The 56,995-nt window shown below is 60.5% G+C and carries 52 protein-coding genes and 1 tRNA gene (2 of these 53 running past the window's edge); 24 read left to right on the forward strand and 29 right to left on the reverse strand.

The genetic code is table 11. The features are described from left to right. The 5 genes from OU694_RS05355 to eno all read right to left on the reverse strand — a co-directional run. Positions 1 to 246 carry the beginning of a pyruvate dehydrogenase complex dihydrolipoamide acetyltransferase gene (locus OU694_RS05355; RefSeq protein ID WP_308909950.1) on the reverse strand. 1,062 nt of this gene lie to the left of the window's left edge, so 246 of the gene's 1,308 nt are visible here — the first part of the coding sequence; its start codon is at positions 244 to 246; its stop codon lies off the left edge, out of view. Between the two features lie 19 nt (positions 247 to 265). Continuing rightward, positions 266 to 1,639, reverse strand: coding sequence for a pyruvate dehydrogenase complex E1 component subunit beta (locus tag OU694_RS05360; protein ID WP_308909951.1), 1,374 nt, complete (start codon positions 1,637 to 1,639; stop codon positions 266 to 268). 13 nt (positions 1,640 to 1,652) lie between these two features. Continuing rightward, positions 1,653 to 2,681: a pyruvate dehydrogenase (acetyl-transferring) E1 component subunit alpha gene (gene pdhA / locus OU694_RS05365; RefSeq protein ID WP_308909952.1), complete on the reverse strand. Its 1,029-nt coding sequence runs from the start codon at positions 2,679 to 2,681 to the stop codon at positions 1,653 to 1,655. A gap of 190 nt (positions 2,682 to 2,871) precedes the next feature. After that, entirely contained in the window at positions 2,872 to 3,183 is a 312-nt protein-coding gene (locus tag OU694_RS05370; protein ID WP_308909953.1) for an FtsB family cell division protein, read from the reverse strand. Between the two features lie 72 nt (positions 3,184 to 3,255). Continuing rightward, positions 3,256 to 4,530, reverse strand: a complete 1,275-nt coding sequence (gene eno / locus OU694_RS05375; RefSeq protein ID WP_308909954.1) for a phosphopyruvate hydratase — start codon at positions 4,528 to 4,530, stop codon at positions 3,256 to 3,258. 165 nt (positions 4,531 to 4,695) lie between these two features. Here eno and OU694_RS05380 point away from each other — a divergent pair, with 165 nt between their 5' ends. Genes OU694_RS05380 through OU694_RS05390 form a run of 3 tightly spaced genes read left to right on the forward strand, consistent with a single transcriptional unit; the run spans position 4,696 to position 9,553 of the window. Continuing rightward, positions 4,696 to 6,381 carry an isovaleryl-CoA dehydrogenase gene (locus OU694_RS05380; protein ID WP_308909955.1) on the forward strand — a complete coding sequence of 562 codons (1,686 nt, stop codon included), beginning with the start codon at positions 4,696 to 4,698 and terminating at the stop codon, positions 6,379 to 6,381. Positions 6,382 to 6,391: 10 nt separating this feature from the next. Then, positions 6,392 to 7,918, forward strand: coding sequence for a M20/M25/M40 family metallo-hydrolase (locus OU694_RS05385; protein ID WP_308909956.1), 1,527 nt, complete (start codon positions 6,392 to 6,394; stop codon positions 7,916 to 7,918). Positions 7,919 to 7,939: 21 nt separating this feature from the next. Beyond that, complete coding sequence (locus OU694_RS05390; protein ID WP_308909957.1) at positions 7,940 to 9,553, forward strand: amidohydrolase family protein; 1,614 nt, start codon at positions 7,940 to 7,942, stop codon at positions 9,551 to 9,553. 5 nt (positions 9,554 to 9,558) lie between these two features. Here OU694_RS05390 and OU694_RS05395 read toward each other — a convergent pair whose 3' ends face one another. From OU694_RS05395 to tpiA, 5 genes are all read right to left on the reverse strand, one after another. Next, the gene (locus OU694_RS05395) at positions 9,559 to 10,167 is read right to left on the reverse strand and encodes a DNA-3-methyladenine glycosylase I (protein WP_308909958.1); all 609 of its coding nucleotides are present in this window, start codon (positions 10,165 to 10,167) and stop codon (positions 9,559 to 9,561) included. A gap of 40 nt (positions 10,168 to 10,207) precedes the next feature. Further along, positions 10,208 to 10,546 carry a zinc ribbon domain-containing protein YjdM gene (locus tag OU694_RS05400; protein ID WP_308909959.1) on the reverse strand — a complete coding sequence of 113 codons (339 nt, stop codon included), beginning with the start codon at positions 10,544 to 10,546 and terminating at the stop codon, positions 10,208 to 10,210. Further along, on the reverse strand, positions 10,546 to 12,177 hold the full coding sequence (pyrG, locus tag OU694_RS05405) for a CTP synthase (protein WP_308909960.1): 1,632 nt from the start codon (positions 12,175 to 12,177) through the stop codon (positions 10,546 to 10,548). The genes OU694_RS05400 and pyrG overlap by 1 nt, the downstream gene beginning before the upstream one ends. Positions 12,178 to 12,329: 152 nt before the next feature. Further along, positions 12,330 to 12,665: a preprotein translocase subunit SecG gene (gene secG / locus OU694_RS05410; RefSeq protein WP_308909961.1), complete on the reverse strand. Its 336-nt coding sequence runs from the start codon at positions 12,663 to 12,665 to the stop codon at positions 12,330 to 12,332. A gap of 121 nt (positions 12,666 to 12,786) precedes the next feature. Beyond that, a complete protein-coding gene (gene tpiA, locus OU694_RS05415; RefSeq protein ID WP_308909962.1) occupies positions 12,787 to 13,542 on the reverse strand; it encodes a triose-phosphate isomerase in 756 nt (251 codons plus the stop codon). Positions 13,543 to 13,780: 238 nt separating this feature from the next. Here tpiA and OU694_RS05420 point away from each other — a divergent pair, with 238 nt between their 5' ends. After that, on the forward strand, positions 13,781 to 15,709 hold the full coding sequence (locus tag OU694_RS05420; protein ID WP_308909963.1) for a SurA N-terminal domain-containing protein: 1,929 nt from the start codon (positions 13,781 to 13,783) through the stop codon (positions 15,707 to 15,709). A gap of 1 nt (position 15,710) precedes the next feature. After that, on the forward strand, positions 15,711 to 17,186 hold the full coding sequence (gene trpE / locus OU694_RS05425) for an anthranilate synthase component I (RefSeq protein ID WP_308909964.1): 1,476 nt from the start codon (positions 15,711 to 15,713) through the stop codon (positions 17,184 to 17,186). A 2-nt stretch (positions 17,187 to 17,188) separates the two neighbouring features. Here the strand turns inward: trpE and OU694_RS05430 are convergent, their stop codons facing one another. Further along, the gene (locus OU694_RS05430) at positions 17,189 to 18,307 is read right to left on the reverse strand and encodes a divergent polysaccharide deacetylase family protein (RefSeq protein WP_308909965.1); all 1,119 of its coding nucleotides are present in this window, start codon (positions 18,305 to 18,307) and stop codon (positions 17,189 to 17,191) included. A 194-nt stretch (positions 18,308 to 18,501) separates the two neighbouring features. Between OU694_RS05430 and OU694_RS05435 the strand changes: the two genes are divergently transcribed. The 5 genes from OU694_RS05435 to lexA all read left to right on the forward strand — a co-directional run bounded on the left by OU694_RS05435 (position 18,502) and on the right by lexA (position 22,172). Continuing rightward, positions 18,502 to 19,086, forward strand: coding sequence for an anthranilate synthase component II (locus OU694_RS05435; RefSeq protein WP_308909966.1), 585 nt, complete (start codon positions 18,502 to 18,504; stop codon positions 19,084 to 19,086). Further along, on the forward strand, positions 19,083 to 20,114 hold the full coding sequence (trpD, locus tag OU694_RS05440; RefSeq protein WP_308909967.1) for an anthranilate phosphoribosyltransferase: 1,032 nt from the start codon (positions 19,083 to 19,085) through the stop codon (positions 20,112 to 20,114). The genes OU694_RS05435 and trpD overlap by 4 nt, the downstream gene beginning before the upstream one ends. Then, positions 20,111 to 20,920 carry an indole-3-glycerol phosphate synthase TrpC gene (trpC, locus tag OU694_RS05445; protein WP_308909968.1) on the forward strand — a complete coding sequence of 270 codons (810 nt, stop codon included), beginning with the start codon at positions 20,111 to 20,113 and terminating at the stop codon, positions 20,918 to 20,920. Before trpD ends, trpC begins: the two co-directional genes overlap by 4 nt. Continuing rightward, entirely contained in the window at positions 20,917 to 21,396 is a 480-nt protein-coding gene (gene moaC / locus OU694_RS05450) for a cyclic pyranopterin monophosphate synthase MoaC (protein WP_308909969.1), read from the forward strand. The genes trpC and moaC overlap by 4 nt, the downstream gene beginning before the upstream one ends. Positions 21,397 to 21,485: 89 nt before the next feature. Further along, a complete protein-coding gene (lexA, locus tag OU694_RS05455) occupies positions 21,486 to 22,172 on the forward strand; it encodes a transcriptional repressor LexA (protein ID WP_308909970.1) in 687 nt (228 codons plus the stop codon). A 15-nt stretch (positions 22,173 to 22,187) separates the two neighbouring features. On the opposite strand, the gene OU694_RS05460 is transcribed toward lexA, so the two are convergent. Then, on the reverse strand, positions 22,188 to 24,287 hold the full coding sequence (locus OU694_RS05460) for a ComEC/Rec2 family competence protein (protein ID WP_308909971.1): 2,100 nt from the start codon (positions 24,285 to 24,287) through the stop codon (positions 22,188 to 22,190). 184 nt (positions 24,288 to 24,471) lie between these two features. On the opposite strand from OU694_RS05460, the gene gltX reads away from it, so the two are divergent. Together gltX and OU694_RS05470 are read left to right on the forward strand one after the other, a co-directional pair. After that, positions 24,472 to 25,887: a glutamate--tRNA ligase gene (gene gltX, locus OU694_RS05465; protein ID WP_373460210.1), complete on the forward strand. Its 1,416-nt coding sequence runs from the start codon at positions 24,472 to 24,474 to the stop codon at positions 25,885 to 25,887. 52 nt (positions 25,888 to 25,939) lie between these two features. Beyond that, entirely contained in the window at positions 25,940 to 27,226 is a 1,287-nt protein-coding gene (locus tag OU694_RS05470) for a citrate synthase (RefSeq protein ID WP_308909973.1), read from the forward strand. A gap of 76 nt (positions 27,227 to 27,302) precedes the next feature. Here OU694_RS05470 and fabZ read toward each other — a convergent pair whose 3' ends face one another. From fabZ to OU694_RS05490, 4 genes are all read right to left on the reverse strand, one after another. Beyond that, positions 27,303 to 27,746 (reverse strand): 3-hydroxyacyl-ACP dehydratase FabZ, encoded by a 444-nt coding sequence (gene fabZ, locus OU694_RS05475; protein WP_308909974.1) that lies wholly within the window; start codon positions 27,744 to 27,746, stop codon positions 27,303 to 27,305. A gap of 129 nt (positions 27,747 to 27,875) precedes the next feature. Then, positions 27,876 to 30,344 (reverse strand): TonB-dependent receptor, encoded by a 2,469-nt coding sequence (locus tag OU694_RS05480; protein ID WP_308909975.1) that lies wholly within the window; start codon positions 30,342 to 30,344, stop codon positions 27,876 to 27,878. A 114-nt stretch (positions 30,345 to 30,458) separates the two neighbouring features. Continuing rightward, complete coding sequence (locus OU694_RS05485; RefSeq protein WP_308909976.1) at positions 30,459 to 32,483, reverse strand: tetratricopeptide repeat-containing sulfotransferase family protein; 2,025 nt, start codon at positions 32,481 to 32,483, stop codon at positions 30,459 to 30,461. 94 nt (positions 32,484 to 32,577) lie between these two features. Continuing rightward, entirely contained in the window at positions 32,578 to 32,847 is a 270-nt protein-coding gene (locus tag OU694_RS05490) for a hypothetical protein (RefSeq protein ID WP_308909977.1), read from the reverse strand. A 209-nt stretch (positions 32,848 to 33,056) separates the two neighbouring features. Between OU694_RS05490 and parE the strand changes: the two genes are divergently transcribed. Next, a complete protein-coding gene (gene parE / locus OU694_RS05495; protein WP_308909978.1) occupies positions 33,057 to 35,036 on the forward strand; it encodes a DNA topoisomerase IV subunit B in 1,980 nt (659 codons plus the stop codon). A 27-nt stretch (positions 35,037 to 35,063) separates the two neighbouring features. Here parE and OU694_RS05500 read toward each other — a convergent pair whose 3' ends face one another. Together OU694_RS05500 and OU694_RS05505 are read right to left on the reverse strand one after the other, a co-directional pair. Then, a complete protein-coding gene (locus tag OU694_RS05500) occupies positions 35,064 to 35,756 on the reverse strand; it encodes a DUF8220 family protein (protein WP_308909979.1) in 693 nt (230 codons plus the stop codon). Between the two features lie 25 nt (positions 35,757 to 35,781). Then, complete coding sequence (locus OU694_RS05505) at positions 35,782 to 36,477, reverse strand: alpha/beta fold hydrolase (protein ID WP_308909980.1); 696 nt, start codon at positions 36,475 to 36,477, stop codon at positions 35,782 to 35,784. A gap of 89 nt (positions 36,478 to 36,566) precedes the next feature. On the opposite strand from OU694_RS05505, the gene OU694_RS05510 reads away from it, so the two are divergent. From OU694_RS05510 to OU694_RS05550, 9 genes are all read left to right on the forward strand, one after another. After that, positions 36,567 to 38,048: a DEAD/DEAH box helicase gene (locus OU694_RS05510; protein ID WP_308909981.1), complete on the forward strand. Its 1,482-nt coding sequence runs from the start codon at positions 36,567 to 36,569 to the stop codon at positions 38,046 to 38,048. Between the two features lie 67 nt (positions 38,049 to 38,115). After that, on the forward strand, positions 38,116 to 38,904 hold the full coding sequence (locus tag OU694_RS05515) for an enoyl-CoA hydratase-related protein (protein ID WP_308909982.1): 789 nt from the start codon (positions 38,116 to 38,118) through the stop codon (positions 38,902 to 38,904). A gap of 99 nt (positions 38,905 to 39,003) precedes the next feature. Next, positions 39,004 to 39,792: an MlaE family ABC transporter permease gene (locus OU694_RS05520; RefSeq protein WP_308909983.1), complete on the forward strand. Its 789-nt coding sequence runs from the start codon at positions 39,004 to 39,006 to the stop codon at positions 39,790 to 39,792. Continuing rightward, positions 39,789 to 40,565, forward strand: coding sequence for an ABC transporter ATP-binding protein (locus OU694_RS05525; protein ID WP_308909984.1), 777 nt, complete (start codon positions 39,789 to 39,791; stop codon positions 40,563 to 40,565). Before OU694_RS05520 ends, OU694_RS05525 begins: the two co-directional genes overlap by 4 nt. 1 nt (position 40,566) lies before the next feature. Further along, positions 40,567 to 41,940, forward strand: a complete 1,374-nt coding sequence (radA, locus tag OU694_RS05530) for a DNA repair protein RadA (protein ID WP_308909985.1) — start codon at positions 40,567 to 40,569, stop codon at positions 41,938 to 41,940. A gap of 23 nt (positions 41,941 to 41,963) precedes the next feature. Beyond that, positions 41,964 to 42,638, forward strand: coding sequence for a CvpA family protein (locus OU694_RS05535; RefSeq protein WP_308909986.1), 675 nt, complete (start codon positions 41,964 to 41,966; stop codon positions 42,636 to 42,638). A gap of 114 nt (positions 42,639 to 42,752) precedes the next feature. Continuing rightward, positions 42,753 to 44,267 (forward strand): amidophosphoribosyltransferase, encoded by a 1,515-nt coding sequence (purF, locus tag OU694_RS05540; RefSeq protein ID WP_308909987.1) that lies wholly within the window; start codon positions 42,753 to 42,755, stop codon positions 44,265 to 44,267. Positions 44,268 to 44,272: 5 nt separating this feature from the next. Continuing rightward, the gene (locus OU694_RS05545) at positions 44,273 to 45,010 is read left to right on the forward strand and encodes an SDR family NAD(P)-dependent oxidoreductase (RefSeq protein ID WP_308909988.1); all 738 of its coding nucleotides are present in this window, start codon (positions 44,273 to 44,275) and stop codon (positions 45,008 to 45,010) included. Positions 45,011 to 45,095: 85 nt separating this feature from the next. Further along, the gene (locus tag OU694_RS05550) at positions 45,096 to 46,064 is read left to right on the forward strand and encodes an endonuclease/exonuclease/phosphatase family protein (RefSeq protein WP_308909989.1); all 969 of its coding nucleotides are present in this window, start codon (positions 45,096 to 45,098) and stop codon (positions 46,062 to 46,064) included. Here OU694_RS05550 and meaB read toward each other — a convergent pair. From meaB to OU694_RS05570, 4 genes are read right to left on the reverse strand one after another with little or no spacing between them, the layout of a single operon-like run. Beyond that, positions 46,061 to 47,050, reverse strand: coding sequence for a methylmalonyl Co-A mutase-associated GTPase MeaB (gene meaB, locus OU694_RS05555; RefSeq protein WP_308909990.1), 990 nt, complete (start codon positions 47,048 to 47,050; stop codon positions 46,061 to 46,063). The two genes, OU694_RS05550 and meaB, sit on opposite strands and share 4 nt — an antisense overlap. Continuing rightward, positions 47,047 to 49,197 (reverse strand): methylmalonyl-CoA mutase, encoded by a 2,151-nt coding sequence (gene scpA, locus OU694_RS05560; protein WP_308909991.1) that lies wholly within the window; start codon positions 49,195 to 49,197, stop codon positions 47,047 to 47,049. The genes meaB and scpA overlap by 4 nt, the downstream gene beginning before the upstream one ends. Then, the gene (locus OU694_RS05565) at positions 49,194 to 51,032 is read right to left on the reverse strand and encodes a methylmalonyl-CoA mutase family protein (protein ID WP_308909992.1); all 1,839 of its coding nucleotides are present in this window, start codon (positions 51,030 to 51,032) and stop codon (positions 49,194 to 49,196) included. Before OU694_RS05565 ends, scpA begins: the two co-directional genes overlap by 4 nt. 48 nt (positions 51,033 to 51,080) lie before the next feature. Further along, a complete protein-coding gene (locus OU694_RS05570; protein ID WP_308909993.1) occupies positions 51,081 to 51,893 on the reverse strand; it encodes a sulfite exporter TauE/SafE family protein in 813 nt (270 codons plus the stop codon). Positions 51,894 to 52,131: 238 nt separating this feature from the next. On the opposite strand from OU694_RS05570, the gene OU694_RS05575 reads away from it, so the two are divergent. Beyond that, on the forward strand, positions 52,132 to 52,701 hold the full coding sequence (locus tag OU694_RS05575; RefSeq protein WP_308909994.1) for a hypothetical protein: 570 nt from the start codon (positions 52,132 to 52,134) through the stop codon (positions 52,699 to 52,701). A gap of 62 nt (positions 52,702 to 52,763) precedes the next feature. Here OU694_RS05575 and OU694_RS05580 read toward each other — a convergent pair. From OU694_RS05580 to OU694_RS05605, 6 genes are all read right to left on the reverse strand, one after another. Continuing rightward, positions 52,764 to 52,840: transfer RNA gene (locus OU694_RS05580), tRNA-Pro, on the reverse strand. Positions 52,841 to 52,961: 121 nt separating this feature from the next. After that, positions 52,962 to 53,546, reverse strand: coding sequence for a MerR family transcriptional regulator (locus tag OU694_RS05585; RefSeq protein ID WP_308909995.1), 585 nt, complete (start codon positions 53,544 to 53,546; stop codon positions 52,962 to 52,964). Further along, entirely contained in the window at positions 53,543 to 53,833 is a 291-nt protein-coding gene (locus tag OU694_RS05590) for an integration host factor subunit alpha (RefSeq protein ID WP_289502495.1), read from the reverse strand. The genes OU694_RS05585 and OU694_RS05590 overlap by 4 nt, the downstream gene beginning before the upstream one ends. 154 nt (positions 53,834 to 53,987) lie before the next feature. Then, entirely contained in the window at positions 53,988 to 55,031 is a 1,044-nt protein-coding gene (plsX, locus tag OU694_RS05595) for a phosphate acyltransferase PlsX (RefSeq protein WP_308909996.1), read from the reverse strand. A gap of 143 nt (positions 55,032 to 55,174) precedes the next feature. After that, positions 55,175 to 55,723 (reverse strand): hypothetical protein, encoded by a 549-nt coding sequence (locus OU694_RS05600; RefSeq protein WP_308909997.1) that lies wholly within the window; start codon positions 55,721 to 55,723, stop codon positions 55,175 to 55,177. A gap of 3 nt (positions 55,724 to 55,726) precedes the next feature. Beyond that, a complete protein-coding gene (locus OU694_RS05605; RefSeq protein WP_308909998.1) occupies positions 55,727 to 56,272 on the reverse strand; it encodes a ubiquinol-cytochrome C chaperone family protein in 546 nt (181 codons plus the stop codon). A gap of 151 nt (positions 56,273 to 56,423) precedes the next feature. On the opposite strand from OU694_RS05605, the gene OU694_RS05610 reads away from it, so the two are divergent. Beyond that, positions 56,424 to 56,909: an outer membrane protein assembly factor BamE gene (locus OU694_RS05610; RefSeq protein WP_308909999.1), complete on the forward strand. Its 486-nt coding sequence runs from the start codon at positions 56,424 to 56,426 to the stop codon at positions 56,907 to 56,909. A gap of 74 nt (positions 56,910 to 56,983) precedes the next feature. On the opposite strand, the gene OU694_RS05615 is transcribed toward OU694_RS05610, so the two are convergent. Then, positions 56,984 to 56,995, reverse strand: partial view of a sodium-translocating pyrophosphatase gene (locus OU694_RS05615; protein WP_308910000.1) — the end only. The gene runs 2,079 nt beyond the window's last position; the window shows 12 of its 2,091 coding nt (coding positions 2,080–2,091); its start codon lies off the right edge, out of view; it ends in the stop codon at positions 56,984 to 56,986.

Consider the following 56,995-nt stretch of genomic DNA (forward strand, 5'->3'; position numbering starts at 1 on the left):
CTCGCCCTCTTCCGCCAGCACGGCGATGATCTGACCGACTGGTACATCTTCCGCACCTTCAGCGACGAGGATCTTGGCGACCACGCCGTCATCGATGCTTTCAACTTCCATCGTCGCCTTGTCGGTTTCAATCTCGGCGATCACATCGCCCGAGGAAACCGTATCGCCTTCCTTGACGAGCCATTTGGCGAGCGTGCCTTTCTCCATGGTCGGAGACAGGGCGGGCATGAAGATTTCGATAGCCATGTTTGTAACTCCGTCCGGATCAGTCTTTGTAGCAGACGGCTTTCGCCGCTTTCACGATGTCGCCGGCATTCAGAAGCGCCAGCTTCTCGAGATTGTTGGCGTAAGGCAGCGGCACATCGACGTTGGTGGCGCGCGTTACCGGTGCGTCCAGCCAGTCGAAGGCTTTTTCCATCAGCTGCGCCGACACTTCGGACGATACCGAACAGGTCGGCCATCCTTCTTCGGCCACCACGCAGCGGTTGGTTTTCTTCACGCTTTCGATCACCGTATCGATATCGAGCGGACGAATGGTGCGCAGGTCAATGACCTCGGCCGAGATGCCCTCTTCAGCGAGCTTGTCGGCAGCTTTAAGCGATTCACCGACGGCTATCGAGTAGGAAACGATGGTCACATCGGTGCCTTCACGGCAGACGCGCGCCTTGCCGATCGGCAGGACATAATCGTCAAGGTCCGGCACGTCGAAGCTTTCGCCGTAAAGAAGCTCGTTTTCAAGGAATACAACCGGGTTCGGGTTGCGGATCGCGGCTTTCAGCAGGCCTTTGGCGTCAGCGGCATCATAAGGTGCGATGACGATCAGGCCGGGCACGTGGGCATACCAGGACGCATAGTTCTGGCTATGCTGGGCGCCGACACGTGCTGCTGCACCGTTGGGGCCGCGGAAGACGATGGGGCTGGATACCAGACCGCCCGACATATAACGCGTCTTGGCGGACGAGTTGATGATATGGTCGATGGCCTGCATCGCGAAGTTGAAGGTCATGAATTCGATGACCGGCTTCAGGCCGGCGAAGGCTGCACCCGAGCCGAGGCCCGCAAAGCCATGCTCGGTGATCGGGGTATCGATCACGCGGTCCGGCCCGAATTCTTGCAGGAGGCCCTGGGTCACCTTGTAGGCGCCCTGATATTCGGCCACTTCCTCGCCCATCACGAAGACATTGGCGTCCTTGCGCATTTCCTCGGCCATGGCATCGCGGAGCGCTTCACGCACCGTCGTTGATACCATCTTGGTGCCGGCCGGAATGGCGGGATCGGCCACGGCAACGCTGGTGACCGGCGCCTTCGGCGTGTCCTCGAACACTTCTTCCTTCTTCGGCGCGGGGGCCGCGGCCGGTGCAGGCGCAGCAGCCGGCTTGACGTCCGACGCGTCTTCGCCTTCCTCGGCGATCACGACAATCGGGGTGCCGACAGCCACATCTTCGCTGCCTTCGGCAACAAGGATTTTGGCAACTGTGCCTTCGTCAACGGCTTCGACTTCCATCGTCGCCTTGTCGGTTTCGATCTCGGCGATCACATCGCCCGATTTGATCGTATCGCCTTCCTTGACCAGCCATTTGGCAAGGGTGCCTTTTTCCATGGTCGGCGACAGTGCCGGCATCGTGATTTCAATAGCCATGATGTCTGATTCCTCAGGCGAGTACGTCGGTGTAAAGCTCGGCCGCGTCGGGCTCGGGGCTCTCGGTGGCGAAGGCGGCGGCATCGGCCACCAGCGCTTTCACCTCTTTGTCCATTTCCTTCAGGGCTGCCTCGTCGGTGTGGCCGCCATCAAGGAGAAGCTCGCGCAGCTGTTCGATCGGGTCACGCTCGGCGCGCATCTTCTGCACTTCGTCCTTGGTGCGATATTTCGCGGGGTCGGACATGGAGTGACCACGGTAACGGTAGGTTTTCATCTCAAGGATCATCGGGCCTTTGCCGGCGCGGCAATGCGCCACGGCTTCGTCCATCGCGGCGCGAACCGCGAGCACATTCATGCCGTCAACCTGTTTGCCGGGGATCTTGAAGCTTTCGCCGCGGCGATAAAGCTCGATCTCCGAGCTTGCGCGGGCGACCGAGGTGCCCATGGCATACTGGTTGTTCTCGATCAGATAGATGACCGGTAGGTTCCAGAGACGCGCCATGTTGAAGCTCTCGTATACCTGGCCCTGGTTCGCAGCACCGTCACCGAAATATGCCACAGCCACATTGTCGGTCTTCTTGTATTTGGCCGCGAATGCGAGGCCGGTGCCCAGCGAGACCTGCGCGCCCACGATCCCGTGGCCGCCATAGAAGCCCTTGGCGGGGTCGAACATGTGCATCGAGCCGCCCTTGCCGCGCGAGCAACCGCCGGAACGACCGGTCAGTTCAGCCATCACGCCCTTGGGGTCGCAGCCTGCGGCCATCATGTGGCCGTGCTCGCGGTAGCCGGTGATGACGGCATCGCCATCCTTGAGCGCTGACTGAACGCCCACACAAACGGCTTCCTGCCCGATATAGAGGTGGCAGAAGCCACCAATCAGGCCCATGCCATACATCTGGCCGGCTTTTTCCTCAAAGCGGCGGACGAGCAGCATGTCACGATAGAATTTCAGGAGTTCCTCGGGAGAGGCTTCGTAAACGGCGGGCTTGGAAGCGCGACGGCCCCGCCCTGCGGACTTGTTGGAAGATGTGGACGCGTTCATTTGAGCCTCTGAATCTGTGAGACGTTGGAGAGGTTCGGCAATGTATCGTATTGGCGCCCCGCGCAGATGGCACAAGGCACCCCATTCCCTCGTCACCATCTTTAACCCTAAAGACGGCAATTGGCAATACAGACTAACTTACTGTTTTATAACGAAAATAATCTATTAACTGAATTTATGTTAATAGTAATCAGCGGGTCAGGATGACCAGTTCGTCGGGATTGGCGAAGCCGAGGCGGTCTCGCACTTCCTCCTCAAGGAGGTCGGGATCGAGCGACTGGTTGTTGAAGGCTTCGATGCGGTCTTCCATATGGACCCGCCGGGCACGGACGTCAGCGGCCATCGCCTGCAGTTCGACAGCGCGAACATCAAGTGCACGAAGGGCCGAAAGGCTTGCGTCGCCCTGAAAGGCATGGAAGCCGAAATAGGCAATGAGAAACAGCCAGACCATGGTGATCCATGACTGTCCCAGAAGCTTCGGCAATGACGCAACTTTTCTCATGAAACGAGCATCGCACAAGAGATTCGGCGCCGCAAGGGGTGACCCGCGCGGCGCCGACAGATTGTGATCGGATCAGCGGCGCAGGATCGAACGGCCAGCGTAAATCGCCTGACCGCCGAGTTGTTCCTCGATGCGGATCAGCTGATTGTATTTGGCAAGCCGGTCAGAACGGGCCAGCGACCCGGTCTTGATCTGGCCGCAGTTCTTGGCGACCGCGAGGTCGGCAATCGTTGAATCTTCGGTCTCGCCCGAGCGGTGCGACATCACCGAGGTATAGCGCGCGCGGTGTGCCATCTCGACGGCCTGGAAGGTTTCGGTCAGCGTGCCGATCTGGTTGACCTTCACGAGGATCGAGTTGGCAACGCCCTGCTCGATGCCATCGGCGAGACGTGCAGGGTTGGTCACAAACAGGTCATCGCCGACGAGCTGGCATTTGGAGCCAATCTTGTCGGTCAGCAGTTTCCAGCCTGCCCAGTCGTCCTCGGCCATGCCGTCCTCGATCGAGATGATCGGATAATTGGCAACGAGGTTCGCCCAGTAATCGACCATGCCAGCGCTATCGAGCGTCTTGCCCTCGCCCTTGAGGACATATTTACCGTCCTTGAAAAACTCGGTCGAGGCAGCGTCAAGGGCGAGATAGATGTCCTCGCCCGGCTTGTAACCGGCGCTTTCGATGGCCTTCAGGATGAAGTCGAGTGCATCGTTTGTGCCATTCAGGTTCGGCGCAAAGCCGCCTTCATCGCCAACGGCGGTGTTGTGGCCGGCGGCTTTCAGCTTCGATTTCAGTTCATGGAAAATCTCGGCGCCGATGCGGATGGCGTCTGTGCAGCTGTCGGCATTCACCGGCATGATCATGAATTCCTGCACGTCGATCGGGTTATCGGCATGCTCGCCGCCATTGATGATATTCATCATCGGCACGGGCAGGATATGGGCCGACGGGCCGCCGAGATAACGGTAAAGCGGCAGGCCGCAGCTTTCGGCCGAGGCCTTGGCAACGGCGAGCGACACACCAAGGATGGCGTTGGCGCCAAGGCGGCTCTTGTTCTCGGTGCCGTCCACTTCGCGCATGATCTCGTCAATCGCGATCTGGTCTTCGCTATCGAGGCCGACGAGCGCGTCGAAAATCTCGCCGTTCACCGATTCAACGGCCTTGAGGACGCCCTTGCCGCGATAGCGGCCTTCGCCGTCGCGCAGTTCAACGGCTTCGTGGGCACCGGTCGATGCGCCCGAGGGCACAGCGGCGCGGCCGAACGAGCCGTCTTCCAGCAGGACATCAACTTCAACGGTGGGGTTGCCGCGGCTGTCGAGAATTTCGCGGCCGAGGATATCGATAATGGCGCTCATGGGAGTGTCCTCAAGTGAGAATTGGGGAAAGGTCCGCGCAAGTCATAGCCACAAAGCCTTGTGCTTCGCAACAGGGAAGGCGCAACCGTTGCAGCATTTGACAGGGACAGGTCCCTCCCCTAGCCTCGCTTCCGGGAATTCGGGGATGATCAGGGGGATGCCGTCATGGCTCTGGGAAGCGCATTTGAAACGCACGAGGTCTTCAACCAGGCCCCACTATATGACGGCGTCAATCTATACACCAGCGACGCCGCCCTGATGGCTGCGGTGAAGGCGGAAGATGCTGATTGGGCAGATGACCGGCTGACAGCGTTTGGAGCAGAACTCGGTCGGGCTGAGCTCTTTGATGAAGGCGAGCGTGCCAATCGCTTCCTGCCCGAACTGAAAGTGCACGATTCCCGTGGTTACCGGCAGGATATGGTGGAATTTCACCCGAGCTATCATCGCTTCATGAGCATTTCGAAGCGTGAGCATATCCATTGCGGTGCTTTCGATGGTCTTGCGACTGACGCACGCCCCAAGGCGCCGGGCGTGGGTGTAGCACGGGCAGCCCGGCATTATATGATGAGCCAGGTGGAAGCCGGCCACATCTGCCCGATCACCATGACGCATGCCGCCATCCCGGCCATCGCGCAGGAGCCTTCGCTGGCTGCGACATGGCTACCGAAGATATTGTCGCCGTCCTATGACCCTGCGCTGAAGCCAATGGCCGAGAAATCGGGTGCGACCATCGGCATGGGCATGACCGAAAAGCAGGGCGGCACCGATGTGCGCGCTAATACAAGCGTTGCAAGGCCCTCAGGCGCACGCGGGCCGGGTGAGCCCTATCTCGTCACCGGGCACAAATGGTTCATGTCTGCCCCCATGTGCGATGCCTTTCTGGTGCTGGCGCAGGCCGAAGGCGGCCTCTCTGTGTTCCTGATGCCGCGCTTCCGGGCGGATGGCAGTCTGAATGGCCTGCGCTTCCAGCGGTTGAAAAACAAGCTCGGCAACAAATCGAATGCGTCGTCGGAGGTCGAATTTCATGATGCAGAAGCTTATCTGATCGGCGAGGAAGGCCGTGGCATCCGCAATATCATGACGATGGCGCATTATACGCGGCTCGATTGCGCGCTCGGCTCGGCCGGGCTGATGCGGCAGGCATTCTCGCGCGCCATTCACCATGCGGTGCACCGGCAAGTGTTCCAGAAACGGTTGGTTGACCAGCCGATGATGACCGGCGTGCTTGCCGACCTCGCGCTTGAGGTCGATGCTGCAACCCATCTGGCCCTGCGGTTAGCCGGCGCCTTCGAGCGGCATGACAATGATGCCGAGCAGGCCTTTGCCCGCCTGATGACGCCCGTTGCCAAATACTGGATCACCAAACGCGGCCCATCCCTTGGTTATGAAGCCATGGAATGCCTTGGGGGCAACGGCTATTTGGAAGACGGGATCAATGCCCGCATCTACCGCGAACTGCCGGTCAATTCCATCTGGGAAGGTACTGGCAGCGTGATGTGCCTTGATGTGTTCCGCGTGATGACGCGAGAACCCGATGCAGTGGCCGCAACCCTTGTCGTGCTTGAGGCCGCTGCAGGACGGGACCGCCATTATGATGCCCTTCTCGACAGCCTGAAGGACCGGATCGCCAGCCATTCGCTCGGCGAACGGGATGGCCGCTGGCTCACCGAAAGCCTTGCCCTTCTCGCTGCCGCCGCCATCCTGATGGACCGCGCACCGGCGCCAGTTGCCGAAGGCTATCTCGCCAATCGCCTCGCGCCGCGCGCCACACCCGCCTCCTTCGGCGTTCTGGCAGCGGGGACCGACGCCCGTGCCATCCTTGAAGCCTCTGTTCCCACCTTCCTGAGTTAAGGAATCACTGATGAAGAAACTTGTTCCCTTTGCTGCCGCTGCCCTCGCCTTTGCACCGTTCGCGCACGCCGACGATGCCTCCGATGCGGCTCGCGCTTACCGGCAGGCCAATGAAGCCCGGATCATCGGCGATTTCATGTCGCTGCTGTCGATGCCGAACGTCGCCACCAACAAGGCCGACATGGAAGTGAACGCGGAATGGATCACCGCCTATCTTGCCAGCCGCGGCTTCGCGAGCGAGACGGTCTCGGCCGGTGGCGCGCCCTATATCATCGCCGAGCGCAAGGTGCCGGGGGCGACCAAGACCCTGCTTATTTACGCGCATTTCGATGGCCAGCCGGTGCAGGAGGAAGAGTGGGCGAGCCCGCCTTTCACCCCAACGCTGCGGGACGGGATGGTGGTGAACGGTGCGAAGACGCTGGATATGCAAGAGGCGCTCGCTGGCGCCATTGATCCCGAATGGCGGCTTTATGCCCGCTCCGCCGGCGATGACAAGGCCCCGATCATTGCGGTCGCGGCAGCCCTCGATGCGCTCGACAAGGCCGGTATCCCGCCAAGCGCCAATATCAAGCTGCTGCTGGACGGCGAAGAAGAGCAAGGCAACCCGACGCTTGAAGCCGTTCTTGCCGCCCATAAGGACAAGCTTGCCGCCGATATCCTTCTTTTCTGCGATGGCCCGATGCATCAGAGCCGGCAACGCCAGCTGGTGTTTGGCGTGCGTGGCACCACCGAAGTGCAGATCACGACCTACGGCGCTGAGCGGCCGCTGCATAGCGGGCACTATGGCAGCTGGGCGCCAAGTCCAATTTCCGACCTTTCCCGTCTTGTGGCCAGCATGAGCAAGGAAGATGGCACGCTGACCGTGAAAGGCCTCGACAAGGGGCTTCGCCCGGTCACCAAAGCCGAGAAAGCTGCCATCGCCGCAATGCCAAATATTGACGAGAAGCTTAAAGCCGATCTGGCGCTTGGCCGCACGCTTGGCAACGGCCAGCGTGTTGAGGAAAGCGTCATGAAACCCGCGCTGATCGTAACCGGCTTCAACGCGGGCGGCACCGGCGACAGGGCAAGCAACACTGTGGTGCCGCGAGCTACCGCGGCCATCAACCTGCGGCTGGCGCCCGGCCAGACGCCCGAAAGCGTGCGCGAGGCGATTGACAATCACATTCGGGCCCAAGGCTTTTTCCTGACGGAGGAAGAACCGACCGCTGATGTGCGCCGCGCCCATGCCAAGGTTGCCAAAGTGCAATGGGGTTCGGGCTATCCGGCCTTCCGCACCGATCTTGATAGCCCTGCCACCCGCAAGCTGATCGGGCTTCTGGATGGCATAGACGGTGAAGCGACGCTGCTGACGCCCACGATGGGGGGCAGCTTGCCGATCCATATGTTCTCGACCGCCATGCCAACTACACCGATTGTCATCCTGCCGGTCGCCAATCATGACAATAACCAGCACGGCGAAAACGAGAATATGCGGATCCAGAATCTGTGGGACGCGATCGAGATTTATGCGACCGTCATCGCGGGTTACGGAAAATAACAGATCATGGGGGTCAACAAGATGAAATCGTTAAAGACATTGCTGCTGTCGGCGGCGCTCGCAGTGGCTGTCATCGCGCCATTCGCCAATGCCGCCGAGCCCGGCGAGGAAGTGATCGCCCGTGTCCTGGCAACCGGCGCCAAGCCGCCTGTCATGGCACCCGCGCGAGGTGCCGAAGCCCAGGGGCCCTACCAGCAGCTGCTGATCACCAATGTGAATATCATCGATGGTACCGGCGCCCCCACACAGGGGCCCTATTCCATCCTGATTGAAGGCAACAGGATCGTCAGCATTGGCGAGGCATCGGGCGGCGCAGCGGCGAAGTCAGCAGCTCGGGTGATCGACGGCGAAGGCGGCTATATCTTGCCCGGCTTCATCGATACGCACGACCATATCGGCACCCCGAACCATATCTATGGCGGAGAACTGACTGACCCCGGCTATGTGTTCAAGCTGATGCTGGCGCACGGCATCACCACGATCCGCGACGTAGGCTCCATGATGGGCCTGAAATGGACACTAGAGCACAAGAAGCTCAGCGAAGAAGGCAAGATCACCGCGCCGCGGGTTGTTTCCTATGCCGTGTTCCCGGCCAAAACCGCGACGGCTGAAGAAGCCGTCAAATGGGTGAAGGCGGTCCACAAGACCGGCGCCGACGGCGTGAAATTCCTCGGCGCCGATCCCAAGGTATTTGCCGCCGCTATCAAGGAAATCAATGCGCTTGGCATGGGCTCGGCCTACCACCATTCGCAAACGTCAGTGACGCGGCACAATGCCCTCGATTCCGCGCGCCTTGGCGTGCAGAGCATCGAACACTGGTACGGCCTTCCCGAAGCCATGTTCGAGGATCGCACCGTCCAGCACTATCCGAACGACTATAATTACAATAACGAGCAAGACCGTTTCGGACAGGCCGGGCGCCTGTGGCAGCAAACGGCAAAGCCGGGGTCAGAACGTTGGAACAGCACGATCCGGGAACTCGTTGATCTGGATGTAACGCTCGATCCCACCTTTTCGATCTATGAAGCCTCGCGCGACCTGATGCGGGCCCGCACGCAGGAGTGGCTGCCGGATTATGGCATGCCCTATATCCTGAAGGCGTTCGAGGCGAACCCGGAGGCGCACGGATCCTTCTTCTTCAACTGGACAACAGCGGACGAGATTGCCTGGCGCAAGAATTATGAGCTGTGGATGCAGTTCGTGCGAGACTTCAAGAATGCTGGCGGCCGTGTGACCGTTGGGCCGGACACCGGCTTCATCTACAGCATCTATGGTTTCGGCTATGTGCGCGAGCTTGAGATGCTGCAGGAAGCAGGATTCCATCCGCTTGAGGTAATACGTGCTGCCACGCTGAGCGGCGCCGAACTGCTCCGCAAGGAAGATGACTATGGCACCGTTGCTGTCGGCAAACGGGCCGATCTTGTGCTCGTGAAGGAAAACCCGCTGGCGAACTTCAAGCAGCTCTATGGTACCGGCTTCCCGCATTATGATTTCGAAACGAAGCAGAATGTGCGCACGAATGGCATCCGCTACACGATCCGGGACGGCATCGTGTTCGATGTGCCGAAATTGCTCGAACAGGTACGCGCAGCCGTGAAGGCAAAGAATGCCGAATATGCCGCGAAAGCAGAGTGATCGGTTCAGACCGGCTTTCTGAAAGACTGCCGCGCCGAGGCCACCTCGGCGCGGATCGCGCATCCCTCGGCGTGATCGTTCACGAGCCCCATCGCCTGCATGAAGGCGAAAACGGTCGTAGGCCCGACGAATTGCCAGCCCCGCTTCTTCAGCTCTTTCGACAAGGTCTTTGAAACATCGGTGACGGACGCCGTTTGCGGCGCGCCAAGCGTTGCGGGGTCTTGCTCGAACCGCCAGATGAAGGCTGCAATCGAGCCCTCTTTGGCAACCATCTCGAGCGCACGTTTCGCGTTATTGATCGTCGCTTCGATCTTGCCCCGATGGCGCACGATGCCGGCATCGGCAAGCAGCCGCTCAATGTCGGTTTCATCGAATGTTGCGACCTTGTTGAAATCAAAGCCTGCGAACGCCGCGCGGAAGTTCTTGCGCTTGGCAAGGATCGTCCGCCAGCTGAGGCCGGACTGGAAGCTTTCAAGGCAGAGCTTTTCAAAAAGCCGGATATCGTCCGCGACCGGAAAGCCCCACTCGCGGTCGTGATAGTCGAAAAATTCGGGGGCAGCGGCGCACCAGCCACAGCGCGGACGGCCATCAGGGCCTTGAACTGTTTTGGTCATGGCGGTGCCCTCTCCTCAAAGAAGGCCCTGCCCCGAGCCCTCAGATCTTTTTCACGAATTCCGACTTAAGGCCCATCTGGCCGATGCCGTCAATCTTGCAGTCGATATCATGATCGCCGTCGACAAGGCGGATATTCTTCACCTTGGTGCCGACCTTGACGACGAGCGACGAGCCCTTGACCTTCAGGTCCTTGATCACGGTTACCGTGTCGCCGTCAGCGAGCACATTGCCGTTGGCGTCGCGCACTTCCTTGGCAGCGTCGGATGCACCTTCACTGCCTGGCGTCCACTCGTGGCCGCATTCCGGGCAAATGAGCAGACTGCCGTCCTCATAGGCATAGGGCGACTGGCATTTCGGGCAGGCAGGGATACCGCTCATCACACGAGCCTGCTCTGTTCGACGGCAGCCTTGATGAAGCTTGCGAACAGCGGATGCGGGTCAAAGGGCTTGGATTTCAGTTCCGGGTGGAACTGCACACCGATGAACCAGGGATGATCGGCGATTTCCATGATTTCCGGCAGTTCGCCGTCCGGCGACATGCCCGAAAACAGGACGCCCGCTTCCTCAAGCTGCTTCACATAGCCGATGTTCACCTCGTAGCGGTGACGGTGACGCTCCGAAATATCGGTGGTGCCGTAAATGCCGGCGACCTTGGAGTTATGCTTCAGCTTGGCGGGATAAGCGCCAAGACGCATTGTGCCGCCAAGGTCGGTTTCGGCGGTACGCTTCTCAACGCTGCCGTCATCCTTCACCCATTCGGTGATGAGGCCGACGACCGGCTCTTTCGGTTCGCCAAACTCACTCGACCCTGCCTCGGCAATCCCCGCCATGTTGCGGGCGGCTTCGATGGTTGCCATCTGCATGCCGAGGCAGATACCGAAATAGGGAATCTTGTTCTCGCGCGCGAAACGGGCGGCCGCGATCTTGCCTTCGGTGCCGCGTTTGCCGAAGCCCCCGGGCACGAGGATCGCATCCACGTCTTCAAGCCGGCTGACAGCGTCGGGCTGTTCGAAAATCTCGGATTCGATCCACTCGATGTTTACCTTCACGCGGTTGGCAATACCGCCATGAACGATCGCCTCGGAGAGCGATTTGTAGGCGTCCAGGAGCCCGGTATATTTGCCGACAACGGCGATGGTGACCTCGCCTTCCGGGTTTTTCACGCGGTCGACGATATCTTCCCAGCGCGACAGGTTCGGCTTTTCGGAATGTGCGAGGCCAAAGGCCTTCAGCACTTCCACATCCAGCCCTTCGCGGTGATAGCTGATCGGCACTTCATAGATGTTGGACACGTCAAGCGCGGGGATCACGGCGCTCGCGGGAACATTGCAGAAGAGCGACATCTTGCGGCGGTCGCTATCGGGGATCGGATGCTCGGCGCGGCACACAAGGATATCCGGCTGGATACCGATGGAGCGCAGCTCTTTCACGCTGTGCTGGGTCGGCTTGGTTTTCAGCTCGCCGGCTGCGGCGAGATACGGCACGAGCGTGAGGTGTACGAAGATCGAGCGGCCTTTGCCAAGCTCGATCGAAAGCTGGCGAATCGCTTCCATGAAGGGCATGGCTTCGATATCACCGGCCGTGCCGCCGATTTCGCATAGCATGAAATCGATGCCGTCGGTTTCAGCAAGCGCGAATTCCTTGATCGCCTCGGTCACGTGCGGGATCACCTGCACGGTGGCGCCAAGATAGTCGCCCCGGCGCTCTTTCTGAATGATGTTTGAATAGATGCGGCCCGAGGTGATGTTGTCGCTCTGGCGGCTCGATACGCCCGTAAAGCGCTCATAATGGCCGAGGTCGAGATCGGTTTCGGCGCCGTCGTCGGTCACATACACTTCACCGTGCTGATAGGGGCTCATCGTGCCCGGGTCGACGTTCAGATAGGGATCAAACTTGCGAAGGCGAACCGAATAGCCACGAGCCTGCAGCAGGGCCCCGAGCGATGCCGACAGGAGGCCTTTCCCCAGCGAACTGACAACCCCGCCCGTGATGAAAATATAGCGCGTCATGATCCCTCACTCACATCAATACAAAGCCCGGCCCCAACGCGTCCCTTCGCTTTCACACGAAAGACTGCGGACGGGGCCGCAGCTTGAACCTACTATAAATACGCTCTCACAAAAGGAAACGGGGGCCGCTGCCCCCGTTCGACCGAAGTCGCTTAGTTGCCGCCATCCTCGGGGATGGTGGGCATTTCAGGAAGCTGGCTGCCGCCCTCTTCCTGGGTCACCGGGGCTGCCTGTTCGGCGGCTTCGATGACGCTGTTGTCCGTTTTCTTGTGGGTGGCGTACCAGCCCAGAAGCAGCGAGTTGGCGATGAACACGATGGCAAGCCAGCGTGTCGTCTTGGTCAGGAGGTCGCCGGCGCCGCGCGCCGTCATCAGGCCGCCCGCCCCGCCGCCGATGCCCAGCGCACCGCCTTCGGAGCGTTGCAGCAGGATCACGCCAACAAGCGCAATCGCGACAATCAGGTGGATACTGAGAAGTACGGCTTCCATCGGCCAACCTTTCAACTCTTCGCATGAGTACACGGGGCATGAACTTCATACCCCGATCAAAGCGCGCTTTCTAGACAAAAGGCGTCCGTTTGCCAAGCCCTAAGTACGCCTTTTTGTTCGCTCAGCGCCAGGCCCCGATAATCGCGTCGAAATCTGCGGCCTTGAGGCTGGCGCCGCCAACGAGCGCGCCATTCACATTGGGGACCGACATCAGTTCTTTCGCATTGTTGGGCTTGACCGAGCCGCCATAAAGAATACGGACCATCGAGCCCGCCTCTGCACCGAACCGCGCCACAAGCTTTTCGCGGATGACGCCGTGAATGGCTTGCACGTCGGCGGCACTCGGCGTGCGACCGGTGCCGATGGCCCAGACAGGCTCGTAGGCAATGACAAGGTGGTCGGTGTCGACATCGGCAGGAACCGATCCGGCAAGCTGCTTGCTGACAACGTCCACCTCGCGGCCCGCGACGCGTTCGGCTTCGGTTTCACCAACACAGATGATGACCGAAAGGCCGGCAGCCTGCACCGCTGCTGCTTTCGCCGCCACGTCTGCGTCTGTCTCGCCGTGATCGGCGCGGCGCTCGGAATGACCGACGATCACGAAGCTCGCGCCGGCGTCCGCTAGCATCGGCGCCGAAATGTCACCGGTATGCGCACCCGATGCCTTGGCATGGCAATCCTGCGCACCGACGGCGACGCCGGATCCCGCAGCGGCTTCTGCAAGGCTTGCTACCAGTGTGAAGGGTGGGCAAATGAGTACATCACAGCCAGCGGGGGCAGCCTTGAGGCGTGCTGCCAGATCGGCAATCTCGGCTCCGCTTGCCTTCAGGCCGTTCATTTTCCAGTTGCCGGCAGCCAGTGGTTTTGGTGCGCGCATCGGGCATCTCCTCGGGATCATTGGGGTATTGAATTATTGGTATTGATGATTTTCCCTCTGCTCGTAGCAAATAGCGCCGTCCGAAGCCAGCCAGAAACGACCGTCGCCACCTCCTTGAAATAGGCGAAATCGCATGTTGCGGGCCCGCACACTGCCCCTTATGATGCGCGCCCAACCGCATGTCCGGCAAGGCCGCATGCGCTTCAGACGAACGATAAGAACACGGGAGCAACGGCGTATGCTGTTCAATATGCGCAAAGGGTCCATGACCAAGGTTATCGCGACACCGCTGATGGCGATCCTGATCGTGGCCTTTGCCATCTGGGGGATCGGCCCTGGCATCCTCACCGGCGACAATTCCAAGGTCGCAACAGTCGGCGAGCAGGAAATCACCACCCAGAAGTTTGCCAACACGGTCCAGAGCCGCGCCCAGCAACTGCAAGTGCAGTTCGGTGGACAGATGGGCACGGCCGAACTCATCAAGGCGCTCAATCTGGATTACCAGATCCTGCAGCAGATGGTGACGGAAGCGGCTGTGATGGAACATGCCCGCAACCTTGGCCTGCGCCCGACCGACAAACAGATTGCTGACGAACTGACCTCGATCGAGGCGTTCCGCACGCCTGATGGCCGTTTCAGCCAGGCGATGATGGATACCGCCCTGCAGCGCGCCGGCATGACGCAGAAAGACCTGCTGACCGACCTGCGCGGCCTTGTGACCCGCCAGCAGCTTGTGGATGCCATGACTTCGGCCTCGCCCGTACCGCTTGAAATGGCGCGTGAGCTTTATGTGTGGCGCGCCGAGCGCCGCGCGGCCTCGATGATCACCTTCAAGGCGAGCGACATTGCGGACGTGCCAGCGCCGACCGACGAGGCGATGCAAAGCTATTACGAAGCGAACAAGAACAGCTTCATGACTCCCGAGCGCCGCACCTATCGCTATATCCTCCTGACGCCTGCGCGTTTCGAAAAGGATGTGGAACTGACGGATGCCGATATCGAACTCGCCTATGAAGACCGGGCGAGCGACTATATCCAGCCCGAACTGCGCGGCATTCAGGAAGTGACCCTGCCGACGAAAGAAGCTGCTGACGCGCTGATCGCGGCCGTTCAGGGCGGCGAGGACTTTGTGAAGGCAGCGGCTGCTGCCTCCAAATTCACCGAGGAAGAAATCGATCTTGGCGACCTGACGAAGGAAGACATCGCGCGGGATTACGGCGATGCCGCCGCGGACGCCGTGTTTGCCCTTGCTGACGGGGCCGTCTCCGAGGCCATCGAGGGAGGCGCCGGCTGGAACGTCTTCCGTGTTGCCAGCATAACCACGGGCAAAACGAAGACGTTGGAAAGCGTCCGCGACGAGCTTGTTGCCACGCTCAAGCGCGAACATGCCATCGACAAGATGTTCGATTTCGTGCCCGAGATTGAAGATGCCATCGCGGCCGATGGCTCCATTGCCTCTGTCGCACAGAAGCTGAACCTGGACGCCGCGACCGTGACCCTCGTTGATCGTGATGGCCTCAATGCGAACGGCAGCCCGGCGATTTCGAGCGCCGAGGAAGCCCGTATCCATCAGGCCGCTTTTGCGGCTGAAATGGGTCAGGAGCCGGAAGTCACCGACCTTGATCCGCAGGACAATACCAAGGGCCTGTTCGTGATGGCCCTTGATGAAGTCAAGGAACCCGAGCTGAAGCCGTTCGAGGAAGTGGCAAGCAGCGTGCGCGAGCGCCTGATCGTCGATGCGAAGCAGGAAGCCGCCGGTGCGCTTGCCGAAGCAGCTGTCGAGCGGCTGAAAGCCGGTGAATCGCCCGAAGCCATTGCGGCTGACCTTGGCGGCACCTCGCTTGATGCCCGCAACGTTACCCGCACGGCTGCCGAACAATCGAGCCTGTCGGATTCGATCCGCGCCCTGATCTTCGATCTCAAGAAGGATGAAGTCGCCACTGACCGTTCGGCCGACAATGACGGCTATGTGGTTGTGCGCGTGAACGAAATCGTCGCCGGGGATCCCGACAAGTCGACAACGGAAGTTGCGAACCTGCAGGACGGGATCGCGCGTGGCCTGATGGACGAACTTCTGGCTCAGTATCAGCATTGGCTCCTTGAGCAGTACAAGCCCGAGATCAACAATGCTGTGGTCACTCAGCTCTTCCGCAAGGACGCCGAGTGACATGAGCTTGGCCGACGGTCGGAATTCCATCCCTACGGTCGTCTACCGTTCTTTCGTGGCGGACCTCGACACGCCGGTTTCAGCCTATCTGAAACTGGCGGCGGGGGAACGCTACAGCTGCCTTCTTGAATCCGTTGAAGGTGGCGAAACGCGCGGGCGGTATTCGGTCATCGGCCTTCGGCCCGATCTCCTGTGGCGTGTGCGGGACGGTAAGGCCGAACTATGCACTGATGTCACGGCCGAACCGCAGGTTTATGCCCCTCTGCCCGATGCGCCGCTCCAGTCGCTCCGCCAGTTGCTCGCTGACAACCAGATTGACCTGCCTGCCGGTTTGCCACCGATGGCTGCCGGGATTGTCGGCTATATGGGCTATGACATGGTTCGCCAGATGGAGCCGCTGGGCCCCGGCAAGCCTGACAAGCTCGGTCTGCCGACGTCGCTTTTCATCCGACCTACGGTGATGGCGATATTCGACAGCGTGACGAACCTTATCACCATCGTGGTGCCGGTGCGCGACGCGAATGGCTTCAAGGCGGCGGACGCCCTTATAGACACTATGATGGATCGGCTGAACGCGCCTCTGCCGCTGCTTGCCTCGGCGAGTGTTGATGCAGGCGCGCTCGAAGCCGCTGTACCCGTGTCGAACACCAGCCCGGAACGCTACGAGGAAATGGTCAGGACGGCGCAGGATTATATTCTCGCCGGCGATATCTTCCAGGTCGTGCTTAGCCAGCGTTTCAGCCTGCCCTTCACCCTGCCGCCCTTCGCGCTTTACCGTGCCCTGCGCCGGACGAACCCTTCGCCTTTCATGTATCATCTGGCTTTTGACGATGTGTCCATCGTCGGGTCGAGCCCTGAAATCCTTGTGCGGTTGCGCGAAGGCGAAGTCACGATCCGCCCGATTGCCGGCACCCGCCGCCGGGGTGCGAATGCAGAGGAAGACGCTACCCTCATGGCCGACCTTCTGGCGGACCCGAAGGAACTTTCCGAGCATCTGATGCTTCTCGATCTCGGCCGCAACGACGTCGGCAGGGTTGCCAAGGCCGGCAGCGTCAAGGTGACGGCCCGGAATACGATCGAGCTCTACAGCCACGTCATGCATATCGTCTCGAACGTGGTTGGAGACCTTGACCCCGCCCACGATGCCATCGATGCGCTCTCTGCCGGTTTCCCGGCGGGTACGGTATCGGGTGCCCCCAAGGTGCGGGCGATGGAAATCATTGACGAATTGGAGACCGATGCGCGCGGGCCCTATGCCGGGGCCGTCGGCTATTACAGCGCTGGCGGCGATATGGATACTTGCATTGTCTTGCGCACCGCGATCCTCAAGGACGGCGTGATGCATGTGCAATCAGGCGCAGGTGTGGTGGCTGATTCCGTGCCGGCCAGCGAACAGCGCGAATGCGAGCAAAAAGCCGGTGCCCTGATCGCCGCTGCACGCGAAGCCATCCGTTTCGCCACGTCCAACCGCGGCTGACGCTATCTCGAAACGTTTGACGCTCGTGCCGCCTCTGCGCGGGCTGTTGTTTCTTCCTGCACAAGTTGGCTGAGCGGGACGAGCACAAGTCCGCGTGCGTCCAGCCCCTTGCGCCACTCGCGAAGGGTGCTGATGGTTTCGGGATACGGATGTCCGATGGCGATTGCCGATCCGTGGCTTCGTGCCCTTGCTTCGGCTTCTGCGAGCTGCCTGAGGATGGCGGCGCGGTCCCGCACGTTATCAAGGAAAACATCGCGGCGAGCATAAGGAACGCCGGCAAGCGCCGCCTCGCGCGCCCCCTGGCTTTTTGATGTGGTCAGGCTGTCGAGGAACAGCAGGCCCCGCGACTTCAGGGCCACCATCACCGCAGCCATGGCTTCCGGACGTGCGGTCAAGCCGCTGCCCATGTGATTGTTGATCCCGACAAAACCATCAAACCGGCTGAGGTTCCAGTCAAGGCGACGCTTGAATTCGTCCTTGGTCAGGCCGGAAAGGAGCGCATTGGGGCCGGGGTCATAGCCCGCAGCTGCAGGCTCCATCGGCAAATGCACCAGAAGCTCGTGCCCTGCCAGATGCGCCTTGCGGGTTTGCGCCGCCAGATTCTGGGCGTAGGGCAGGAAGGCAAGCGTGATAGGCCCCGGAATGGAGAGGAGGTCGTCCGTCGCATATTCCTGCAGGCCGAGGTCATCGATAACGATCGCAAGCTTTGGCGCATTCGTCACCACGCTTGCCATCGCATTGCGCCGCCAGGCCGGCACGCCCTTGACGGTTTGCGGCGGCTGCGCGGGAACTATCATGCCCGGCGCAGCAATATCATCGTCGCCAAGCGCCGCTGTTGAGGGGGGCGCAGGCTCGTTCGCCTCGAAAATTTCTTCCGGCGTCTGTCCAGCTGACTCTTCCACCGCCACAGCGATGGGTGGTGGCAGCGTGTCTTTCCGTTCGCTGATCACGCTGTATAGGCCGTAAACGATGGCAAGGATGACAAAGCCATAAAGCCCGCCGGCCATCCTGAGGCCGGAGCTGATCTTGCGGGGTTTCGGCTTGGGATGGCGACGTTTTCGGGCACGCCAGTCGGCTTTGCCCTCCTCTGCCGAGGCGTCATCGGCAAAGCTCAACTCCATCTGCGGGGCACTCTCAGGCTGTCGCTTCAAGATATTGTCGCTGCGGCGCGAACCCGTCACCGGCTGTAACTCCCTACCATTTGAACGGCCTTTTCTGTGACAAGCCCGCCTGAAGGATTGACAATCGCGGCGAATACCGCATTGTCCGATGCACGTTTGCCATCATCCCTCGGGACACTATCCCAGTTAAAGCCATGTATATCCTGATCGATAATTACGACAGCTTCACCTACAATTTGTACCACTATTTCGTCGAAAAAGGGGCAGAGGTCGCCGTTTACCGGAACGACCAAATTTCCGTGGCCGACGTTATGGCACAAAAACCGGAAGGCATCATTCTGTCGCCCGGCCCCTGCACGCCGAATGAAGCAGGGATTTGCCTCGATATGATCAAGGCGGTGACCGAAACACCGCTGCCGCTGTTTGGCGTGTGCCTTGGCCATCAGGCGATCGGTCAGGCCTTTGGCGGCACAGTCTGCCGCGCGCCCAAGGTGATGCACGGCAAGGTGAGCGAGATCACGCACAACGGCACCGGCCTCTTTGCCGGCCTGCCCTCACCTTATGCTGCCACACGGTATCATTCGCTGATCGTGGCGCGCGAAGACCTGCCGGAATGCCTTGAGGTGACATCCGAAACAGAAGACGGGCTCATCATGGGGCTCGCGCACAAAACACTGCCGATCCACGGCGTGCAGTTCCACCCGGAAAGCATCGCTTCCGAGCATGGTCATGCGCTCATCGCCAATTTCATGAAGATCGCATCGGAGTTCGGCAAGTGACCGATTTTCGGCAGCATCTCGCCCGGCTTGCCGATGGCAAGGCGCTGACGACCGCTGACGCGCGAGATGCGTTCGATACGATCATGTCGGGCGGGGCCGATCTGGCGCAGATGGCGGCTTTCGTGATGGCCATGCGCGTGCGCGGCGAAACGGCCGATGAAATCGTCGGCGGCGCAGAGGTCCTTCGCGCCAAGGCCGGTCGTATCGAGGCTCCGGAAGGCGCCATCGACACCTGCGGCACGGGCGGCGACGAGCTTGGTACCTACAATATCTCCACCGCTGCCGCGATTGTGACGGCAGCGGCCGGCGTGCCGGTCGCCAAGCATGGCAACCGTTCGGTCTCGTCAAAATCCGGTTCAGCGGATGTGCTGATCGCACTCGGCGCAAACCTTGAAATCCCCGAGTTCGCCAACGAACAGGCCTTGCGCGAATATGGCTTCGCCTTCCTGTTTGCGCCGAGCCACCACCGCGCCATGCGCCATGTGGCGCCGGTGCGCGGCTCGCTGAAGCTTCGGACGATTTTCAATCTGCTCGGCCCCCTCGCTAACCCGGCGGGCACCAAACGCCAGCTTCTGGGCGTGTTCGACGAACGCTGGCTGGAGCCTATGGCGGAGGTGCTGAAGCGCCTCGGCAGCGAGCATGTCTGGGTCGTGCACGGCGCCGACGGGCTGGATGAACTAACGACGACGGCTGAGACCCATGTGGTCGAGATGAAAGATGGCGTCACCCGCCGCTTCACCGTGACGCCAGAGGAAGTTGGCCTCAAGCGCGCCAGCATCCAGGATCTGAAAGGCGGTGACGCCGATGTGAATGCTGAGGCGATCCGCGCACTTCTGTCCGGGCAAAAATCCGCCTACCGTGATATTGTTCTGCTGAATACAGGCGCGGCCCTTACCGTGGGTGGCCGCACGGCCGCGCTGCAGGAAGGCGTGGATCTGGCGCGCGAGACCATCGACAGCGGCAAGGCCGCCCGCGCGCTTGCCGACTGGATTGCCTATACGAACCGCTGGAAAGACGACGAGAAATGACTGGCACCCGCGACATTCTGGCTGAAATCTGCGATGCAAAGCGCGAGCATGTGGCCCGCCGCAAGCAGCAGGTCGGCCTTGCCGAGCTTAGCGCCCGTGCACTGGCCGCTAGCGAGCCACGCGATTTCGCGCAGGCGCTTGTCGACCGCCGGAACGCAGGCGAATATGGCTTCATATGCGAGATCAAAAAGGCGAGCCCTTCGAAGGGCCTGATCCGCCCTGATTTCGACCCGCCTGCCCTTGCCCGTGCCTATGAGGCCGGCGGTGCGGCGTGCCTTTCTGTCCTGACCGACATCCCCTATTTCCAGGGAGATGACAGCTATCTCGTGGCTGCGCGTGCAGCCGTCTCGCTGCCATGCTTGCGCAAGGATTTTATGGTCGATCCCTATCAGGTGGTGGAAGCCCGCGCGCTTGGAGCCGATTGTATCCTGCTGATCATGGCGGCACTGGACGACGGGCTGGCCCATGAACTGGAATACGCGGCTTTTGACCTCGGTATGGACGTACTGATCGAAGTGCATGACCGGGCGGAGCTTGACCGCGCCCTCAAACTCGATAGCCTGCTGATCGGTATAAATAACCGTAATCTCAAGACGATGCAGGTCTCTCTTGATACAACGCTTGAGCTCGCGAAGCATGTGCCTGATGACTGTATCCTTGTGGCGGAATCTGGCCTGGCAACACCCGCTGACCTAGCGGCGTGCGAAGCTGCCGGTGCGGGCTGCTTCCTGATCGGCGAGACATTCATGCGTCAGGACGACGTGACCGCCGCCGTTCGTGCCCTGCAAAGGCCCGCAGCGGCATGAGCAAGCTAAGCCATCTGGATGATACTGGCGCCGCCCATATGGTGGATGTGGGTGCCAAGACAGTCACCGAGCGCCGCGCGCTTGCCGCTGCCACTGTCACCATGCGGCCTGCAACGCTGAAGCTCATCATGGAAGGCGGACTGCCCAAGGGTGACGTGATCGCCGCCGCGCGGATCGCCGGTATCATGGCTGCCAAGGAGACCAGCCGCCTGATCCCCTTGTGCCATCCCTTGGCCATCACCTCGGTAAAGCTCGATTTCACACCGCTTGATGACACCTGCATCGGTATTGAAGCGACGGTGAAAGTTTCGGGCCAAACAGGGGTCGAGATGGAAGCCTTGACGGCGGTGAGCGTTGCCGCCCTCACGCTTTACGACATGGCCAAGGCCGTCGATAAGGGCATGGTTATCGGCGATATCCGCCTCCTTGAAAAAGACGGTGGCAAAAGCGGCCCGTGGCGCGCCGAGACCTGCTGATCCCCTTACGCTCTTGACATTCAATCAAAAGGTGAACTAAAAGAGAACATATAAGCAACGCCGCTTATCATGTTTTCAAGGGGGATGATGTGCTGACATCCAAGCAACGCGAGCTTCTTCTGTTCATCGACCGGCGACTGAAGGCGGATGGTATCTCGCCTTCCTTCGACGAGATGAAGGATGCCCTTGGCCTGAAATCCAAGTCCGGTGTTCACCGTCTGATCGGTGCCCTTGAAGAACGCGGTTTTATCCGCCGCATGGCAAATCGCGCCCGCGCGCTCGAAGTCATGAAGCTGCCGGAAGGCACCAAGCCCGATACGGCACCTGCTGCCAGCACCAATGTCGTCTCCGCCGACTTCACGCCGCGCCGCGCCCCCGAGCAGGACGCAGGTACGGTCGAGATTCCGCTGCATGGCCGGATTGCGGCCGGCACACCCATCGAAGCGCTGGAACGTGGCGACGCCCATGTGGCAATTCCCGCCTCCATGCTCGGCCGCGGCGACTGTTATGCGCTCGAAATTTCCGGCGATTCCATGGTCGAGCTCGGCATCATGGACGGCGATACCGTGATCATCGAAAGCTGCAACACGGCCCGTGACGGCGAAGTTGTTGTCGCCCTTGTCGACCGAGAGGAAGCCACCCTCAAGACGCTGCGTCGCTCCGGCCGCCATATCAGCCTTATTCCCGCCAACCGCTCCTACGAACCCCAGATTTACGAATCCGATCGGGTTGAGGTTCAGGGTCGCCTCGTCGGGCTGATCCGGCATTATCACTGAGGCACGGTGAAACGATCAGGGGGCATGGACACTATCACGGTCTTCCTGTTCCCTGCTCCATTCCAACTGGGGCAATGATCCCGGCGCACCGTACCAGACGGCTACCGGACCGGATTCTTCAAGCTCCCGCGTCGTGACCATGATATCCGCGCCCCGACAATAGCGCCGCCAGCGATATTCAACGATGGCGATGGCGGCTTGCGGACAATCTTCCTCGACGGCCGACAGGTCACGGGGCACCGCCAGTGGCTTATCAAGCCCTATATCCCACAAGCACCCCGCAGCATCGCAGGCGCCGGGCAGCTTTTCCTGTGCAAGTCCCGGCCGCAGGCCCCATTGCCGCGCCCACGCCGCCGTGCGAAAGCTTTGCCTGCCGCTTGATGACTGCATCGTCTGCCGGGCCGCATCGAAGCGTGCGACAAGGCGCCCGCCGCTGTCGATCAGCAGGTCCGGGCGCCGCGCCTGATCGGTCAGCATCATCCCTGTGGCCACCATCAGGGCGGAAGCCACCCACACGCGCCGGTCACGGGCGACAACGAACAGCGCGAAGGCAAGGGTCAGGCAAAGATAGGCTTCTCCCGGCATCCAGCGGTACAGCACGGCGCCGGGCATCCCGGCGGCAGCCACCGCAAGCTCGATCAGGCTTTCAAGCCCCCAGCCGAGAAGCGGCGCGGTAAACGCCGGCAAGCCCAGGATCATCAGCAGCAGCGTGACGATGGCGAGCGGCATGATAAACCATGCCAGCACCGGTACGCCGATCAGGTTGGCAACGGCGCCAAGAAGCGTGAGGTGCTGAAAATGATAAAGCCCGACGGCGGCAATCGAGGCCTCCGCCACCAGCGTTGTTGCAAGGCTTGCCACGACGAAGCCGGCTATCCGGCCAGCGAAGCCTCTATCGTCGCCCCGCCATTCGCCGCTTGCCCGCCGCGCGGCGCGGTAACGGGTCCAAACCTCATAAGCGGCAACGAGCCCTGCTGTTGCGGCGAATGACATCTGGAAGCCTGCACTCGAAATAGCGGCCGGGTCGATGGCCACGATCACGAGTGCGGCGATGGCAAGACTGCGCAGCGATAGCGCCCGCCGGTTGGCGAGCACCGCCGTAAAGCCGATCATCACCATGATATAGGCCCGGATCGTCGGTATCCCCATGCCGGAAAGAATGAGATAGGCGGTCGCGACCAGCATGCCCATCACCGCCGCCACCTTTCGCGGCAAGATATGGTGGGCGAAGCCCGGGATCGCCACCGCAAGCAGTTCGAACAGCAGGAAGGCGCCGCCTGCGATAATCCCCATATGCAGGCCGGAAATAGCAAGCATATGGGCAAGGCCCGCGTCCCGCATGGCATCAAGCGTTGCCTGGTCGAGCCCACCACGGATCCCGACGAGAAGGGCGGCGGCCAGCGCCCCGGCCTGACCGGGCATCAGGGACTGCAGGTCTTGTGCGATCCGGCTGCGCCACCGCTCGACTTGCCGTGCCATGCCGCCACCATCAGCTTCTGTCACGCGGACAACGGGTGACACTGCAAAGCCTTCGCCCGTTACAGCCTGCGAGATGGCATGGCGGCGGAAGTCATACCCGCCCGGATAGACGGGCCCTTTGGGTGGGCTGACAATGGCCTCAAGCGTGACGATATCGCCGGGCACGAGATCAGCGGGTGCTTCCGTACGGACCATCAGGCGCAACCGGCCGGGCGGTCCCTCGCGGCGTTGAGCGTTAAAATCGCGCGGGGTTACGGTCAGGCGCAATCCTCGCTCTCCGCGCTGTTCGACCGCGCCAACTTCGCCCGTGAAAGCAATATAGGTTTCCGCTGGCCAGAAGGTGATGTCCCCAAGTTGCGGAACGCGCACAGTCGCCCACGCTAAGCCGAGCGCGAATGCAGCCACTGCATAAAGGGTGAGCTGCAGGCGGGCTGGCGCAAATCGGGCAAGGGCGAAGGTCGCAAGGCATAGTGTGCCGGACGCCAGCACCGGTATCCGGCCATTAGCGCCGAATCCGGCCCCGAACAACAGCGCGAAAGCAAGCACGGCAACGCGGCCGTCGCGCGCAAAGGTGACAGGCCGCAGGAGGCGTGCCTGCCAGCTGTTGCGCTTTCCCGATACCCGGCTGCCGTCCATATAGCCCCCGTTTGCCCGCCAGAAGTGTAATCACGCACCTGTGGATCAACAAGCCACGATGGCGCCGCACCTGTTTGTGTTGCGGAAAAACATATGCTACAAGCCATTAGGGCAAGCAGGTACTCCCCTTCTCTCTCCTGTTTTCGCCTCCCGTTCTGTATCAAGATCAAGGACTTCGCGTACGATGACGGCGTCTTCTTCAAAGAGGGTGGTGACCCGCTTTGCGCCCTCCCCAACCGGCTTTCTCCATATCGGCGGCGCCCGCACGGCGCTTTATAATTGGCTGTTCGCGCGCCATCATGGTGGCACGTTCCGCCTGAGGATCGAGGATACCGACCGGGCCCGCTCCACCGATGCCGCTATCGAGGCCATCCTCACCGGACTGAAGTGGCTGGAACTCGACTGGGACGGCGATGCTGTCAGCCAGTTTGCCTCTTCGCCCCGCCACCGCGAGGTCGCGGAGGAGCTGCTTGCACGCGGCCGGGCCTATCGCTGCTATGCAAGCGCCGAGGAAAATGCCGCCGCCCGCGAAGCAGCCCGCGCGAAGGGTGAAAATTTCCGGGGCGACCTGTGGCGCGACCGCGACCCTGCTGAGGCACCTGAAGGCGTTGCCCCGGTGATCCGCCTGAAGATGCCGCGTGACGGCGAAACCGTGATCAATGATCTTGTCCAGGGGCCTGTTACCGTCCAGCACAAGGAGCTGGACGACATGATCCTGCTGCGCTCGGATGGCACGCCGACCTATATGATGGCGGTGGTTGTGGACGATCATGACATGGGGATCACCCACGTGATCCGCGGCGACGATCACCTGAACAATGCTTTCCGCCAGTATCAGCTTTTCAAGGCGATGGACTGGGAAATCCCGGAATTCGCCCACATCCCGCTCATTCACGGGCCGGACGGTAAGAAGCTCTCGAAACGCCACGGTGCGCTTGGCGTTGAAGCCTATGAAGAAATGGGTTTCCTGCCCGAAGCCATGCGCAACTATCTCCTGCGCCTCGGCTGGAGCCATGGTGACGAGGAAATCATCCCGACCGACAAGGCGATTGAGTGGTTCAATCTGGAATCGGTCGGCCGGGGCCCTGCCCGTTTCGATTTCGACAAGCTGGACAGCCTCAACGCCCATTATATGCGCGCGAAGCCTGCGAATGCGCTTTACGGCCTTGTCAAAGGGTTGCTCGCTGCCCGTATCGGTCGTGCGCCTGCTGCCGACGAAGAAGCACGTATCCTGAAGGCCATGCCATCGCTTGCCGAACGGGCCAAGCGCCTGCCGGAACTCGCGGAATATGCGTCGCTTTTCTGTAACGGCGAACCGCAAAAGCCATCTGAGTCTGCCCTTGCCCAATTGACGGATGAGAACAAGGCGATGCTCGCTGAGCTTTCAAAAAGTCTCAAATCTGTTGAAAATTGGTCCCATGACCTGATCAAGGAAGCTGTCAGCGTTTTTGCAGTTGCGAAAGAGCTGAAACTTGGCAAGGTTATGCAGCCCGTTCGCGCTGCCGTCACCGGTGGTCTCCCGTCTGGTGATCTGGTTGACACATTGGAAATTCTTGGCCGGGAAGAAACTCTCGCCCGGCTTGAAAGATCGACGGCCTGACGCCCCCGGCGCCAGCAACCGAACGCCAAAATATAAGGAAGGAGTTGAAAACATGTCCAACGAACCGATGAAGCTGGCCGGCAACGGCGCTGCAGTGGATCTGCCCGTGCTGGAAGGAAGCACCGGTCCGAAAGTGATGGATGTTCGCAAGCTTTATGCGGAAACCGGCATGTTCACCTTCGACCCCGGCTTCACCTCGACCGCAAGCTGCGAATCCCGCATCACCTATATCGACGGCGATGAAGGCGAGCTCTGGTACCGCGGCTATCCGATCGAACAACTGGCTGAACAAAGCGATTTCATGGAAGTCTGCTATCTCCTGCTGTTCGGTGAGCTGCCGACCAAAGCCGAGAAAGCCAAGTTCGAGTGGGATATCACCCACCACACGATGATCCATGAGCAGCTGCACAAATTCTATTCGGGTTTCCGCCGCGACGCACACCCAATGGCGGTGATGGTCGGTGTGGTCGGCGCACTTGCCGCCTTCTATCATGACAGCACCGATATCAACGACCCGCACCAGCGCATGGTGGCGAGCTACCGCCTGATCGCTAAGATCCCGACGATCGCTGCCATGGCTTACAAATATTCGGTCGGCCAGCCGTTCGTTTATCCGCAGAACGATCTTTCGTATGCCGGCAACTTCCTGAAGATGATGTTCTCGGTCCCGGCCGAGGAATACAAGGTCAACCCGATCCTCGAAGAGGCAATGGACCTGATCTTCATTCTGCATGCCGATCACGAGCAGAATGCCTCGACCTCGACCGTGCGTCTTGCCGGTTCGTCGGGCGCGAACCCGTTCGCCTGTATCGCAGCCGGCATCGCTTGCCTCTGGGGCCCCGCGCATGGTGGCGCCAACGAAGCCTGCCTCAACATGCTGCAGGAAATCGGCACCGTTGACCGTATTCCGGAATTCATCGCCCGCGCCAAGGACAAGAACGATCCGTTCCGCCTGATGGGCTTCGGCCACCGCGTCTACAAGAACTTCGATCCGCGCGCGAAAGTGATGCGCGCCACCGCCCACAAGGTGCTGAAAGAGCTTGGCGTCAAAGACCCGCTCTTTGATGTGGCGATGGAGCTTGAAAAGATCGCGCTCGAAGACCCCTATTTCATCGACAAGAAGCTCTATCCGAACGTGGACTTCTATTCGGGCATCATCCTGAAGGCGATGGGTTTCCCGACCGAAATGTTCACCGTTCTCTTCGCGCTCGCCCGCACTTCGGGCTGGATCGCCCAGTGGAAAGAGATGATCGAAGACCCGACCCAGCGGATCGGCCGTCCTCGCCAGCTCTACACCGGCGCCACCAAACGCGACTATGTACCGGTCGATAAGCGCTAAGCGATAACGACAAAAAGAAAAGGCCCTGGAAACATTTCCGGGGCCTTTTTCATCTGATGGATGATCTTGGGTTCGCTCAGTTCGCGCCCATCATGGCGGTCAGGGTTGCTTCGCAAACCTTGGTGCCTTCGACATAGGCTTCGCCTTGGAATTTCCAGACAGCCCCGCCGCCGCGCAGGACCGTGATCTTCATTTCCAGCCGATCACCCGGTTCCACCGTCTTGCGGAATTTGGCGCCGTCGATCCCCATGAAAAAGACCGCCTTGCTGCCCTTGGCATCTTCGCCAAGGCTGTCAACGGCCAGCACGCCGGCAGTCTGTGCCATGGCCTCGAGGATCAGCACCCCTGGCATCACCGGCTTGTCCGGGAAGTGCCCCGGAAAGAAGGGCTCGTTGATCGTCACGCATTTGATGCCCGTGCAGCTTTCGCCCTTCACGATATCGACAACCTTGTCAACAAGGAGGAACGGATAACGGTGCGGGATCATTTCCTTGATTGCGGTGACATCATATTGCTGCATGGCTTTGCCTCATTCTTGAATTCGTTGACGCAGCCATAGGCCCAAGCGGCCGATATGGCAAGTCCCTGAAAATGAAAAGGGCGATGCCGAAGCACCGCCCCTTCCCTGTTATCGCGGGCATGGGCCCGATCAGAATTCCTGACCGAACTTGATGCCGAAGGTGCGCGGCTGGCTCGGCACGCTGTAGATGATGCCAGGTGCTCCGACTTCCGGGAAGCCGGTGCCGCAGATCGTCTCGCCGCAAGCTGCATAGCGACCGTTTTCGGTGCGCTCGTCGAAGGCATTATGGATGTAAGCTTCGATCGTCCAGCCATCCTTGCCCACGCCAAAGCTGAAATCAGCTTCGGTCGAGGCCGGCAGACGGCCCAGAATGCTGCGCTCCAGAAGACGGAGATCCGAATTGCGGCGATCCTGATGGCTCATGACCATCTGGCCGTAGGCGTTATAGTCACCGAACGTCCATTCGTAGCGTGCCGTCATGGCCGCCTTGAACTTGGGCGTGATCGGCAGGACGGTGCCGATTGGTGCCTCGGGGCTTGCGCACTCGGTTACCGGGTTGCCGTTATCATCTGTGAAACCGCAGAAGTTTTCGGTCAGCCGGGCATTGTTGTGCGCAATGCTGCCGGTCACGGTCAGGCCATCGGTCACGGCGACCGTCGCATCCATCTCGAAACCCTTGATGCGGGCTTGCGCCGCGTTGGTGATTTCGGTCAGGCCGTTGGCGCCAAGGAGCGAATACTGAACGTCCGTCCAATCCTGCTGATAGATGGCGCCGTTGAAACGAACACGACCATCGAACAGCGTGGTTTTCCAGCCCAGCTCATAGTTGGTCAGGAAATCCGGGATATAGGGCGGCAGCGTACCACGACGGTTGTGGCCGCCCGGACGGAAGCCCCGCGAGATCGTGCCATAAACCATGATGTCGTCGGTGACATGATAGTTCATGTTGATCTTGTAGGTGTTGCCTGTTTTCTTGGCGGAACGCGGCACGACATCGCCGGTCGCTGCATATACCGCGTCGTCATAGAGGTTGGTACAGGGGCTGTTTTCCACGACAGCCGGGCCGTCGATACCGCCGGCACAGGCAGCAACGCCCGTGCGGCTTGACCAGCCGTCGCTGTAGCCGAAGAAGCCGACAAGCGTGTTGTCATACTTGAAGACGCGCAGGCCGCCGGTCACCGAGAATTTCTCGGTAATGTCCCAGGTCAGCTCGCCGAACACGGCATAGTCGCGGTCAACGCGGCTCTGCTTGGTAAGCCAGATCGTATTATCCCAGTTCGGAACCGTGATCGCATCGGCAATATCCCAGATCATGTAGCGCTGCTGGATATTGTGGCTCTGGCGCTGATAGAAGAAGCCGCCTACGAAGCGGACGTCATTTTCAGCGGGCGAGGCCAGCCGGAGTTCCTGGCTGATCTTCGAGAAGCGGTCGCGGCTGCGGAAGAACTGCGACGGGTTCACATAATCGCCGGCATTATCGTAGAAATAGGTGCCGCCGCCGCCGCCCGCGACATAATAGGCGTCATAGAAATAAGCATAGTCGGCATAGTCGGTTTCACCGTCGATCGCACGGCGCAGGTACGAGCCCGAATAGGTGAGGTCCCAGTTGCCAACCTTGCCCTCAAGCGTGAGGGCTGCCTGTACCCATTTGTCCTTCTGCACTTCAGGATGGTAGTGAGCTACCTTCAGGTCGCCGAAAGCCGGGTCCACGGCGAAGGAGCCGTTGGATTTCTGGTACTGGCCCATCAGCTGCGGCGTGAGGGTCCAGTTTTCGTCCAAGTCGATACGCAGGCCAAGACGGCCGCCGTAGGTCGACACATTGTTGTAATTGTCTTCGGCAAATTCAGCATTGTCGTCCGCGAACTGGCTGCGGCCGACATACTGGCGCACGTTATGGACGTTATCGATATAGCCGGCGTCTTCCTTCACCCAGCCGACAAGGCGGATGGCTGCCTTGTCTGACAGCGGCTTGTTGACATAGCCTTCGCCGACATAGCCCATGCCGCCGTGCTCAACCTGATTGACCTCAAGGTCATAGGCTGCCGAGAACTCGTTGACGTCGGGCTTGTTGGTGATGATACGGACCGTACCGGCCTGCGAGCTGGCACCATAGAGCGTGCCCTGCGGGCCCGACAGTGCCTCGACACGCTCGATGTCATAGACATGCACATCAAGGGCGCCCTGGATTGTCGTGATCGGCTGTTCATCAAGATAGATCCCGACGCTCGGCAGCGAACCCGAGTGGTTGCCGTCACCGCCTGATGCCACACCGCGCATATAGACCTGGCTGAAGCCCGGGCCTGCTGTCGCGTAGGACAGGTTCGGCAGCATCTTGGCGTAATCGTAGAAGTCGGTGACCTGAAGCTGTTCAAGCTTTTCGTTGCCGAACGCCTGGATGGCGAGCGCCACGTCCTGCATGTTTTCAGAACGCTTCTGCGAGGTCACCACGATTTCTTCGAGAACAAGTTCGCTCGACTCGGCACCGGCCGATTGCGCCAGGGCGGGACTTCCAGCCGCCAGTACGGTCGTCGCCAGCAGCAGCGACCGCGTAGCATTGCGCGCAAAACCGGTACGTTGCGCACCTAGATCCGTTATCATTCGTTATCTCCCTGTAGGCCATTATTTTCGGCTTATTACTGCCTTATTAGGCTACCTTTTCTTTTATTGCCCTACAAGCAACGAATTAGGAAATTTTCGTGCGTTATCCGCACTTTAAACGAAGGGAGAAGCGGGATAGGACGAAAGTACAGGGCCCAGCGCCTCGCGTAGCGGCCCGAGCCAGGGATCGTAGTTTTTCCAATGCTCTACGGCATCCTTGAAAATCGGTTTCCGCACCTGTTCGGAGCTTGCGGTGCGCACCGCGCGGTCGGTTTCCCAGTATCGCAGGCACGATTCTTCGAAAGGAAGCCCGCAGTAATCAAGGAGTGCGCGGATTTCTGTCTCGGTATCCTCGACCATCCGCTCATAGATCACGCGGTGCACGCGGCCCGGCAAAGCCCGGTCGATATGCGACATCAGGTCGACATAGTCATGATAGTAACGGCCGATCTCAGTGAGGCCGTAAGTGAAGGCCTGCCCGCGGGCGAAATGCTGTTTGAAGCCCGAGAAGCAGCAGCCCATAGGATGGCGGCGCGCATCGATGATCTTGGCGTTCGGCAGGATCAGGTGGATAAGCCCGGCATGCAGCCAGTTGTTGGGCATCTTGTCGATAAAGAAAGGTGTGCCTTCCTTGCGCTGGATACGGGTACGATCAAGATATTCTTCACCCAGCGCCTTCAGCTGATCGGCCGGCAGATCGGCAATCGAGCCCGGATACAGCCCGGTGCCCTTGCGGCCATCCTTGAAGCCCAGTTCCTTGGCAATCGCGATAATGTCCGGCAGTTCCATCGTGCCTTCGACCATCGAATGGCTGGACAGAATCTGCTCCACAAGCGTCGAGCCCGCCCGCGGCAGCCCCACCACAAAGATCGGGTCCGCAGCTGGCGACCCCTGCCCTTGCCGCGTAGCGAAAAAGTCTGCGGTCAGCAGTTCCTTGCTGCGAGCCACCAGTCCTGACGTGATCTCGGCGCTATACTGAAGTTCCTCACGGCGCTCTGTGTTGCCGACCTCATAGTGAGCGAACGACTGACTATAGTCCTTGCGGTCCTCATAAGCCTTGCCGAGTGCGAAATGCAGGTGGAACCTGTCTTCCTTCGAAATATCCTCGCGCGCCACCTCGCGTTCCATGATGGCCAGTTGCTCATCGGAAAAGCGGAAGGTCTTGAGGTTGGCGAGGCTCCACCAGACTTCGCCAAGCTCCGGCGCGATAGCCACCGCCTTTTCATAAGCTGCAATGCCTTCATCCTGACGCCCGACCGTTTTCAGGGCATGGCCGTAGCTCATCCAGCTTTGCGGATGGCCGTCGAAAACCTTCAGTATGCGTTCATAGGCTTGGATCGCTTCCTCGTACCTGCCGAGGCGCGACAGGCAGGCTGCGCGCAGCAGCCGGTAGTTCGGATTGTTGCCGTCCTTGCCGATCAGGAAATCGAGATGCTCAAGCGCTTCCGGCAAGCGCCCGTTCCGGTTCAGCATCAGGGCCAGATTGTGCCGCGCGGCATCAAAGCCCGGCGCCAGTTCAATGCAATCCTCCAGCAGCAACACGGCATCGTCATACTGACCAAGCCGACCGCCGGTTTCCGCCAGCATGCGCATGGCCGCTACGTCGCTCGGGAACTGTTTCAGGTGGCTGCGCAGAAGATGCTCGGCTTCAGGCAGGCGGTTTTCGACCAGCGCGGTTGCCGCCGCCATCAGGTTCGGGTCATTTGTCGAGGTCGCAATATGGCGTGCGAAGGCCGCGTCGGCCTCCTCGATTTTTCCGAGCACTGTCAGCATATCGCCCAGCGCCAGCCATGCCTGCGTATAGCCTGGTGCCACGTCCACGGCCCTGCGAATCTTCCTGACCGCTTCCTCCAAATCGCCTGAGCGTGCATGGAACTGGCCAAGCTCATACCAGGCACCGGCATAGTCCGGCAGGCGCTTCAAAAGAGCTTCGAACTGAGCTTGCGCTTCCTCGCGGCGGCCTTGCCGTGCCACGGCCATCGCCTTCAGGAGAGCCGCTTCCGGGCTATCGGGGACAACCCGCAGGATTTCGGTTGCTTGTTCTTCGGCAAGCGCCGGATTCTGTGCCAGCAGGCGCGATGTATGGGCAATCGCGGTGGCGAGGGAACCGGTGGGTTCGGCGCTTTCGGGTGACGTCACAGGTGATGGTCCTTGGAAATGATCGAAACGGTACGAACATCCAAGGTGACGGGCCGGCGCCCCAAAATCAAGCGGCTGTGATCACACGCCGCTGTCAATGGCGCGGCATTGGCAGAAAATCGATTCCATCGGCAAGGGCGCCCACCGAAACCGTCTTTTCAAGGTCGGGATATGATTCATGGCGTAGGTTCACGAGCGGATACCGGCTGGATTCGACGTTTGAAATGCGGCTTACCACCCACACGCTCGAAAGGCGCTCGCGCAGGCAGAAACGGTCGCCGACGGCAACATTTTCAGTGTCTGTTTCCGTATCTTCGCCGGACATCCAGCGACGCATGGAAGAGAAGGCAGTGAGGGAGGCCATGTAGCACCTGTCGCTTTCATTTGTCGGGTGACGCTAGCGTCCTATCCCTTAATTTTGTCTTTAGGGAAAGGGCAGATTCGTCACCAATTCACGCAACTACATACAACCACTGCTAATTATACCCGTCAGTGCTACTATATTTTGATGCAGCTTGACGGGCGCGCCCCGCTATAATAACCCGGAATGCCCCGCCCTCAAAAGGAAAGCCGATGACCGACCTGTTCGAAGTTTCGCAGACCAAGACCGATTATTCTGCGAAGGACATCGAAGTCCTTGAAGGCCTTGAGCCTGTCCGCATGCGGCCGGGCATGTATATCGGCGGAACGGACGAACGCGCACTGCACCATCTGGTTGCCGAAGTGCTCGATAACTCAATGGATGAGGCAGTGGCGGGCCACGCCACGCGAATCACCCTGACCCTGAATGAAGATGGTTCGGTGAGCATCGGAGACAACGGGCGGGGCATCCCCGTGGACCCGCACCCGAAGTATCCGGGCAAGTCCGCGCTTGAGGTGATCCTTACCATGCTGCATTCGGGCGGCAAGTTTTCGTCCGATGCCTATGCCACGTCGGGCGGCCTGCACGGCGTGGGCATTTCGGTGGTGAACGCGCTTTCCGAATTCGTGAATATCGAGGTTGCCCTCGACCGCACGCTTTACCGCCAGACCTTCTCGCGCGGCCTGCCGACTTCGGGACTGGAAAATCTTGGCGCTGTGCAAAATCGCCGCGGCACCATCGTCAGCTTCAAGCCGGACGAGCAGATTTTTGGCAAGGGTGCTGCTTTCAAGCCGGCTCGCCTGTTCAAGATGGCGCGGTCGAAAGCCTATCTTTTCCGCGGCGTTGAAATCCGCTGGAAATGTGCTGAAAGCCTGATCCCGTCAGACGACCAGACCCCGGCGGAAGCAACACTGCATTTCCCCGGCGGCCTTTCGGATTACCTGACAGAAACGGTCGCCAAGCGTTCCACCGTCACGCCCGAGCCCTTCGCGGGCTTTGTGAAATTTCCAGACGCGCAGGGTCAGGTCGAGTGGGCGCTGCACTGGCCGGAGTTCGGCGACGGCTTCTTCTCCAGCTATTGCAACACGATCCCGACCCCGCAAGGCGGTACCCACGAAAGCGGCCTCAAAGCCGCCCTCGTGAAAGGCTTGAAGGCCTACGGGGATCTTACCGGCAACGGCAAGAAAACGGCCCAACTGACCGCTGAAGATGTGTGGGGATCTGCCTGCGCGCTTCTTTCCGTCTTCATCCGCGACCCGCAGTTCCAGGGACAGACGAAGGACAAACTGACGACGAGTGACGCCCAGCGGCTGACCGAAAACGCGATCCGTGACGCTTTCGACCATTGGCTCGCCGACCATCCGGAGCGTGCGAGTGGCCTTCTGACCTGGGCGTTCGAGCGGATGGAGGAACGCCTCCGCCGTCGGCAGGAGAAGGAAATCCAGCGCAAGACCGCCGTTTCCAAGCGTAAGCTGCGCCTGCCCGGCAAGCTTACCGATTGTTCAAGCGACAGCCCGGACGGCACTGAAATCTATATCGTGGAAGGCGATTCCGCAGGCGGCTCGGCCAAACAGGCGCGCGACCGCAAGACGCAGGCGATCCTGCCCATTCGCGGCAAGATCCTGAATGTGGCGTCTGCAACCCGCGACAAGATCGCAGCAAACCAGGAAATCCGCGATCTGATCCAGGCGCTTGGCTGCGGCACCGGTGGCAATTACGACCGGGCTGCCCTGCGCTATGAAAAAATCATCATCATGACTGACGCCGACGTGGACGGCGCCCATATCGCAACGCTCCTGATGACCTTCTTCTTCCAGGAAATGCCGCAACTGGTGCGCGACGGCCGGCTTTATCTGGCCATGCCACCCCTTTATCGCCTCGCGCGCGGCGGCAAGGTCTTCTACGCCCGCGACGACGCCCACAAGGATCATCTGATGGCCACCGAATTTGCCGGCAAGGGCAAGGTCGATATCAGCCGCTTCAAGGGCTTGGGCGAGATGCCGCCGGCGCAGCTGAAGGAAACCACCATGGCGCCGGAAAAACGCACCCTCCTGCGCGTCACCCTGCCCCACGACTATGCCGAACGCGCCGTCGTGAACGAGCTGGTGGACGACCTGATGGGCAAGAAGCCTGAAAAGCGCTTCGAATTCATCCGCGACAATGCAACCAGCATCGAAGAGCTGGATATCTGATCACGCCCATTTAGGCTAAACAGAGCTTCAACCACCTACTTTGCGGCTCATCTCCGAGAAACTGGGATTTTCGCGCCCATCCAGATCGGACATTGTCCGGTTGGGGTATAAGCCGGCTTTTTCTGGGAAGTGGTAGAAAATAAGGCCATCCACACCCTCTACAGATTCCCTGCAAACGGGGTGGCGCCACGCATTCCCTAAACATTCGTCGACGTGCTGTAATTGTTCGTCCTGCTCTTCAATTCCTTCCCAATCACTTGCAATGACGACGTTTCGGTTGCTGCCAAAAACTGCCCCAAAGTCAGTTGCGGGCATTGCGAATATGTCAAATCCAACTCCGCCTTCATCGATGCACATGAAGTTCAGCATTTTGTGACCGTTTGGATCTTTGTGCGAGCCGGGCTGCGCCGCATTTCTATATGGTCTGCCGAAGGGTTCCAGATCGCAATTCCTGAGTGTGGGGAACGACGCAATCGCCTCTTCCATACCAACCAGCAAGACTCCCTGAATTCCTGTGACATGCCTTCGGGAGATGCAGTTCGCGTTGAACTCAGCTTCCAGTTCTTCACATCGAACAGCCCCCAACTTGGAGACAAGCCTTTCCCAAAACTGGATGTTTTGGCCTTCTCGGTCAAAAATCTCGGCAAAAATGCTGTTGGGGATTTGGTATATTTTGTAAGGGCATAGGTAATGCCATGAAGCTACAAGTATATTCTTCATTCTAACTGCTTTCCCAGTTTCCCCGCTACCGCACCAGCCACGTCCGCATCGCGTCGATAACGGCGTCCGGCCTTTCCAGCGTTGCCATGTGGCCGCAGTGCGTGAGGCAGTGATAGTCGGCGTTTGGCAGGTTCCTTGCCATTTCGGCATGCACGGCAGGCGGTGACAGGGCATCTTCGATCCCGCATAGCACGAGCGATGGCTGATGATAGTCCTTCAGCCGGGCAGCCGCATCGGCTCGCGCCATGATGGCGCCCTGCTGCTTCAGGAAGATATCGACGCCCATATCATGGGCCATGGCACGGAGCACGTCGCCGCAACCGGGCCTTGCGACGGTCTTTGGGGAAAAGACACTGCTGACGAAGGTTTCGATCACGTTTTCGAAATACCCCTGCTCGGCAAGCCGCATCGCCTGCAGCCGCTTTTCGGTCGCTGCCGGCAAGTCGGCGTGAGCATTCGTGTCCATCAGGGCAAAGTGGGTGATCCGGTCCGCCGCCTGCCGGAGGGCATCGAGCACCACATAGCCGCCCATTGAAAGCCCGACAATCGCGAAATCTCCTTTGATTTCAGCAAGAAGGCGGCTGACCATGGTCTCGATTGTCTCGTCCTCGCGGGTCTCGGCCACATGGATATCATAGTCCTGCGAAAGTGCCCCGATCTGGGGCAGAAACAGGCGCCTGTCACACAATAGACCCGGTACGAGCACCAATTGTTTCAGCATGCCTGTATCTCCTGCCCTCTATGATTGACTTTGGCCTTTATATCCCTATGCTGCCCGCAATTCCTTGACCAAGCAACCGACGGACACACATGGGTTTTGATCTTCTGGGACTGAGCGAACCAACACTGACGGCAGTCACCGACGCCGGCTACAGTGAGCCCACGCCTATCCAGGCCCAGGCCATTCCACAGGTTCTGATGGGCCGCGACGTGCTGGGCATTGCCCAGACGGGTACCGGTAAAACGGCTTCCTTCACGCTGCCGATGATCGACATTCTGGCCCATGGTCGGGCCCGCGCTCGCATGCCCCGTTCGCTGATCCTTGAGCCGACCCGTGAACTGGCAGCCCAGGTTGCCGAAAATTTCGAGAAATACGGCAAAAATCACAAGCTTTCGATGGCGCTCCTGATTGGCGGTGTGAACTTTGCCGATCAGGAAAAGGCGCTTGACCGTGGCGTCGACGTGTTGATCGCCACACCTGGTCGCCTGCTTGACCATTTCGAGCGCGGCAAGCTGCTGCTTACCGGCATTGAAATCCTGGTGGTGGACGAAGCCGACCGCATGCTCGACATGGGCTTCATCCCGGATGTGGAAAAGATCTGCGAACGCATCCCGCGCCAGCACCAGACGCTTTTCTTCTCGGCCACCATGCCGCCGGTGATCCAGCGCCTGACAAAGCAGTTCCTGAACGACCCCAAGAAGATCGAGGTCTCGCGTCCGTCGTCGTCCAGCACCAATATCAGCCAGCACCTGATCGAAGTGCCGATGGTGAAACAGAAGCGCCGCGTGCTGCGCGCGCTTCTGCGTACCGAAGACGTCAAGAACGGCATCATCTTCTGCAACCGCAAGACTTCGGTGAAGGAAACCTACGAGAGCCTGAAACGCCACGGCTTCAGCGTTGGCCAGCTTCATGGCGATATGGCCCAAAGCGAGCGGCTCGAGATCCTTCGCCAGTTCAAGGAAAACGAGATCAAGCTTCTGTGCGCCTCCGATGTGGCGGCGCGCGGTCTTGATATCGCCGATGTAAGCCACGTCTTCAATCTGGACGTGCCGAGCCACGCGGAAGATTATGTCCACCGGATCGGCCGCACCGGCCGCGCCGGGCGCACCGGTTCGGCCTTCACGATCGCGGCGAAAACCCGTGACGACGACAAATATGTGTCGGCCATCGAAAAGATGACCGGCCTTGCGCTGCCGCGCACCGATGTGCCGGACGACAAGGCTGATGACGAGCCCCTGCCCGGCAAGTCCCGTGCTCGCAGCGAAAAGCCGGAAGCCGCGGATGCCCCGTCGGAAGAAAAGCCGCGTGCGTCCCGCAGCCGCCGTCCCCGCAAGGATGAGGCACCAGCGGAGAAGGCTGCAGCACCGAAGGCAGAAACCAAAGCTGAACCGAAGGCCGAGCCGCAGCCCCGGCCTCAGCCTCAGCCTGAGAAACGGGCTGAGAAGAAGGTCGACAAGCCCGCACCGCGCGGTCGTCGCCGTCGTGACGACGATGACGATTTCGAGCCGGTCGTCGGGATGGGCGATCATATGCCCGCTTTCCTCATGACCCCGGTCAAGCTCAGCAAATAAGCCTTCCTATTGCCGTCGCATTTTCTGACCCTTAGAGTGTGAAAAATCACTCGGGGGAGGAAAGCCGATGTCGGATAAATATGAAGCGATCACGCTGACGATCGAGGACGGTCTTGCCGTTCTCACGCTCAATCAGCCGGACCGGCTGAATGCACTTTCAAAAGCTATCAAATCGGAAGTCACCCATGCGTTGCGGACGCTGGGCCGTCCCGGTGGGCGGGCCCGCGCGCTCCTTATCACCGGGTCGGGCCGCGGTTTCTGCTCCGGTGCCAATCTGGCCGAAGGCATGGGTGGCGACGCGGACTCGGGCGCGAACCTGATGGATACCTACCATCCGATGCTGCTGGAGCTTGCGGCGCTGCCGATCCCGGTGATTTCGGCCGTCAATGGTGTGGCAGCAGGGGCCGGCATGAGCCTTGCGCTTTCCGCCGACATCGTGCTTGCCTCGCGGTCTGCCTATTTCCTTCTGGCTTTCGTCAATATCGGGCTGGTGCCGGACGCAGGCGTGACCTTTCTTCTGCCACGATTGATCGGTAAGGCACGGGCAACGGCCCAGATGATGCTGGGTGAGAAGATATCGGCCGAGACCGCGAAGGACTGGGGCATGATCTATGATGTCGTCGAGGACGACGACCTGATGCCCACCGCCCTCGCCCTTGGCAAACGGCTGGCAAATGGCCCCACGAAGGCCTTGTCCGGCATCCGCCAGTTGATGGCCGCAAGCCTCAACGGCACCTATGTGGAACAGCTGCAGCGCGAGGCGGAAACCCAGCGCCAGTGCAGCCGGACCGCCGATTTCATTGAAGGCGTTTCAGCTTTCATGCAGAAGCGGCCGACCAAGTTTGAGGGGCGCTGACCAGCCGGTGCAGTTAGCACTGGTCAATCGCCCTCTTTCCTTTTAAGGACGCAGACGATAAACAGGACTGACCGGAACAAACTGGAAACATTGGCTCGTATGCGTCCCTTCAATCCCTTTGCTGCCATCGGCCGGATGGTACTTGGCACTCTGGCCGAGCTCGGGCGACTGTCCCTTTTTGCGGGGCAAGCGCTGGGCGGCCTTGTCAACCCGCCGATCTACTGGCGGCTGATCCTGCAGCAGATGTGGGTGATCGGCTATAACAGCCTGCCCGTTATCGGCCTCACGGCCCTTTTCACCGGCGCAGCGCTTGCCCAGCAGATTTATGTGGGTGGCAGCCGGTTCAACGCCGAAAGCGTGGTGCCGGGCGTGGTGGTGATCGCCATCGTGCGCGAGCTTGGCCCCGTGCTTGGCGGCCTGATGGTGGCAGGCCGTGTTTCCAGCGCCATGGCGGCCGAGCTTGGCACCATGCGGGTGACCGAGCAGATCGACGCGCTGACAACGCTTTCGACCGACCCTTTCAAATATCTGATCGTGCCGCGCCTTGTGGCGGCCGTCGTCACCCTGCCGATGCTGGTGCTGATCGCCAATATCATCGGTGTGCTTGGTGGCTATATCATCGGCACCGGGCGGCTTGGCCTCAACCCCGGCACCTATCTGCAGGTCACGGTCGATTTCCTCGAAAAGTCGGACGTCTATTCCTCGCTCGTCAAGGCTGCTGTCTTCGGCTTTTTCATTGCGCTGATGGGCAGCTATCACGGCTACTTCAGCCGCGGCGGCGCGCAAGGTGTGGGCAAGGCAACCACGAACGCGGTCGTATCGGCCTTCATCGCCATCCTGCTGTCAAACCTCATCATCACCGTCATCGTGTTCGGAGGCCGGGGATGAGCGGGCTGGATAAAATCGTCCTCAAGGACGTTCACAAAAGTTTCGGCCCGAAAACTGTCCTCAAGAGCATCAATCTCGCTGTGCCTGCCGGCCAGTCACTTGTTGTGATCGGCGGCTCTGGCACCGGCAAGTCGGTGATGCTGAAATCGGTGCTTGGACTGATCAAGCCGGACGCTGGCGAAATCATGATCGACGGCGAGAATGTGCTGACCATGTCGCGCAGCGAACGTCGTGAGGTCCTCACCCGTTTCGGCATGTTGTTCCAGGGGGCGGCCCTTTTCGACAGCCTGCCCGTCTGGGAAAACGTCGCCTTCGGCCTCATTCAGGGCAAGGGTATGGACCGCAAGGAGGCGCAGGATATCGCCATCGAGAAACTGCGTCGTGTGGGCCTTTCGCCGGATGTCGGTAACCTGTCGCCGTCTGAGCTTTCAGGCGGCATGCAGAAGCGCGTGGGGCTTGCCCGCGCCATTGCAGCCGAACCCGAGATCATCTTCTTCGATGAGCCGACAACCGGCCTTGACCCCATCATGGCGGACGTCATCAACGACCTGATCGTTGAGTGCGTGAAGGACCTTGGCGCCACCACCATTTCGATCACCCACGACATGGCATCCGCCCGCAAGATCGCTGATCGCATCGCGATGATCTATCATGGTGAAATCATCTGGGAAGGAACGCGCGACGAGATCGACAGGTCAGGCAACGATTATGTGGACCAGTTCATCCATGGTCGCGCACATGGGCCGATCCAGATGGAAGTGCTGAAACCCTGAGATGGCAAAAGCACAAAAAACATTCGCCTGTAATGCCTGCGGCGCGGTCTATACCCGCTGGCAGGGCAAGTGCGACGCCTGCAACGAGTGGAATACGATCGAGGAACAAGGCGCTGTTGTTTCCGGTGCGCCCAAGGGCCTTTCCGCCCAGAAGGGTCGGCGGGTCGATCTTGTGTCCCTCGATACGCCGCCCGAAAGCCAGCCGCGCCTTCTGACCGGCCTTGCCGAGCTTGACCGGGCCCTTGGTGGTGGCTTTGTAGCGGGCAGCGCAATCCTGATCGGCGGTGATCCCGGCATCGGCAAGTCAACGATCCTATTGCAGGCCATGGCTGCGCTCGCGAAGGCCGGGCATGAATGCATCTATTTCTCGGGCGAGGAAGCGACCGCGCAGGTGCAAATGCGCGCCGCCCGCCTCGGTCTTTCGGGTGCCCCCCTCAAGCTTGGTTGCGAGACGAGCCTGCGCGATATCCTGACCACGCTTGATGAGGCCGTTCCGCCGAAAGTAGTAGTGATCGATTCGATCCAGACGCTTTTCGCCGACCATGTGGACAGCGCCCCCGGCACCGTCACACAGGTGCGCATCTGCGCCCACGAGCTGATCTCCTATGCCAAGCGGCGTGGCACGGTCGTTATTCTTGTCGGGCACGTTACCAAGGACGGCCAGATCGCCGGCCCCCGCGTGCTGGAGCATATGGTCGATACCGTTCTTTATTTCGAAGGCGACCGCGGCCATCAGTTCCGCATCCTGCGTGCTGTCAAAAACCGCTTCGGTGGCACCGACGAAATCGGCGTGTTTGAAATGACCGGTGAAGGTCTTACCGAAGTCAGTAACCCCTCTGCCCTGTTCCTTGCCGACCATAAGGCACGCGAGCCCGGCAGCGCGGTGTTTGCAGGCATCGAGGGGTCGCGCCCCGTGCTTGTGGAAATCCAGGCGCTTGTGGCGCGCTCGAGTGCGGCGAACCCGCGCCGGGCTGTTGTTGGCTGGGATTCGGGGCGCCTCGCCATGGTGCTTGCCGTGCTGGACGCCCGCGTCGGGCTCGGCCTCGCCGGGTGTGATGTTTACCTGAACGTGGCGGGTGGACTGAAGATCAACGAACCGGCGGCGGACCTCGCGGTTGCGGCGGCGCTCATGTCGAGCCTCGCGCAGATCCCGCTGCCCGACCAGACCGTGGTATTTGGCGAGATTGCGCTTTCTGGCGATATCCGCGCGGTAGCCCAGACGGATGCCCGCCTCAAGGAAGCCGCCAAGCTTGGTTTCGCCGAAGCCCTTGGCCCTGCCCAGAAAAAGAATGCTTCAAGCGCCCTTCCCCTCAAGGCGCTCGACCGCGTCGGTGACCTTGCGGCACTCTTTTTTCCTGATGCATTGGCCTCGTGACAATCCCGGAGTATTATCGCGCCATGGATCTCGCCCAACTTACAGCTTTTGATATCGGTGTCCTGCTTCTGGTGGGGCTTTCAACCATTCTGGCCTTCGGGCGCGGCTTCGCGACCGTGGCGCTTTCGTTTGCCGCATGGGCCGGTGCGGGTTTCGTCACCTTCTTCGGTTTTCCGCTCGCCAAACCCTATGGACGTGATATCGTGAGCCCACCGGAGCTTGCCGATCTCGTCACGCTTCTGGTGATCTTTGCGCTAGCACTTTTCATTCTGCGTTATGTTGCCGAATTCGTCGGTCGCGCCGTGAAGGACAGCCCCATCGGCTTTCTGGATCGCTCGCTTGGCGCGCTTTTCGGTTTCCTGCGCGGGGTCGTGATTATCTCCGTTGCCTATCTCGCCATTTCGAAGCTCTATCCCGGCAAGGAAAGCCCGCCGTGGGTGAGCCACGCCCAGCTGCAGCCGCTTGTGGCGTGGGGCGCAGAAATGGTGGAAGGCTTTGCAGCCGAAGCAATCGGCGAAGATCCGCGGGCCGTGGGCGATGCCTATCTTGAAAAGGCCTCACGCTCGGCCACCAGCCAGTTCATCAACGAGGCGCTGAAGGAAAAAGCAGCGTCTTACGACGACAAGGCACGCGATCGGCTGGACGACCTGATCGATACGGTGGAGGAAGACCTGCCACCGCCTGAGCCCGAGAAATAGGCTCCGGCGCATTGCCGGCAGCAGGCAATCGCGATTTTAATCTAGGCAGAACCAGTTTCGCGCTATATACGGTGCGGGACTTTCGAGTACCGACTGGATAAGGGACACCGCTCCATGGCTCAGACGACCAACCCGCGCGAGACCAACCCCTTTGCCGACGTCACCACGAACCCGTTCGATGATGACAAACTGAGGGAAGAGTGCGGCGTTTTCGGTATCTTTGGCACACCTGACGCCTCCGCCCACTGCGCGCTCGGGCTCCACGCCCTACAGCACCGCGGACAGGAAGCCGCCGGCATCACCTCCTACGGAACCGATCAGGGTTTTCACTCGAAAAAAGTGCTCGGCCATGTCGCCGACAATTTTACCAGCCAGGATGTGATTGACAGCCTGCCCGGCCATGTTGCCATCGGCCATGTGCGCTACTCGACGACCGGCGGCACGGGCCTCATGAATGTGCAGCCGCTGTTCGCAGAGTTTGCCTCGGGCGGTTTTGCGGTCGCCCACAACGGCAACCTGACGAACGCCACCCATCTGCGGAAAAGCCTCGTTCGTCGCGGCGCGATCTTCCAGTCGACCTCCGACACCGAAGTCATCCTGCATCTGATTGCGAAAAGCCATTTCCGCACCCTGATGGACCGCTTCGTGGATGCCCTCAACCAGATTGAAGGCGCCTATTCGCTCGTGACCGTCGCCCGTGAAGGCATGATTGGTGTGCGCGACCCGCTCGGTGTCCGCCCGCTTGTCCTTGGTAAACTCGACAAGGCCTGGATCATGTGCTCGGAAACCTGTGCGCTTGATATCATTGGCGCCGAGTTCGTGCGCGATGTGGAGCCGGGCGAAGTTGTCGTGATCACCGAAGAAGGCCTCACCAGCCTGAAGCCGCTGAAGCAGGAAAATGCCCGCCCGTGTATTTTCGAGCATGTCTATTTCGCCCGCCCCGACAGCTTCATGGACGGCATGAGCGTTTATGAAGTGCGGAAACGCATCGGCGCCGAACTCGCCCGCGAGAACAGCGGCAAGGTGACAGCGGATCTCGTGATCCCGGTACCGGACTCGGGCGTGCCTGCCGCCATCGGCTATGCGCAGGAATCGGGTATTCCGTTCGAGCTTGGCATCATCCGCAACCATTATGTCGGCCGGACCTTCATCGAACCTTCCGACCAGATTCGCCACTTCGGGGTGAAGCTGAAGCACAATGCCAACCGCTGGCACATCAAGGGCAAGCGCATCATTCTGGTGGACGATTCCATCGTGCGTGGCACCACCAGCCTGAAGATCGTGAACATGATGCGGGAGGCCGGCGCCACCGAAGTGCATATGTGCATCGCTTCCCCGCCGACAGCTCACAGCTGCTTCTATGGTGTGGATACGCCCGAACGTTCGAAGCTGCTGGCCGCGCGCATGGATATCGAAGGCATGTGCAAGCATATCAATGCCGACAGCCTGACCTTCCTGACGATTGACGGCCTGTACCGCGCCGTAAACCGCCCCGAAGGCCGTGTCAAATCGTGCCCGGCTTTCTGCGACGCCTGCTTCACCGGCGATTATCCGACCTTCCTGACCGACCAGTCGGAAGCGGAAGCCGGCGACAGCCAGCTTGAACTCATCGCCTCAACCGGACGCTGATACCCATGACCAAGCCTCTTGACGGCCGCCTCGCCCTTGTGACCGGCGCTTCCCGCGGTATTGGCCGCGCTGTTGCCCTTGCCCTTGCTGAAGCCGGTGCCGATGTGATCATCACCGCGCGTGCTCGCAGCCAGAGCTCGCTTGAGGATGTGGACGACCAGATCCGCGCCATGGGCCGCAACTGCACCATCGTGCCGATGGACCTGAAGGACCATGACAGTATCGATCGGCTGGGTGCTGCCATCTATGAGCGCTGGGGCAAGCTCGATATCCTTGTCGGCAACGCCGGTGTCCTGGGCACCATCAGCCCGCTTGGCCATATTTCGGTGAAGGATTTCGCCGAACTGATGGATGTGAATGTGACGGCCAACTGGCGCCTCATCCGTTCGATGGACCCGCTTCTGAAGCGTTCCGATGCCGGTCGGGCAATCTTCGTTACCTCTGGCGCCGCATCCAAGAACCGCGCCTATTGGGGCGGCTATGCCGCAACCAAAGCTGCGCTTGAAAGCCTCGCGCTCACCTACGCCGCCGAGTGCGAGATCACGCCTATCAAGGTCAATCTCATAGACCCCGGCCCCATCGGCACCGCCATGCGCGCCAAGGCCGTACCGGGCGAGGACGCATCGACCCTGCCGAAGCCGGCCGATATCGCACCGCTTTTTGTCGAGCTCGCCTCGCCTGCCTGCACCAAGCACGGCGAAAAGGTCAGCTTCTATGATTGGGCAGGCCTGAAGCGCGACTGATCATCTCCCGCAAGGATTGTAATACAGCTGCCCTGAAAGCGTGATATTCTACCCCGGGTTCATTCGAACCTGAGGGGGAAGGATCATGCATCACGGGGATATTTCGCCGGAAATCGCCGCGGCCATCCGCATCCTGCGCGACCGGATGGATGACCAGAAGGTGAAGATTCCGCCTTCGGCGCTCGACGAATCGCTCAATCTCGCCACCTGGAATATCCGCGAGTTCGGCAACAGCCCGCGGAGCGACAAGGCGATCCACCTGATCGCCGAAATCCTGTCGCAGTTCGATCTGATCGCCATCACCGAGCTTCGGGACAATCTCGCCGATTTCAAACGCGTGCTTGATATCCTCGGTCCCTACTGGAAAGTCGTTTATTCCGATTTCCGGTCGGATGGTGCCGGCAATGATGAGCGGATCGCCTTTCTTTATGACAAGCGCATGGTGGTGTTCACAGGCCTTGCCGCCGAAGCCAATCCACCCCGCGCGCGGCCCGCGCCTGGCGCGCCTTACGAATATATGCATGATGACTGGTGGCGCAGCCCCTATATGGCTTCGTTCCGCGCTGGCAATTTCGATTTCATCGTGATGGCAGCGCATATGCGCTGGGGCGACAGCGTGGCAGAGCGCGCCGAAGCGCTTGGCCATCTGGCTGACTGGGTTCAGGCCCGTCGCACGCATCCCTTTGTGTCGGACAAGGACATCATCCTGCTTGGTGATTTCAACATCCCGTCCAAGGGCAGCAGCACCTACAAGCAGCTGACCAAACACGGGCTCAAGGCGCCGGCGAGCCTGATGAAGGCTATTGGCACCAACCTGTCGCAGCGTAATTGCTACGACCAGATCATGATTGATCCCACGAACGACAGCCGCTTCACCGGCAAGGGCGGTGCGCTCGATTTCTTCAAGGGGGATCACACGCCGCTTTTCCCGGAACTGACGCAGGAGGCTTTCACCTTTCAGCTATCCGATCACCTGCCCCTATGGATACAGGTGGATGTCTGGATCGAGGATGAACAGATCAATTCGGTGCTGCTGGGTGCCGGTGGCGGCTAATCATTCTTGTGATACAGCGCCATCAGGCGGCGGACGGCGGCGGAGACGGTGGTGCGGCCGCCCTTGAGTTCGACCTCAATGCCCTTAAGGGCAGCTGAAACCCCTTCGTGATGGTAAAAGTCCGCCAGCAGCCGGTCGGCAATCTGCGCTTTCAACCAAGCCAGGCGTTGCTTCTCGCGCCGGGCTTGCCGCTCGCCATTCTCGGTCATCAGCCGCCGGTGTTTTTCGACCTGCGCCCAAAGGTCACTCAAGCCGTCGCCTTTGAGGCCAGAGCAAGCCACCACCGGCGGATGCCAGCTGGGGCTGATGTCAGTGAGGATATGCAGCGCCGATTTGTAATGGCGCATGGCATCGGTGATCTTGTCGGGGAAGGCATCGGCCTTGTTGATGGCGATCATGTCGGCAAGCTCGAGGATGCCTTTCTTGATCCCCTGCAGGTCGTCCCCCGCCCCCGGCAGCATCAGCACGAGGAAAAAGTCGACCATGTCGGCCACCATCGTCTCCGACTGCCCGGTGCCGACGGTTTCCACAAGCACGACGTCATAGCCCGCCGCTTCCATCACCACGATGGTTTCGCGCGTCGCCCGTGCGACGCCGCCAAGCACACCTGAGGAAGGGCTTGGCCTTATGAAGGCATTCTCATCCCGCGACAGGGCTTCCATCCGGGTCTTGTCGCCAAGGATCGAACCACCTGTGCGACCGCTGGACGGGTCGACCGCCAGCACGGCGACCTTGTGCCCGGCCCCGGTGAGCATGGTGCCGAGGGCTTCGATGAAGGTCGACTTGCCGACCCCCGGCACGCCGGAGATACCCACACGTTGGGCGCCGCCTGCGAACGGCAAAAGTTTATGGAGCAGCTCCTGTGCTTGCTGCTGGTGGGCTTCATTACGGCTTTCGATCAGCGTGATGGCTCGCCCGATAGCAGCACGTTCGCCGGCGCGGACACCGGCGAACAGGGCTTCGATATCGGGCCGGGCGCCGCTCACGCCGCGAGGCTGTAGCCAAGCCGGGCGCCGAGCTTTTCAAGAAGCTCCACGGCGCTATCGGCGATCACGGTGCCCGGCGGGAAGATGGCTTCAGCGCCAGCCTTCCTCAGCGCGTCATAATCCTGCGGCGGGATCACACCGCCCGCGACGATCATGATGTCTTCCCGGCCAAGGTCCTTGAGCGCGGCCTTGAGCGCTGGCACGAGGGTCAGGTGCCCGGCCGCGAGCGACGAGGCACCGACGATATGAACGTCGTTTTCCACGGCCTGCCGGGCCGCTTCCTCGGGTGTCTGGAACAGCGGGCCGATATCCACGTCAAAGCCGAGGTCAGCAAAGGCCGAGGCGATGACCTTCTGGCCGCGGTCGTGGCCGTCCTGCCCCATCTTGGCGATCAGGATACGCGGCCGGCGGCCATCGGCCTTCTCGAACGCGTCGACAAGCTTCAGCACCTTTTGAACCTTTTCCGTCGTCAAGCCGACTTCCTTGCCATAAACGCCAGTCACGGCGCGGATTTCCGCCTTGTGACGGCCATAGACCTTCTCAAGCGCCGTGGTGATTTCACCGACCGTTGCCTTGACGCGGGCGGCTTCGACCGACAGCGCCAGAAGGTTGCCGGTGCCAGTTTCAGCGGCCTTGGTGAGGGCGTCAAGGGTGCGCGCCACATCACCGTCATTCCGCTCGGCCCGCAGTCGTTCAAGCTTGGCGATCTGGGCGGCCCGCACCGCGCTGTTATCGACTTTGAGGACGTCGATTTCCTCGGCCTCATCGAGCCGGTATTTGTTCACGCCCACAACCGTCTGGCGGCCGCTATCGATCCGCGCCTGCGTGCGCGCGGCGGCGTCTTCGATCCGAAGCTTCGGAATGCCGGCCTCGATAGCCTTGGCCATGCCGCCTTCGCGCTCCACCTCCTGGATATGGCCCCAGGCGCGGGCGGCGAGGTCGGCGGTCAGGCGCTCGACATAATAGCTGCCCCCCCACGGATCGATCACCCGGTTGGTGCCGACTTCCTGCTGGATGAAAAGCTGGGTGTTGCGGGCGATCCGCGCCGAGAAGTCGGTCGGCAGTGCCAGTGCTTCATCCAGCGCGTTCGTGTGCAGGCTTTGGGTGTGGCCATGGGCCGCCGCCATTGCCTCGATGCAGGTGCGGCTGACGTTATTGAACACATCCTGCGCGGTCAGCGACCAGCCGGAGGTCTGGCAATGGGTGCGGAGGGACAGGGACTTCGGGCTTTTCGGATTGAAGTCCTTCACGAGCTTCGCCCAGATCATCCGGGCGGCGCGCATCTTGGCGACTTCCATGAAATAGTTCATGCCGATGGCCCAGAAGAAGGAAAGACGCGGCGCGAAGGCATCGACATCAAGCCCCGCTTCAACCCCTGCCCGCAGATATTCCACGCCGTCAGCCAGCGTATAGGCAAGCTCCAGATCCGCCGTCGCGCCGGCTTCCTGCATGTGATAGCCGGAAATCGAGATCGAGTTGAACTTGGGCATGTTCGTGGATGTATAGGCGAAAATGTCGCTGATGATCCGCATCGAGGGTGCGGGCGGGAAGATATAGGTGTTGCGGACCATGAATTCCTTCAGGATATCGTTCTGGATGGTTCCTGAAAGCTTGTCCGCACTCACGCCCTGCTCTTCCGCCGCCACGATATAAAGCGCCATCACGGGCAGCACCGCGCCGTTCATGGTCATCGAGACAGACATCTGGTCCAAGGGGATACGGTCAAAGAGCGTGCGCATGTCATAGATGCTGTCGATCGCCACACCAGCCATGCCCACATCACCCATCACGCGCGGATGGTCGCTGTCGTACCCCCGGTGGGTGGCGAGATCGAACGCGACAGAAAGCCCCTTCTGGCCAGCTGCGAGGTTGCGGCGGTAGAAGGCGTTGCTGTCCTCGGCGGTCGAGAATCCCGCATACTGGCGCACCGTCCACGGCTGGTTCACATACATGGTGGGGTAAGGCCCGCGCAGGAAGGGTGCCGCCCCCGGCCATGTATCGAGGAAATCTAGGCCTTTGATGTCTGCGGCCGTATAATGCGGCTTCACATCGATGCCTTCAGGCGTGGCCCACGCCTCGCCGCCCTTGGGCGCGGTGGCCTTTACCGGTGCGTAGGCGAGCTTGGTGAAATCGGGAATGCGGCTCATGCTGCCTCTCCCTCGTAAAAGCGGCTGAGTGACGCGATCACGTCGCAGCCCATGAAAATGAATTCGCTAACCCCGTGGGCCGCAAGATTATCAGCATTCGCCGGACGCCCGGCGATGATGACGCGCGCCGCACCCGCATCTTTCAAGGCCTGCACGGCAGCAAGGCCTTCCTCCTCGTACCGTGCATCGCTGCCACAAAGGACGGCGACTTTCGCGCCCGATTGGCGGAAGCCTTCGGCCAGATCATCACTTTCAGCTACATGGGCCGTCACGCCGCCCGCCTCGAAGAAATTCCGGGCGAAGGTGACGCGCGCTGTGTACTCCGCCACGCTGCCGAGGGTGGCGAGATAAACGGCTGGCCGAGTGCCGGTTTCATCCAGCATGGCGTCGGACAGAAGCCGCAGGCGTTCGAAATCTTCCGCATAGCGGTGGAAGCCGAAGGGATGCGCAACCTCAACCGCAGGCCGCGCGGGCTGCGCGCCCACCGGGATTACGCCAAAGCCTTCAAGCGGCTTTTCGTCGATATTCGGGAATTCGCTGACGCCGGTGACCGGCTCCTTGCGGGTGGCAAGCTTCGCGCGGCGGGACTGCCAGACGGCGACGCAGTCTTCAGCGATAAGCCCTGCCCGCACGGCAGCAACGGCGCCGCCTGCGGCTTCTATCTTCTGGAAATAGTCCCATGCCTCGCGGGCAAGTTCGGCCGTGATTGTCTCGAACGACCAAGCCCCGGCGGCAGGATCATCCACGACGGCGGCGTTGCTTTCTTCCTGCAGGATCACCTGCACATTGCGGGCGATGCGGCGCGCGAAGGCGCTGGGCAGGCCGAGCATCGTATCGTGCGGCATCAGGCATACGCTATCCGCCCCGCCGATGCCTGCCGCGAAGCCCGCCGCCGTGGCGCGCAGGATATTCACCCACGGATCCTTGATGGTCATCGACCGCAGGCTGAGCACACCGGTGAGCTTCACCGGGGTGTCAGTCACATCCATCGCTTCCTGCACGCGCGCCCACAGGCGGCGGGCGGCGCGGAACTTGGCGACACTCATCATCATGTCGGGATCGGTCGCGAGCACAAAGGAAAGCTGCGTCACGGCCTTCGAGAGCGGCACACCGGCGGCTTCCATGGCGCGGAGATAGGCAAGCCCGGCCGAGAGCATGTAGCCGAGCTCCATCGGTGCCGCGCCGCCGGCCGTTTGCACGATGCCGGCATCCACCATGAAGGCACTGAGGCCCGGCTGGGTATCGGTGACCCGCGCCGCGATGGCGGCACCATCCGTGATGGCCGCTTCAAGCTTCTGCGGCAGACGCCCTGTTTGCGCCAGCACACCCAAGGGATCGATCCCGAGCGTGCCACGCACACTGCCTTGCGCATGCCCGCGCGCGGCGACAAGGCCAAGGAAGGCTTCCGATGCCAGCGCGAAATCTTCGCCCGGCAGCAAGGTGACGGGGGCGAGATCCAGATACACGCCCTTCAGCGCTTCTCCCAGATGCTCTATCGCAATGCCGGGCGTGCCGCCAGCGGCGAGCTTTAGCACGATGCCGGTGGCGCCGCGCTCGAGATCCTCGATGATCGCAGCATTCGTGGCGGCGGCGTCCGGGTTCCAGTGCGGGGTATCGATGCCCCACGCGCCGTTGCGGCCAGCAGGTTGCGGCTCCACGCTCGCGTTATCGGCGGCATAAAGCGGCTGCAGGGTCAGGCCCTCCAGCGTCTCGGCGAGCATCACCTTGTCGTAAGGCTTGCCTTTCAGGACGCCATCGACCATGGCGCGCCAGGCCGCCCTGTCGACCTTCTTGAAAGCATCACCCAGCATGAAAGTATCGGTCTTCTGAACCATGACCCGTCCCTTTTTCAGGTTTCTTGTGTCAAGCGTGGCACTTGCCACTTATAGCACGGCACTGAGCATCCGGCAGGTGGCAAGCACCAGAAACAGCCCGAAGATGATGCTCAGCACCTGTTTTGGCAGCTTGTGGGCGAGCTTTGCCCCCAAGGGTGCCGTGATAACGGAAGCGACAGCCATCAGGCCTGCCGCTGGCAGATAAACGAAACCGACCGTGCCCGCAGGCATGCCGGTGATGCCTGACCCGGCGGTCAGATAGCCGATACCGCCGGCCAAGCTGATGACGAGCCCCGCGAGCGACGACGTGCCAACCGCGCGCCAGATGGGCATGCCATGAATGGTAAGGAAAGGCACGGAAAAGCTGCCGCCGCCGATCCCCATCACGGCTGAAAAGAAGCCGATGACAGCGGGGCCGATGAAACGCCCGAGGCCGGTGGGCAGGCCGCCCTTCACCCGGAACCTATCAAGCGGCAGGATCATCTTCAGTGCCAGAAGGGCCGCAAGGCCCGCAAAGATGAACACCAGTTCCCGCGTTTTAAGGGTTTCGGCAAACTTGCTGCCGATGAAGGCCATGATGGCAAGCACCCACCACCAGTCCTTCACCACGGCCCAATCCACGCCGCCCTTCCTGTGATGGGCATAAACACTGGACATATTGGTGGCGACGATGATCACAAGCGAGGTGGCGACCGCCATATGCATGTGCCACGCATCCGGCACGCCGATCACGCCAAGGGCAATGAACAGGGGTGGAATGGTCACAATACCACCGCCCACACCCAAAAGGCCGGCGATGAGGCCCGCGAGCATCCCGGCGCCAAACAGCCCGGCCATCAATGGAAGGATATCCGGCGTCAACCCCGCGTCCCCTCATGACACAATTATTGCGGCGCAGCATGGGGGGATAAGGCGCCAAGGTCAAGCGCGGATAGGACCAATTATTGATGCAACTACCTAAAAACAAAAAGGACCGGCTCATTTCTGAACAAGCCAAACGCATCTTTAGTGTATCTTTTGAACTCTTCTCGGCTTTGAAGCTCGCTATGGCTCGTGATGTGGCCGTCTGCGTCAATTTTCGGAACTTCAGAGGAAGAAAATGGCTAAAAATCTCATAAGATTATCTGCGTCTTTGATTGTGGCTTTGATTTTGTATGGCCTGTCTCACAGTCCTGCGGACACCAGAGAAAACCTATCGAATTTGGCTGGGTGGTATTCAGAAGCATTTCCAGAGCACAATCCACCTGCATTTCTAACAAATCCTAGTACTGACATTATCTTAGGTGTAGTTTTCCTATTATGTTTCCTATACCTCATAGCCCCATTCCTCCTGCCAAAATCGCAAGAGAAGAGTTCTGTTGTCGATAGAGATCGGTTCAAAGCCATCACTGTTTGCAGAGAAAATTTTGTCCACATGCGGTCACGCATGTTCTCGGTCGACCTTCAGAAATTCATATACAAAGACGCAGAACGAGCATTCACAAAATTGCGGCTGGAGGCGGTCGAAGCAATGGAACAAGCAAACTTCCGTGCAGAGAATGTATCGGGGCTGAGAGCACTTGGAACCATTCCTGCTGCACCGAAAGATAGCCCTCAGCACATAGCTAATATGTGCCAAGTGGCCTATGAGAAAATCGACCGAGCCATTGATGACGAAAAGCGTCATTGAACATATTGGCGTATTCTTGAAAGACAAAGGGGTTAGCTGAAAATCAGCTAACCCCTTCTTGTTGGTCGGGAAGACAGGATTCGAACCTGCGACCCCTACACCCCCAGCGTAGTGCTCTACCAGGCTGAGCTACTTCCCGTCCGAGAAAATTGCCTCATCAGCGGGGTGTGGGCGGCGCGGACTATAGCGGCGGCAAACCGGGTCTGCAACAGCGCAATTCGTGTTTGGGCGAAGTTTTTTGCCGGTGCCGGAAAAGGCGGTTAGCCAAGCGTGTTGCGCAGGCGGCGGAGCTCGGCCAGCAGTTCGCCGAGGCGGCGTTTCACCTGCGCGCGGTCGGCGCCACGCGGCAATTGCACCACGGTTGCGGGGGCGGCTTGCGGGGCGGCTGCCACGGGGCGCACGGGCGGCTGCGGGGGTTGTGGTGCACTCGCCACAGCGGCAGGCGCAGCGGGCGAGGCCTTTTCCTCCACGCCGGTGGTGCCGTCCTCATCGGGATCGAGTGGCAGGTCGTCATCCTGCAGCGTCTGCTGCACGGTGGCCTTCACGCCCTGTTCCTTGAACAGCTTCTGCACACCGCGGATGGTATAACCGTCCGAATGCAGCAGTTTCTTGATAGCAAAGAGGAGAGTGACGTCTTCAGGACGGTAGTAGCGGCGGTTGCCACCGCGTTTCAGCGGGCGAATCTGCGAGAATTTGCTTTCCCAGAAACGGAGCACATGCTGGGGCAGGTCCATTTCTTCGGCGACTTCCGAAATGGTCCGGAAGGCTTCACGAGCCTTGCCACCCCGCCCTCGCAGGTCTCCGTCGTCCACTTGCACCACCTTACTCGTCGTCGGTTCGATCAATCGTTGATCCGGTCTTTCATGACCTGGCTCGGCCGGAAAACCAGCACCCGGCGCGGATCAATCGGCACTTCATCGCCGGTTTTGGGGTTGCGACCCATGCGGCCGTTTTTCTGGCGGACGAGGAAGCTGCCAAAAGACGAGATTTTCACATTCTCGCCGTCAACCAGGCAGTCGGAAATCTCGCCGAGAACCGCTTCCACAAGGGCGGCGGATTCGTTGCGCGACAGGCCCACTTCTTCGTAAACCGCTTCCGTCAGGTCGGCGCGGGTCAGCGTCTTGTGGCTCATGGCGATCCCTTTCGCTATCAGCACTGGCAAACAAGGCCAGACTTGATAGCGTAAGGGAAGGTGGCAGGCCTGTCAATCAGGCCCCACCTTTTGCATATATTTTATAACGACTTATAGAGGCTTTTTGATGTGAAACTGCGGGGTTCGGGCCATTTCAGGCCGCCCCGGCTTCCTCTTCATGCCCCGGCACGTCCGGCAGATCTGCGGAAATCAGGCGAATCAGATCGGCTTCCACCATGTCGATGGCGGTGACGACAGCCGTCTTGAAGCCTTCAGCCGAGGCGCCCCCGTGGCTTTTAACCACAAGGCCGTTGAGGCCGAGGAACACGCCGCCATTGTGATTGTTCGGGTCCAGATGTTCGCGCAGCTGACGCAGGCCCCGGCGGGCGAACAGATAGCCGATCTTGGCGAAAAGCGACGAGCCGAACGCGCGGCGCAGCAATTCTCCCATGAAGCGGGCGGTGCCTTCGGCGGTTTTCAGCGCGATATTGCCGGTGAAGCCATCGGCGACAACCACATCCACAGCCCCTGCCCCGATGGCGTCGCCTTCGGTGAAGCCCACAAATTCCATGGGGATATGGGTTGCCTGTTTCAGGATATCGGCAGCCTCGCGCAGGGTTTCCTTGCCCTTCAGTTCTTCGACGCCGACATTCAAGAGCGCCACGGTCGGGCGGCTGAGGCCAAGCACGGTGCGGGCGTACGCTGCACCCATCACGGCGAATTCCACAAGGTTGCGGGTGTCGCATTCCACATTGGCGCCAAGGTCCAGCATCACGCTTTCACCGCGGAGCGTCGGCACGGGTGCAACAAGTGCGGGGCGTTCGATCCCCGGCATGGTGCGCAGGATAAATTTGGCGAGGGCCATCAGCGCACCGGTGTTGCCGGCCGAAATCGCCACGTCGGCTTCGCCATCCTTCACAGCTTGCAGCGCAAGCCCCATCGAGGATTGACGGCCGCGCCGCAGCGCCTGCGAAGGCTTACAGTCGCTCGTCACCCTTTCGTCGGTATGGACAAGGTCGCTTGCGGCTTCGAGCTCAGGGTGGCTCGCCAGCATGGGGCGAAGGACCTTCTCGTCCCCGAAGATGACGAACCGCACACCCGGATAGAGGACGCGGGCTGCAGCCAGTCCCTCGATCACCATTTGCGGGGCTTGGTCGCCGCCCATGGCGTCGACCGCGATTTTCGCTTTGTCACTCACTCAACTGACCTATTCTTGTTGCCCCTGGCGCGTCTTGCCCTCCACCCCCCAGCGGATTGCAGGCTCATACAAGCCCGCAGGCAATAGGCACCCGAAAGGGCTTACCCCTGTTTCAGGTTAGAGTAAATAGTTTCGACATGCGTTCAAGGCTTGTCACGCAGGCTGGCGAGCGCTGCGAACGGGTTCGGTTTTTCGGCTTCGGGGGCGTCGACCTCCACGCCCTGCGCATTGCCGGCATCAAGCGCTGCACCCTCGGCACGCGGCCACGGGTTCATCAGAACCGCCAGCGTCTGCACCAGGATTTCGCCAACCGGCACCTTGTCGCCTTCAAGCGCGTCATAATCCGGGATCGCCGGATCAAGATAGGCCTCGTCGGCGTCCAGCCGGTCGGCCTCCTCGGGGCTCACCAGCATCAGCTCGAAGCTGTTGTCCACGATTTCCGGCACGTCGGCGAGCGTCACGCCGCAGCGCTGGATGATATCGGCCCGCAGGTGGCCCGAAAGCAGGATGCCGCGGCCCTTGCCGGGCGCTGAAAGGCTCGCTTCGGCTGTCAGGCTGTTCACGGCCTTCAGGTCGAAGCGGTCGGCAATCGCGGTGCGCTCGGCTTCCGTTGCCGTAAAGGTGAAGGGGCGCGGGTCGCGGTCCACGTCGGCCACCGGGAATGTGCTGTCGGCATGAATGGTCTGGGCCATGCGTCAATCCTTCATGAGTTCGCCAACTGCCGGAAGCGACAGTTTAGCATCACTGAGCGCCTCATCGGACACTTTCTTGAGATCGTCAATGGCTGCCGCCACATAAGCCGCCAGTTTGGCGGCATGCGGCGTCTCAACCTCGCGGTACACGTTCCGCCGGATTGCATCTGTCAGCGCTTCGCGCGGGGCATCACTGTCGACCGCGATATCATAGGCTGCAAGGCGCCCGAACCAGGCCGCACCCATCTTTTTCACTTCCTTGCCGACGCTGAGGTCGCCAAAGCCCATTTCACGCAAGGAACGGTCCATATCGGCAATCATGGCCTCCTGCGCGGCGCGCTGCAGCACCTTGCCCTGTTCCCCCATCGCCATCAGGCGGCGGGACAGGATGAAAAGATGCAGGCAGATCATGTCGAACCGGCCCTCGACCGTGTCATCAACACCGTGATCGGTGTAATAAACAGGGTCGCGCGCTCGGTCCACGACCACGCCATAAAGCTTGTAACCGCTTATCTGCAGGCGGCGACTGTTGAGCCAGCGTTTCAGCATGCAAGCCTAACCTTCCGAGAAACATCTTTTGTAGCGGAGGGGCTTATCATGGAGCCTTGCGCGGCGCAATGATTAGGGGCTATCAATGGGGCAACCCGCCGGGTGAGGCCGATGCCCCGATCCGGCAGATTTGAAACTGGACAGGACCCGCATGATTTCCAAGACTGCCTTTCCGGCCCGCCTGATTGCCGTTGCCACGCTTGCCGTTGGCCTCGGCGCCTGCAGCGATACGCGCATGGTGCGTGGCTATGTGTTCGACAAGGAACTGGCCGCCGCCATCCAGCCCGGCGTTGACAACCGCGACTCCGTGACATCGACCCTCGGCACGCCGACGCTGCCGGGCGAATTCAGCGATGCGACCTGGTATTATGTGTCGACAACCGTGCGCGTGCGCCCGGTCTTCTGGCCCGACCCCAAGGAACACCGCGTGCTTGCCATCCGCTTCAACGATGCGGGCGTGGTTGAGGAAATCACGAACTACGACCTTTCGCACACGCGCACCATCACGCCAGTCGCGGACAAGACACCGACGCGCGGCCGTGAACTGAACATCTTCCAGCAGATTTTCATGAATGTCGGCCGCTTCTCCGGTCAGGCTCCGGTGGGTGCCGAAGGGACGGTCGGCCCGAACGGCTGATCGCCGCGTTCAACGCTTCAAAGCAAAAGCCCCGGCCGAAACCGGGGCTTTTCTTTTTTAGGGTCTTGCCTCTCTCAGTGCGCCAT

The sequence above is a fragment of the Pseudokordiimonas caeni genome (genome assembly GCF_026719705.1).
In the GTDB taxonomy this organism is placed as follows: Bacteria; Pseudomonadota; Alphaproteobacteria; order Sphingomonadales; family Kordiimonadaceae; genus Gimibacter; species Gimibacter caeni.

Excerpts from the sequence above, each read along its gene's own strand:
- OU694_RS05360 (WP_308909951.1), bottom strand. The coding sequence starts at position 1,639 with ATGGCTATTGAAATCACGATGCCGGCACTGTCGCCGACCATGGAAAAA.
- pdhA (WP_308909952.1), bottom strand. The coding sequence starts at position 2,681 with ATGAACGCGTCCACATCTTCCAACAAGTCCGCAGGGCGGGGCCGTCGC.
- OU694_RS05370 (WP_308909953.1), bottom strand. The coding sequence starts at position 3,183 with ATGAGAAAAGTTGCGTCATTGCCGAAGCTTCTGGGACAGTCATGGATC.
- eno (WP_308909954.1), bottom strand. The coding sequence starts at position 4,530 with ATGAGCGCCATTATCGATATCCTCGGCCGCGAAATTCTCGACAGCCGC.
- OU694_RS05380 (WP_308909955.1), top strand. The coding sequence starts at position 4,696 with ATGGCTCTGGGAAGCGCATTTGAAACGCACGAGGTCTTCAACCAGGCC.
- OU694_RS05385 (WP_308909956.1), top strand. The coding sequence starts at position 6,392 with ATGAAGAAACTTGTTCCCTTTGCTGCCGCTGCCCTCGCCTTTGCACCG.
- OU694_RS05390 (WP_308909957.1), top strand. The coding sequence starts at position 7,940 with ATGAAATCGTTAAAGACATTGCTGCTGTCGGCGGCGCTCGCAGTGGCT.
- OU694_RS05395 (WP_308909958.1), bottom strand. The coding sequence starts at position 10,167 with ATGACCAAAACAGTTCAAGGCCCTGATGGCCGTCCGCGCTGTGGCTGG.
- OU694_RS05400 (WP_308909959.1), bottom strand. The coding sequence starts at position 10,546 with ATGAGCGGTATCCCTGCCTGCCCGAAATGCCAGTCGCCCTATGCCTAT.
- pyrG (WP_308909960.1), bottom strand. The coding sequence starts at position 12,177 with ATGACGCGCTATATTTTCATCACGGGCGGGGTTGTCAGTTCGCTGGGG.
- secG (WP_308909961.1), bottom strand. The coding sequence starts at position 12,665 with ATGGAAGCCGTACTTCTCAGTATCCACCTGATTGTCGCGATTGCGCTT.
- tpiA (WP_308909962.1), bottom strand. The coding sequence starts at position 13,542 with ATGCGCGCACCAAAACCACTGGCTGCCGGCAACTGGAAAATGAACGGC.
- OU694_RS05420 (WP_308909963.1), top strand. The coding sequence starts at position 13,781 with ATGCTGTTCAATATGCGCAAAGGGTCCATGACCAAGGTTATCGCGACA.
- trpE (WP_308909964.1), top strand. The coding sequence starts at position 15,711 with ATGAGCTTGGCCGACGGTCGGAATTCCATCCCTACGGTCGTCTACCGT.
- OU694_RS05430 (WP_308909965.1), bottom strand. The coding sequence starts at position 18,307 with ATGGAGTTGAGCTTTGCCGATGACGCCTCGGCAGAGGAGGGCAAAGCC.
- OU694_RS05435 (WP_308909966.1), top strand. The coding sequence starts at position 18,502 with ATGTATATCCTGATCGATAATTACGACAGCTTCACCTACAATTTGTAC.
- trpC (WP_308909968.1), top strand. The coding sequence starts at position 20,111 with ATGACTGGCACCCGCGACATTCTGGCTGAAATCTGCGATGCAAAGCGC.
- moaC (WP_308909969.1), top strand. The coding sequence starts at position 20,917 with ATGAGCAAGCTAAGCCATCTGGATGATACTGGCGCCGCCCATATGGTG.
- OU694_RS05460 (WP_308909971.1), bottom strand. The coding sequence starts at position 24,287 with ATGGACGGCAGCCGGGTATCGGGAAAGCGCAACAGCTGGCAGGCACGC.
- gltX (WP_373460210.1), top strand. The coding sequence starts at position 24,472 with ATGACGGCGTCTTCTTCAAAGAGGGTGGTGACCCGCTTTGCGCCCTCC.
- OU694_RS05470 (WP_308909973.1), top strand. The coding sequence starts at position 25,940 with ATGTCCAACGAACCGATGAAGCTGGCCGGCAACGGCGCTGCAGTGGAT.
- fabZ (WP_308909974.1), bottom strand. The coding sequence starts at position 27,746 with ATGCAGCAATATGATGTCACCGCAATCAAGGAAATGATCCCGCACCGT.
- OU694_RS05480 (WP_308909975.1), bottom strand. The coding sequence starts at position 30,344 with ATGATAACGGATCTAGGTGCGCAACGTACCGGTTTTGCGCGCAATGCT.
- OU694_RS05490 (WP_308909977.1), bottom strand. The coding sequence starts at position 32,847 with ATGGCCTCCCTCACTGCCTTCTCTTCCATGCGTCGCTGGATGTCCGGC.
- parE (WP_308909978.1), top strand. The coding sequence starts at position 33,057 with ATGACCGACCTGTTCGAAGTTTCGCAGACCAAGACCGATTATTCTGCG.
- OU694_RS05500 (WP_308909979.1), bottom strand. The coding sequence starts at position 35,756 with ATGAAGAATATACTTGTAGCTTCATGGCATTACCTATGCCCTTACAAA.
- OU694_RS05505 (WP_308909980.1), bottom strand. The coding sequence starts at position 36,477 with ATGCTGAAACAATTGGTGCTCGTACCGGGTCTATTGTGTGACAGGCGC.
- OU694_RS05510 (WP_308909981.1), top strand. The coding sequence starts at position 36,567 with ATGGGTTTTGATCTTCTGGGACTGAGCGAACCAACACTGACGGCAGTC.
- OU694_RS05515 (WP_308909982.1), top strand. The coding sequence starts at position 38,116 with ATGTCGGATAAATATGAAGCGATCACGCTGACGATCGAGGACGGTCTT.
- OU694_RS05520 (WP_308909983.1), top strand. The coding sequence starts at position 39,004 with ATGCGTCCCTTCAATCCCTTTGCTGCCATCGGCCGGATGGTACTTGGC.
- OU694_RS05525 (WP_308909984.1), top strand. The coding sequence starts at position 39,789 with ATGAGCGGGCTGGATAAAATCGTCCTCAAGGACGTTCACAAAAGTTTC.
- radA (WP_308909985.1), top strand. The coding sequence starts at position 40,567 with ATGGCAAAAGCACAAAAAACATTCGCCTGTAATGCCTGCGGCGCGGTC.
- OU694_RS05535 (WP_308909986.1), top strand. The coding sequence starts at position 41,964 with ATGGATCTCGCCCAACTTACAGCTTTTGATATCGGTGTCCTGCTTCTG.
- purF (WP_308909987.1), top strand. The coding sequence starts at position 42,753 with ATGGCTCAGACGACCAACCCGCGCGAGACCAACCCCTTTGCCGACGTC.
- OU694_RS05545 (WP_308909988.1), top strand. The coding sequence starts at position 44,273 with ATGACCAAGCCTCTTGACGGCCGCCTCGCCCTTGTGACCGGCGCTTCC.
- OU694_RS05550 (WP_308909989.1), top strand. The coding sequence starts at position 45,096 with ATGCATCACGGGGATATTTCGCCGGAAATCGCCGCGGCCATCCGCATC.
- scpA (WP_308909991.1), bottom strand. The coding sequence starts at position 49,197 with ATGAGCCGCATTCCCGATTTCACCAAGCTCGCCTACGCACCGGTAAAG.
- OU694_RS05565 (WP_308909992.1), bottom strand. The coding sequence starts at position 51,032 with ATGGTTCAGAAGACCGATACTTTCATGCTGGGTGATGCTTTCAAGAAG.
- OU694_RS05575 (WP_308909994.1), top strand. The coding sequence starts at position 52,132 with ATGGCTAAAAATCTCATAAGATTATCTGCGTCTTTGATTGTGGCTTTG.
- OU694_RS05590 (WP_289502495.1), bottom strand. The coding sequence starts at position 53,833 with ATGAGCCACAAGACGCTGACCCGCGCCGACCTGACGGAAGCGGTTTAC.
- OU694_RS05600 (WP_308909997.1), bottom strand. The coding sequence starts at position 55,723 with ATGGCCCAGACCATTCATGCCGACAGCACATTCCCGGTGGCCGACGTG.
- OU694_RS05605 (WP_308909998.1), bottom strand. The coding sequence starts at position 56,272 with ATGCTGAAACGCTGGCTCAACAGTCGCCGCCTGCAGATAAGCGGTTAC.
- OU694_RS05610 (WP_308909999.1), top strand. The coding sequence starts at position 56,424 with ATGATTTCCAAGACTGCCTTTCCGGCCCGCCTGATTGCCGTTGCCACG.